Here is a 57,671-nt window from a genome sequence, read left to right as displayed (position 1 = left end):
GGCAATCCTGTTTTCCCCCGCCCCCAATCCGTTATCCCTGTTTGCCAAAAAATATAACACCAGGATCGCAATCACGTCAATATATTTTATGATAATAATAACAACTAACCTAAATATTATTTTATAAACAACCTAAATAATTAGCGACAGCGTTTACATTCATCTTCAACAAATGTCAGCTTCTTTCGCTAAAAATCCTTATATATCAACTAAAATTACTGTTAGCCCATCTTAACCGACTTTAATGAATTTCAAATGTTTGTTATTTGTTTGTTATGAATACAAAAAAGCCCCGATGTCTTTAAGACATCGGGGCTAACTTAACATTACATGTACAGCTTATGGTTCGTCCGTATCCCGCGCAGCGTTATTCGATTCCCTAACAATGACATCGGCTTGAATAAGGAGACGCTCATAATTGGAATCCGGGTTCACGATCCGCCAGAGCAATTGATCGACGGCACGCATCCCCAGCAATTCCTTATCGATGTTCACCGTTGCCATAATCGGCAGGCTGTCGTACGTATTATCGAATCCGGTCACCTGTACGTGACCCGGTACGTCGATGCCCTGATTCCCGAGCGCCTCCATGGCAAACATGGCGGTGATATCATTGGCGCAAACGAACACTTCCGGAAGCTCGTTTCCGGCAAGAGCCTTTCCTAACGTTTCGTGTATGTTCTCAATCTCTGGGCTGATCAGAGAAGGCAGCTGCCGATGCTCGATTTTGTAATCGGCCAGCGCGGACGAGAAACCGATCCAGCGCTCGTAAAAGCTCTGGGCATCTTCAATGTTGCCGATGAACTGATATTTTTTATATCCTTTGCTGATCAGTTTGGTCATGATTTGTTTCATGCTGTGCATATTGTCGGTGAACACCGTGTCCGATTGGAACGCGGGGTCCATGTGGTCTACCATGACCACGGGTATGTTCAGCTTCTTGATATCCATTAAATTTTGCGTGGACACGGCTCCCACCGTTACGATCCCGAGAATGCCCTGGGGATTCAGGAGGGAGAACATGTGGTCATTCGAAGGCTCCGTCAGCGTCAGGATGTCGAGCCCTTTCTGATTAAGACGGGTCGATATTCCGTCAAAAACCGGCCCCCAATAGAGCGATTCGCGATTCTGATATCGGACATTCGGGAACAGGACCAGTACCGCCCCCGCCCATTTTCGGTTCTCCGGCTCCTGGAGCTGCTGGTTTCTTCCTGCCGCTTGGCCTGGCTGATCCTTGAAATACCCAAGCTGTCCGGCGGCCTTCAGGATCATGTCCCTGGTCTGCGGGCTGACACCGGATTTCCCCGACAAGGCCCGGGATACCGCGAATTTAGACACGCCTGTGAAATCGGCGATTTCCTGAATCGTCACTTTCGTTTTCATCGTTATCAACCTACTTAAGTGCGAATTTGTCGTTCAGCTTCTGTGTTATTTATGTTAGTTTTTGTTAGGTTACTGACATAATATTATTTGAAATAATCGTTAAAGTCAAAGAATATCCTGCATTTTCTTGTTTTCATTTTTACAAAAACAAAAGCTGCCCCTATGGTCATCCTCGGACCATCTGGGGCAGCTCTTCCCTTGTAGGCTTAAAAATATAGATAATTACGGTTTCTCCACGAGCAGCGCTTCCCATTGCAAGCCTTCTCCGGCGATTTCGATCCGCAGGTCGGAGATGCTCTTCAACGCCTCCTCACGACGTGCCTCAAGTATAACCACCGTTTCCTTATATAGCTCGTCTATCTTCTTTTGCGTACCGCTTGCCATTTTCGTTATTTCGGATTTTCTTGCAGCATTGCCTTTGGATATCGCGGTTGTCTGTTCCTTTAACAGCTTGCTGTATTGGCTCTTAGCTGTTGCTTTGCTGATTTTCCCTTGTTTGTACTTCCACATCGGACTGTTCAGGTACGAACTACTGGATCCGTTACGGAGCTTCCACATCGGGCTGTTCAAATAGCTTTCACTGACCGTTTTGCTGAATTTCCATGCGGAACTGTTCAAATAGCTCGGGGTGATCGTCTTCTTGTATGTCCACATCCAGCTGTTCAAATAATCCTCGTTCATTTCCTTGCTTAGCCTCCATAGGGTACTGTTCAAATAACCCCGGTCTGCGGCTTTCGCATACTTCCACATCGGACCGTTTAAATAACTTGGATTGATGAGCCGTTCATATTGTGTCAGCTTATCCTTTACATCGCGGTTTCCCTCATACTTCAGCTTCAGCTGCTCCAAATCGGCTCGAAGCTTCTCGTCCCACTGCTTTTGATCCTCCAGCACTTTTTTCTCCAGCTGGTCCAGGGAGGCATGGCTGGCATTATAAAACGCCTTATATTTCTTATCTACTTGTTTCTGATAATTGTTATACGCATTTACCGTCTTCTTGTTATAGGATTTATACTCGCTCCATACTTGATTGATCCATTTCTGATCCGCTGCATGAACCGTTGTTAGCGGCACCAAAACCGAGACTGCAAGCAAAAGGCTGCATAAGGTTAATAACGATTTTCGCATCAATCTCATCAATTTTCGCCTCTCTTCTGTAGATAGTAAATAAGCGATATTTTACCTAATGGCAAGACATCTTCCAATAGGAACTCCGAACCCCTAACTTTTAGACTAGAACCGATTTCAGGGACTCTCGTATATTTTCGTACGACAGCGTGTCTCACTCCCTGGAAACTTCATAAAAAACATGCCTTCCTTTCACATATCCCACATCAAAAACGGAAGATTCATGCACTTCCTTGGTCCTGTAGTCCCTTAGTATCGCTATAGTTAGTTAGCTAGTTACAACAGCCCATCTTTGTTCGGAACCGCTTTCTGATGCTTGACCGCCCGAAAAATAGGCCTATACAATGTATTTTGTAGTATTTTAGCAAATTATAGATGGAGGATTGCAGATGTTGAAGTTCAGGACACTATGTGCGCCTATACTCCTGGCTGTCTCTTTGTTCGTAGGAGCTGGCAGCGCTTTCGCCGGGGTTACTTTTCGGGATATTGATAACCATTGGGCAAAAACGACCATCGAATGGGGCGTCGACAAGGGGATTGTCAACGGCTATGCCAACGGAATGTTCATGCCTAATCAGAATGTGACCGAGGCCGAATTCATCCGCATGCTGGTTGTCGGCATTACGGGCAAGGACCTGCAGGAGAACTATTTGACCGAACTATGGTCGGATAAATATTATCATTTTCTGCATTTCAAGAACTACCCTGTACACGGATTCGCTGACAAAACCAAGCGCAGCCAATACATAACGCGGGCCCATGTGGCCGAGCTGATATCCAGCGCCGACGGCGTGAACTACGGCGGGAATCAGGCCATTCAATACGTTCTGGGCAAGAAGTACGCGCAGGGCCGAATCAAAGGTGAAAATACGATTGAAGGCTATGTAGGCAGCGGCACCATCACGCGCGCCGAAGTGCTGCAGCTGATCAAAAACCTGACCGATCGCGGAATGTCGAACCTGTACGACCGCCCTACCGCGCCAAGCGCGGAGGCCATGCTGCCGAAGCTGCCAACGCCTTGGGACGTTTACCGGGACGAGATGTACCTCGTGATCCGCCAGAAGGTATTTCCGAAGTACAGCGGCTACCGCATCTATGACGACGGATCGAATAAAATCGTCATGACCAGCACGAAGCAAACCGGCGAGACGGATTACGCCGTGTCCGTTCAATTCGAGCCGCAGATTATGCAATTCAGCGGAATCGCGCTTTCCAATGCCGCCGATAAAACGCAGCGCGGCATGCTGATCGAACTCCTCCAGCTGTATGGCTTCCAGGTCGATTCCGCCTTCCTCGCGAAGATAGACTCCGCGGAGAAGAACAAGAAGGTGATCGAGCTGAAGGTCAGCGGCAAAACACTCGTTATCGATCCGCTCGTGGCAAGCCCCGCCGGGCATGTCCATATCTACTATAAGTGGTGGGACGGATCTCGGGCCTAATTCAGGAAACTCGACTGCGCTGCAACCGAACAAAAAGCCCTGACGCAAATCGTCAGGGCTTTTTCATTTATATATCGGCTTCTACGCTTTCGCTTCCGTGGAGATATTCCAGTTCACGCCGTATTTGTCAGCCACGATGCCGTATGCCGGGCTCCAGAACGTCTCCTGAAGCGGCATAACCACTTGACCGCCCTCCCGCAGCGCTTCATATATCCGCTTGGCCTGTTCGGCCTGATCGGTCATGATACAGATCTGAACCTGATTGCTGGATTGAACCGGTTGACCGGGAAACGTATCGGAGAACATCAAATCCGTCTCTCCTACCTTCAGCAAAGCGTGGGAAATGCGATCCCTCGCGCTTTCCGGCAGCGGAAAATCAGGGTTCGCCGGCATCTCGCCGAAGGTCTGAACCATGATGACCTGGGCGTCCAGCGCCTTCTCATAGAACTGAATAGCTTCCTTAGCATTCCCGTCCATCACGAGATATGGATTCATTCGAAGTGCCATATGATCGTCAACCACCTTATTTTTATATTTACAACACGCTACTCCTATTATCTCCCAACAGGATCACTTTAGCAAAATATGAGGCATTTTCGGTTGAAGGACCGTTATGGTTATTCCTCATTCCATCCATACAGGATCTTGAAGTCTGCCGTGACCTCCATCGCTTCATCCAGCATTTGTCCGATGGCCTCGGGCGAAGCGCTCCAGGATAACGGCGTCATGCGAATCAGTTGTTTCATCTGATCGTTATCCAGGACGACTCGATACTGCACCCGCTCGGCATCGATTTGCTCAAAGTGGCGGCTGAATAGCTCTATTGTGCTGTCATTGGAGTAATTCTCCTTGCCTGTCCCCGTATAGAACAAGGTTCTAAGCTCCTGCAAATACAGGCGGTCCGGGATTACCTTCACCAAGGTCCCGCCACTCGCAAGCAGCCGCCTGAACTCCGAATAATTGGACGGGGACAGGATGTTCAGGATGTAATCGAACTGTTGGTCGGCAAACGGGCTCCGGGACAAATCGGCCACGCACCATATAGAGTCCGGGGATGTCTTGGCGGCCATAACGATGCCCTCTTTGGCAATATCCACGCCCACGCCGAGAACATCCGGCACCAAAGGGTGCTCCCGAAGCTTATGTCCGATGGCGGATAGATGGGAGCCCTCCCCGCAGCCTGCATCAAGCAGCTTTACAGGCTTCACGGATTCCCGGGTCTTCAGCTCCTGGATCAGGCGATTCGTTACCGCTTCTACCATGGGGCCGAAGAAGCCGCTGCCGCTGATCGTGTTTCGGGCCTCAAACAAAGCCTTATCATATTTGGTTTTGGATGAATGGTTCAGCAGGTTTACGTATCCCTGTCTGGATATATCATAGCAATGCCTGTTCTCGCATTCCAGGCTGGCCATTCGTTCTACCTTCATGGCACCGCCGCAGATCGGGCATTGAAACATCTTCTCGTGTATCGAAAGTTTTTGTGCTTTTTTTAACAATTTTTCGTTGTTGGACACAGCAAATCACCCTTTCATTCGATTGAACGCAATGAAAAAGGCACAGATAAATAAACTCAAGCCGCAGTTGTCAAAAAAAAGGGCCGAGCCTACTTGGATCTGTACCTAACATTAGCGTAAACGAATGAAATGGATCATGAAAAAACACGCTCCTGACATCAATTTAGGCAAGATAAATGCCCTAATTCAATTCTAACACGCGAGCACAGAATGTAAACCTCCGGGACAAGCGTCCGGTTCAGCAAAATATATCAAAAATAATCTCCCTCTATAGACTATGATGAGTGCTTGGGACTCTATCCACCTCCCCGCTTTAAAAGACAAATATTAAATTCAAAATGACATATATATATTGCAAAAAGACGTAAATACTATTACAATGCATGTATCCAGAAAATCTCAAGAACGTATCTCTAACCAAAAGGAAGGAATGATGAGCTTGAATTGGTTTAAGAAAAACCCGGTTGAGGATGAGCGTATCGTCAATTTGAAGAACAAGTTATATAAAGAGGTGTATACCTTGATCATGATCATTTGCAGCATTTCCGTCATCATCAAATCTTTTGCGCTGCCGAGAACGGAATCCGTCTGGCTGGAAATGCTGATCATGCTGGGAGGAAGCTTATATTTCGGGATACGCAGCGTGGCGCTGGGGATTTACTCGGATGAAGTGGAGGTCCATGACCAGCGGAGCAAAATTTCGTTCAGCACACGTACGGTGATATGGGGGCTCGTTATCGGTGTCGCACTTGCTCTTTTTTTCGGTATCCGCAGCGCGGTTCTGTTTGGCAATGACAACAGCGCGACCGAGCTCAAATATTTCTTTAGCGTTTTCCTCGTCTCACTGATCATCTACATCCCGCTCTTTGTTGGGGTGAATTGGTTGATCCACTACGGCGCCAACAAGGTAAGCCAGAAAATGTCGCAGAACGATCCATTCGACTCGTAGAAAGGGATATAGGGGGACTGCCGCATGAAAAACATCAAATTGAAGATGGCCCGCGTCGAGAAGGATTTATCGCAGGAAGAGCTGGCCCAGATCGTCGGTGTCTCCAGGCAGACCATCGGCCTGATCGAGCTGGGGAAATATAATCCGTCCCTCAGCCTGTGCGTTGCCATATGCAAGGCATTATCGCGTACGCTGAACGATCTGTTCTGGGAAGAGGACTAGGGTAGGCCTGCATTTCAATTCACTAACGCCGCCAGACCATAATTGCGACCAGGTTAAGGAGGTGATGCCAACGCTTCAAGGCAAGAAATAATAACCAATCATCATAATAAGGAGTGACCTAATCTATCATGCCATTACATAAAGCTAGAAAAGCATTCACCGTGTTTCTGCTCACCGCTTCCCTATTGGGGACGACCTTCATCTCTGAAGGAAAAACATATGCTTCTGCCGCCGATCCCATTCAAGGGCAGGTTACGGAGATTAAGACTGCACGAACGTCGGATGAAAAAATTGCCGAGTGGGAGAATTGGGCCAAAGACCATGTATATCGACTGGATACGATTCACCCGGCCAACACAGCCAACGGCACTAACCAGTATAAGGATCTGGCTATGCTGAAGCCCTTGCTGCATGACAAACGTTTTGTGTTCCTAGGGGAGAGCTCCCACGGGGTTGGCGAGTTCAATCTGGCGAAGACCCGTTTAATCCAGTTCCTGCATCAGGAGATGGGGTACAACGTTCTGGCCTTTGAGAGCGGTCTTGGCAACAGCTCTTTGGCTTACGGCAGGGTCAGGCAGCAGAGCGCGGAACAAACGATGAAGGATTCCATCTTCGGCGTCTGGTGGTCCAAGGAGATTATGCCGTTGTTCGACTACATTAAAACAGCACAACAGAGCAAGCAGCCGCTCGTGCTGACCGGTTTTGACATGCAGCTGCAGCATCCGCTGTTGGACGGACAATGGCTGAAGGACCAAGCCATGGCTAAGCGTCTATCGGAAGCTGAGAAGAAACTGTCCGACTACTCTCTTGGTACGGATCTGGACGCTTACCGCAAAGAGAAACATCAGCTGATTCAAGTATACATGGATGCTCTGGAATCCTTAAAGACGGAGACAAACGAAGCTCATCTGAAACAGCTGTACCCGGATAACCCCAAACTGTCCATGCTGCTCAAGCGGAGCCTGAACGACCGGATTCGGGTAGCCCGGGAATACGTGGAGCTCTCCATTCAATCAACGCTTGGCATGGAAAGCGGTGATTATGCTCCGTTCCTGGAATCGATGGAATGGCGGGACCAGGCGATGCATGACAATCTCATGTGGCTGGCAACCGAAGTATACCCGACGGAAAAATTCATCGTGTGGGGACATAACGACCACATCCGTAAAGCCCAAACCGAGGTGATGGGTACGCCATATCCGGTGACTTTAATGGGAGAGAAACTCTCGGATGAAATGAAAAAATACAGTTACGTGCTTGGCCTGTATCCGGCCAGCGGCCAAACCGCGGATAATATGGGAAATGTGCATGACGTTCTGCCGGCTGAGCCGGGCTCCATTGAATCGATCCTCTCGGCCTCAGGCTCGCCGTATACCTTCGTTGACCTGCGTTACCAAAAACGCGAGGCAGGCAGCTCGTGGATGTTCGAGCCGCGTTTTGCCTATAGCTGGGGGATGATTCCGGAAAGCTTAATCGCCCGGGACCAGTACGACGGTATTCTGCTGATCGATGACGTAAACCCGCCCCAATATATGAGATCCTCGGCTTCATCCAAGGCTTCTGTGCCTGCTGAAGAATAAGGTGCTATCATTCCTTGTTGTCATATAAGAATCTTTCATAGGTTGAGATGACAAGCATCCTCTGATGGTCTGCTCCAAGAGTCCGGAAGCAACGAACTCTTGGAAAGGATCGAACGGGATGCTTTTTATCTTACGCTCAGTTCCGCATGGTTATTTTATCGAGATGTTCCCCGAGGAGGTTTTGAGCTTCACCTCATGCTCCCCGTCACCGGTGCGCCCTTCCGTCTTACGGTTGCTCTCGTTCCTGTCCTGTATCGGAACGGCAATGGACCTCCGTCCGCTCCCGGAATGCAGCACCCATGTCGCATCAGGCGCCTCTTCATCGAGCTGTATGTTCACGTTTCCGCTTGTCGCCGATACATCCACATCGTTGTTCAAACGGGCGAACGAAAGGGAGATATTCCCGCTTTTACCCTTCACCTGAAGGCTGTGATTTTGCAAGCCGGTTCCCGTTACCTTGCCGGAAGAACCGTCAATTTCGACCTTCCCTGCATAATCCGCAGGAATTTTCACGCGAAGCTGCGGCATCCGGCCGATATTCAACATCCGAGTGATATCGTTATCTAAAGAAATCTTCACCCGATTATCTTTTTAATCGACAACGGCTCCTGCGGAACTGCCGCTTCGGAGCAGCGAAACCTCCAATGCTTCCACATCCGCTGTCTCCACGAACAAGGTCGTGCTGCCATGGTCGATCTCCAGCACTTCGGCCTCCTCAAGCGTTACGCGTTGGAGCTCCTCTTCTTCATCCCTCGAACCGCATGCACTGAGCAAGAACATGCCGAGGATCCATAGGATAACAGCTGGTGCATATCGTTTCATTGCTTTACCTCCACCCTTTTTCAACATTGAAGTCATTGTACAGGATGACGCCGCGTCACTTTCAAGCGATTTTTCAAGTTTGGTAAACAACAGGAAAAAAGACACCGCCATGTGGCAGTGCCTCCTGCTAGTTCAAGGCAGGGACCCTATGGTTGTCCATCTTTTTGGTCGTACCACGATAAAGTTGGACGGGTTGGAGGGTATCCGTGCTGCTCCCTAAACTGCTTACGCACTTCGGTAAAGTCATGCCAGCTCTTCCCGCTCCCCGGATGATTGGCATGATGTACGATGCAGCGAAACGCATCCTCCACGCAAGGATCCACCCAGAAACCGCTGCTTGCTTCCATCCGGTCCGTTAAAGAGGCAGCGTCTTCATCCTTGATATCTTCCAATGCGAAATACCCCAACTGGACTACGCGTTCAGCCACTTTCGGTCCGATCGAAGGAACCGTCTGAAACTGTGCCAGTCCCCGGATATATTGGGCGCGGCTATCCGAAACACCAAGCACGCCGGACAATAACTCGATATCCATTTGCGCAATATCGAAGAGCTTCATTTTGTTTGACCGCAGCTTCGCCAACTCCTCGCCAGTTAACGTCAGCTTCGGCGATTTTCTCGGTACATGCCGCTGCATCCTTCTCACCCCTGTTCTCACTCTGCATACATACCTGACGTTTAATATAGATCGAACATATTTACTTCATAGCCTTGGGCTTTCAGGTAATTGAACATTTGCGCCCGATGATGCTGGGCATGCGTGACGATTTCAATCAGCCACTTGGCTTGGGTTGAACCGTGCTCCAAATAGAAGGGTCTCGTTGTCTTCTGCATAAATTCTTCATCCGTCAGCCCATTCATGTAGGATTTTACATCGGCAAGTCCCTTTGTCATCCAAGAGATCAGCTTGTCCTTGTCCGTGCCGTCAGCGGCGATGCTTGCCTCCAGTTCCCGGATCTCCGCTTCGCTCTTCTCTTGCAGAATCAACAGGTCCGTCGCAGGCACCGAAACCAGATGATGCACGAGTTCCTGCAGCGATCTCATATTGTGGGCAGGCCTGTAATCCCAATGCGCTTCTGTAATTTTGCCGATCAGATTCGAACTGGTACGAACGATAAGCTCCAGCTCTTCGAACAACAGCTGCTTCATTTCATGCAATTGATTCACGTTTCATCACTCCATTTATTAGTTATGAGGGGCTCTGGGTTCTACGGCAAGTATAGCGTATAATAGTGACAACTATTGTCATAGTCATCCAACGATTCGGAGCTGATCCTATGTCCAAATCCAAACGTCTCATCGAGCTGATGATGACCGTTAACCGAATGCGAAAATTCACCGTACGAGAACTGGCCGATCAATTCGGCGTATCGTCTCGCACGATCTTGAGGGACCTGCAGGAGCTCAGCGAACTGGGGGTTCCCCTCTATTCCGAGGTAGGACCGCACGGCGGCTACCAGGTGCTGAAAGAACGGGTTCTTCCGCCGATCGCCTTCAGCGAGGAAGAAGCCGTCGCGATGTTTTTTGCCAGCCACGCCCTGCGTCACTATCTATTTCTTCCCTTTGAAGCCGAGTCCTCTACCGCACTTCAGAAATTTTATTATTACATGCCCGGGGATGTGCGCGACCGGATTGACCAAATGAAGAACCGTGTGGATTTTCTGACGCATACCAGACAGCAGAAGGCTGAATCTCTCGGGGCTCTGCTGGATGCCGCCGTCGACCAGCGGGTCGTTACGGTGTTATACGAGAGCAGGGACGGCTATGCCGCGCGAAGCATCCAGCCCGTGGGCATCTATGCAAGCAACGGCTTCTGGTATTGTCCCGCTTATTGTTTTCTGCGCGATGATTTCCGCCTGTTCCGCTGCGACCGCATGCAGTCCGTGGCTGAGGATGCAACCGGCATCGAGCCGCGGGATCACCGGCACATTCATCTGGGGAACTGGAGGGAATACGGGACCGAGAAATCGGTCTATGTCCGGATGGTCGTGGATTTGAGCCGGGAAGGCGCTCAGCGCTGCGAATCTGAGTTATGTCCTGTCCCCCATATTGCTAAGCGGACGGATGGAAGCGGACGGCTTGATCAGAACGTTCCTGCCAGCGAGCTTTTGTATTTTGCTAAATTTTTTATCGGATTAGGAAATGAAGCCACCGTGAAGGAGCCGCAGGAGCTGGTGGACCTTACGAAGGGCATTCTGACGGAGATGATGGCGAAGTATGGTTAGAGGCAGCTGACTCTCTTTTTGGCAAAGGGGATGGATTATTTTATCGGAATCTTGCACCAGCGTGCGTTTGACGAAAAGAACACGCCTTGTTACAATTTCATCAACAATTAGGAAAAGGATGAGGACGATGGTTCGTCGTTTGATCAGGTTTAAGAATGTCGCTACTGTATTAAGCTTCTAAGTAAACATGATCTATTCTACTTAGAAGCGAGGAAATAGAATGAAACAACATCGATTTGAACACTGGTCCGAAATCAAGTATTTGAAGGATATCGTCACAAACCCGATGATAAGCGTAGGAGAATACTCATACTATTCCGGTTATTACGATCATCATGATTTTGAAGATGGCTGCGTTAGATACCTCTGGGGGGATGCAAAATCCAGAAGGTTGTTTAATCCCATTGAAGACTATGGCTGGCATATCGATAAGTTGATTATCGGAAATTACGTATGCATCGCAAGCGGCGTCATTATTTTAATGGGTGGAAATCACAACCATCATCCGGAATGGATAACCGTGTACCCGTTTGTCGATCAGATTGAAGCTTCTTACGCGCCAAAAGGCGATACCGTCATCGAAAGCGATGCTTGGATTGGAATGAATGCCATGATTATGCCAGGTGTGACCATAGGCGAAGGCGCCATTGTTGCGGCTGGTTCGGTTGTTACTAAAGATGTCCCGCCCTACCGTATCGTAGGCGGTAACCCTGCCAAAGAGATAAAGAAACGCTTTGCGGACGAAGACATCGAAAAGTTAATGGAAATGCGTTGGTACGATTGGGAACGCGAGCAAATTGAACGAGCCGCTCATATCTTCTCCAGTTCTTCCGTCCATCGATTATATGACTATTATCAAAAAGAAATAAAACCCTGCATTTAAATTTCAGATGCCTCTTATAAATAGGAATGCAAATATCCCTGCTTGAATTCAAGCAGGGATATTTTTTGTCTTGGCCTCAACCTTGCGATCATTCGTTAAAACCTGTCATGATTTCAACATCTATTGATCCGCCCGGTAAACCGAACGCCCTCCCTTGACGGTCTCCAGGATGCGAAAGACCTCCTCGCGCTTCTCCAGAAGCACGAAGTCGGCCTGGGCTCCTCTCTTCAGCCCATGGCGTTCCCCTTGCCCCATGGCCTGGGCGGGCAGCACCGAAGCCATGTCCCATGCTTCCGAAAACGCGCACATTCCCGACCGAGCCAGCCGCCAAACCGCATCGGCAAGCATCATGGCCGAGCCGGCCAGCAGCTCGGGCTTGCGGGCGAGATGCAGTCGGCCTTCGGGAGTCAAGACGACATGACCGCCGATGTGGGTCTCGTATTCGCCTGGCGGCATTCCGCTTAAATAGACGGCATCGCTGACCAGCACCACTTTGGATTGCTTGGCGCGGAGCATCACCTTGATGACCGAATCCGGCAGATGGTACCCGTCCGCGATCATGCCTGCCCACAGCTGATCTTGGGCAAGCTGTTCCCATATATAATTCGGATGCCGCGGCAGCGTTAGATGCGCGCCATTGCCCAGATGGGTGGACATCGTCGCTCCAGCATCCACGGCTTCCCGAATTTGCTCAGGTGTGGCAGCGGTGTGCCCGATCGATACAACGACTCCCGATTCGGCGCACGCCCGGATAAAACCCGCGGCTTCCGGCCACTCAGGCGATAGAGTGACGATCCGGATCCGGTTCCCCGACGCCGCCTGCCATCTCGTAAACAATGCCCAGTCCGGCGCCTTGATGTACCGGGAATCATGGGCTCCCCTTGGCCCCTCCTCCGGAGAAAGAAAGGGGCCTTCCAAATGAATCCCGCCTATGGACGAACCGACCGCTTCATCCTCCAGGCAAGCCGCGTCGATAACCCGCAGCAGCTGTTCGATTTCTTCGTCTCCGTTGGTAATGACGGTGGGGTAGAACAGGGTAAGACCCTTCTTCCATAACCGCCGGGTTGCCTGGATGACCGTATCCGTTGTAAGCGGCAGCGAATTGAAGTCACATCCGTAACCGCCGTTAATCTGAAGATCGATCAATCCGGGAGCAACCCATATCTCCTCGTCCGCGCCGCGTGGAAGGACTCGCTCGATCCGGCCGTCCGGATTCCATGCCAGCTCCATCGGCTCGCCTGTTGCATAATGGCGGCCTGCCCGAACCCGTTCGTGGCTATCCATTCCGTATTTCCCCATACGACTCCAGATCGACGTACAGCGTGCAATCCGGATGCCGCCGAAGAATGCTGGCAGGACAAGCCTCGCTTATCTCCCCTTGCAGCGTCCGCTGCACCGCTGCCCGCTTGCTTGCGCCCGGCACGACGCAGAACAGATGGGCACCCGACATTAACGCCGGAACGGTGAGCGTAAGCGCGTATGCCGGAACCACCTCCAAGCTCGCAAAACAGCCGTCATTCACCTGCTGAAGGCGGCAAGCCTCGTCCAGCTTGACCCGTTTCACCCATAAAGGGTCGGCAAAATCGGCAACAGGCGGATCGTTGAAGGCGATATGCCCGTTCTCGCCAATGCCCAGGACCACCATATCGATCGGGGCGGCGGCGACCAGTCGGCTGTATCTATCGCACTCTGCTTCAGGATCATTCAAACCGTCGATCAGATGCACCTCTCCCGGAGATACCCGATCAAACAGCCGCCGGGATAAAAAGTTCCCGAACCGCTGCGGGGCCGACGGGGGGAGGCCGATGTATTCATCCATATGAAATGCGGTTACCCGGCTCCAGTCCAGTCCTTCCGCTTGAACCAGCGCGGCCAGGCATTCATTCTGTGACGGGGCGGCCGCAAAGACGATGCGAATGCGCTCTTTCTCGGCCAGCAGGCGCTGCATGGTCTCGAGGATATCGGCGGCCGCCGCTGTCCCCATCGCTTCGCGCTGGTCATAAACGCGGACCTTCAGTTGATCTTGAACGTTTTCAAGAACAGGCTTGATGTTTCGCTCAGTCCTCATAAAGTCACCTCCATCCCTTACAACGCCGGCGTACCGGTCAGCAATTGAATTTCCTTGCGCTGCCTGGAAGCCTCGTAGGTACCGAGAATGATTTCCAGAGAATGCCGGCCGTCCTCCCCAGTGACGATAGGCTCGCGGCCTTCGCGAACGGCAAGCGCCATATCTTGAATTTGCAGGCGGTGGCCGTCAGGAATAACTTTGAACGCATCGAATTCAGGAAGCTGAACTTGTTCGCCATCGATTTCAAGCGATACGATCGCATCTTCTTCCATGACAAGCACGCCCTTCTCTCCATGAATGACCAGCCGCTGGCCTTTGCCGTCGCAGGCCGTCGTCGTGATCTCCATGACCCCGAGCGCGCCGTTCGTAAATTCAAGGGCGGCGATAACGGTATCTTCCACTTCGATATTTCGCAGCACGGCTTTGGCCTTCGCCGACAAGGATGCTACGGGCCCAACGAGCCATTGGAGCATATCCACCGTGTGTATTCCCTGATTCATCATCGCCCCGCCGCCGTCCATCGCCCAGGTCCCGCGCCAGCCCGCACTGTCATAATAGGCTTGATCGCGGTAGAGCATGACATACGCCGAGCATAAACTAAGCTTCCCGAGGCGTCCTTCTTGAATGACCCTGCGGGCATACCCGGCCTGCGGGGACATGCGCCTCGGAAAGACGGTGGCGAGCAGCACCCCGCTCTCCGCACATACCTCGATCATGCGCTCGATATCGTCAAGCTTGATCGCCATCGGCTTTTCCACCAGCACATGCTTGCCCGCCCGGGCAACCATCGCCGTTTGCTCTGCATGCATGCCGCTTGGCGTGCAAATGCAGACCACTTCCACATCCTCGCGCGCCAGCAGCTCCTCCAATGTGTCGCAGACATCTCCTCCATACGTTTCAGTCAGCTTGACCGCCGATTCCCGTTTCGTATCGAACACGGCGGCAAGCACGGCTTCCTCCGTGTTCATGATGCCCTTGGCATGGATATCCGCAATAATTCCGCAGCCGATGATCCCGAATCGAACTTCCTTCGTCATATTCCCTACGCCCCCTCATTCCCGTTCTGTTTGCATCGAAGCCCGTGCTTTCTCCTATTCCCTGATCAGGATCCGTGCTCCCTCATCTGCCATCACCGTAGCCTCCGAGGCTTTGTAAATATCGTCATGCGTGATCAGGCCGGCTTCTCCCGCCACCCGATTCAGAAAATCCTGCGAAAGGGAGAACGCCGGAGCCGTCAAAGGCAAAGAGCGCAGCTCCTGATCGGTGACCACAAGCGTTACCTCATCGCTGGACAGCAAGGGATCGCCTTCCAGCCGAATTTCGGCAATGCCGCGCGTCCCCGTAATGAATAACCGGCCGTCTCCCCAAGTCCAGCTGCCGGCAGGCGTGTGCCAATCCGCGTATAGCTGTGCCGTGATCCCGCCAGCCATGAATACCTGCACGCCGGCCGCATCGTAGAAGGTCGGGTATTCAGGCAGAATATGCTTCGCCAGATAACCGGATGACGTCTCCACTTCCCGGCCCGTCAGCCACCTTAACAGGTCGAAGTCATGCACGAAGAGATCGTTGATGATGCCGCCGGACTGCTCTCTGTCAAAATGCCAGGCCGGCCGGGATTCCGGATTCAGCCGATGCGGCTTACGCATCGAGATATGGACGATGTCCCCCAATTCTCCTGCCCGAATCATCCGATGTACGGTATGCAGGGATGGACGGAAGCGCTCGGTCAGCATCATGCCTACCTCGATTCTTCCACGCTCCAGAACGCCACGCAGCCGGGTTAGCCCCGCCCGGTTCGTCACGGCAGGCTTGTCGATCATGACAGGCTTGCCGCGCAGCTCGCACAGCTCTATGACGTCCATCTTCTCATCGTTGATGGCCGCGCAGCCGATGAGACTTACCCCTTCATCGCCAAGCAGCGACTCGCGATCCCCCGTCAGCTCCAGGCCGTACCGGTCGGCGAGGGTGCGGGCTAACGGCTGATTGTCCGGTTCGTATACTCCTGCACATTCGTAGCCCAGTGCCAGCATCTCCTCGATAAACATGCCGATGTGGGCATGCTGGCAGCCGATGATTCCAAATTTCCGTGCGTTCCCCGTCATCCGGTCGACACCTCCACAGCCTGCAGCCACTCCTTAATGACGAGCAAATCGTAAGCGAGCCGTTCCTTCGGCGGATAGGGAGCTGCGCATTCCAGCGTAAGCCAACCCGCATACCGCTGTTCCCGTAATCCGTTGAGCAGCCCCCCGTGATCCACTTCTCCTTCGCCAAGGCGGCACTGCAGGAAGAACTCTTCCCCGTGACGGGTCAAATTCTTGAACGTTCCCGGGGCGCCCCCTTGCCCGATCCGCCGTTCATCCTTGATGTGCACATGGAACAACCGGCTTCCAAGCTGCCGGACCGACTCTTCCCCAAATTCCGTGTCCGTGATGTACATATTTCCTGCATCATGAATCAGGCCAACCTGATCATCGCCGATCAAATCCAGCAACCGCAGTGCACTGTCCGTTGTCTCCACCAGGCTCTGGTTGTGGATCTCCAGGACGATCCGTTTTCCTGCAGCGCGGGCTTCCTCCGCGCATTTCCGAATCCAGAAAGCCGCCTTGGCATAATGATAATCCTCCGCCAGGAAGGCATTCGGCCCTCCCTGAAAGATCCGGATCATGCCCGCCTCCAACATCACCGCGCGTTCAAGCAGGCCCATGAACTGATCATAGGCTCCGGTACATTCGGCATCCCCGCTTGTCGAGAAATTCCCCATGTAACCCGCCAATGCCGGAATCTCCAAACCGCGCCCATCCGCAAGTGCCTTCATTTCGCGAACCCGCGGAAGCGATGTCTCCGGGCTCAAATGCGGTTCGCGGCAGGCGATTTCAATGCCGTCAAAACCGAGTTCGGCCGCGATCGACATCGCTTCATGGATGCTGTAATCGATGAGTGATCCGCTGAATGCCGCTATTTTCATCTCGTCTTTCATCCTTTCGTCTGCATTTACGCCTTCTCAAGCGCTGAATACGCCGTTATTTAATCCCGGCCATATTATGGTTCTGCACAAAATATTTCTCGGCAAACAGGAATACCAGCAGGATCGGAACGAGACTGACCAAGGCCGCCGCAATCATGAGCTGTTCATTGCCGGTCCACTGTCCCGACAAGGAGAGAATGCCGATGGGCAGCGTATACTTCTCGTTCGAGGTCAAATAAATGACAGGCGTCAGAATCTCGTTCCACTTGCCCATGAACGTAAAGATCGCCAGCGTTGCCAGCGTGGGCCTGGCCATCGGAATGAAGATCCGCAGATATATCTGGAACGGATTGCAGCCCTCCATCTTGGCCGCTTCCTCATACTCTTTAGGTATATTCATGAATGCCTGCCTCATGAGGAAAATGCCAAACGGTTGGGCCAGCCATTCGATGATCCACAGCGGCGTGAGCGTATCCAGCATGTTCAGTTTGTTAAAAATGATGAAGTGCGGGATGATGATGACCACCGCCGGAATCATCATCGTCCCCAGCACCATCACGAACAGCGCGCCTTTCAGCGGAAAGCGCAGCCTGGCGAACGCATAGCCGACCATCGAGCAAGAGATTAGCGCGCCGATGACGGACAATGCGGCCACGAAGATGCTGTTTAGCGTGTAGCCGCCAATATTCCCAAGCTGGAACACCTGGGCGTAATTGGACCATTGGAATACTTCGGGAATCCAGCGGGGCGGAACCGTTGTATATTCCCTGTAGGTTTTCAATGAATTCATGAGCGCCGACAGAAACGGCACGATCATGATGAGCGAGCTGATCCCGATCAGCACGTATCCGATGCTTTTTCCCAGCAGCCTTCTTCTCATTTGAGGCTCCTCCTTCCCCCGGTGCAGTTCCGCATTTGCAGTAGTTCCATCTTGATCGCCGGATCAGTCATAATGCACCCATTTCTTTTGAGCGCGAAGCTGTACCAGCGTCAGCAGGAACAGGATCATGAACAGCACCCAGGCAATGGCGGAAGCATAGCCCATCCTCATAAACGTGAACCCTTCGCGATATAAATACAGCATCATGACCAGGCTCGAGTTATTCGGGCCTCCCGCCGAGCTGATGTCGCCCCTGCCGGTCAGCACGTAGATCTGTTCGAATGCCTGGAAGGTAGAGATCGTGCTCATGATGACAACCAGGAAGGTCGTCGGCGAGATCAATGGAACCGTAATGTACCGGAATTTGCGCAGGGCTCCTGCGCCGTCGATCTCCGCGGCTTCGTACAAATCCCCGGGAACGCTCTGAAGTCCCGCCAGATAGATGACCATGATATAACCGATCCCTTTCCAGACCGCGATGAAGACGAGCAGCGGAATGGCCAGCTTCGGGTCCTGCAGCCAGCCTTGCCCTTCCAGCCCCAGCTTGGCAAGCAGCGTATTGGCCAGGCCGAAGCGAGGATTGAATATGGCGTCGGCGACATACAGGATGACGGTCCAGGAGGAGATCACCGGGATGAAATGAGCCATCCGAAACCATTTAAGCCCTTTCAAACGCTGGTTTAGCGCGACGGCCAGCACGAGCGCGAGAAAGGTCTGGAGCGGTACGAACAGAACCGCAAAATACAGGGTATTCCACAGGGAACGCCAGAACATCGAATCCTCGGCCATGCGCCGGAAATTATCCAATCCGCTCCACTCGGGCGGATTCAGCATATCGTAATCGGAAAAGCTGAAGTACAGGGATGCGGCGAGGGGACCCGCCACAAAAATGATAAAGTGGAGAAGATAAGGGGAGGCCATAAGCAGCCCCCATCTCCCCTCATGATCCCATTTCCGTTTTCGGGCGGGCTTTCCATGCGGCATCGGATCGGCTTTGAGTGCTGCATTGTCGTTTAGCGTATTGTCCATTTCACTCCCGCCTTTCTTCCACCCTTGATTTATTTTTTATAAAAATCATCGAGGACCGCCTGAACGGCTGCGTCCGCTTCGCTTAACGCCTGATCGACGGTTGCATCTCCCAGGAAGGCTCGCTCCGCATTTTCGTTGAATTTGCCCACCCATTCTTCCCATACTGCGTTATTGTCGAGCGTTTGGGCGAACTCCAGACTGTCCAGGAAGGCCTGGCGGTTAGCCGGTTGCTCTCCCGCCTTGAGGAACACTTCGGATTCCGCTACGGATTTTTTCACGGGCACGGCTTCGCCAAGCTCGGTCCACTGCTTCTGCACATCGTCTTCCGTAGCCCAGTATTTAATCCACTCCCAGGCAGCTTGCGCCTTCTCGTCGCTCGACTTCTGGTTAATCACCCACGAGTTGGCGATGACCGGGGACACCCGCTTACCGTCAGGTCCCTTCGGCAGCAGCGTCACGTCGTAATTCAGGCCGGCTTCATTCGCTGCCTGCACCCGGGCATAAATGCCGATCCGCATGGCGGCCGATCCGCTTGGGAACACGGCGGTATTGCTCTGGAAGCTCTTCAGGTCGACCGGATCGGTAATAATGCCGCGCTGCATGCCGTCGACCATCCATTCGAACGCCTGCTTGTTCTCCGGGGAATTGATGATCGAGTTCTCCGCCTTCTCGTCAAGGGCACCGCCGCCGTAGGATTTCATCACGGAGAACCAGCCCTCGGTAATGCTGAAGAACGTAAGCCCGAACTGATTCACGCTGGCTGCGTCAAACCCGCTGTCCTCGGCCGTTTTTCCGCCGGCGTCCACCGTCAGCTTGGCTGCCGACGCTTTCAGGTCTTCCCAGGTCCATTCGTCCGTAGGATACGCTACGCCTGCTTTATCGAACAAATCCTTGTTGTAAAACAGCACGCCGACCTGAATGCCCTGCGGCACGCCCCAATAGCGTCCCTCCGCGTCCTTGTTGAAATCGAGGCCGTAGTACTCGTCGGCTTTCAGATCCTTGGCAATCCAATCGGTCAGATCCTTGGCGGCACCGCGCTGGGCATATTTCATGACGTAGACGCCGTCGGACAGCCATACGTCCGGCGCCTGGCCGGCCGCGATCTGCGTATCCAGCTTCTGATAGAACTGCCCGTAAGGGGCGCTTTGCGTCTTCACCGTAATGTTCGGATGCTTTTCCTCGAACTGCTCGATCAGCTCCTTCATCTTTGCATCGGAGCTGTCGCTCGAATAATATCCGAGCAGGATTTCTACCTTCTTATCTTCCCCGCCGCCTCCGGTGCCGGGAGATGCGGTGCCGGTCTTACCATCGCTGGCATTGCCGCATCCGCTTACAATGATGGATATCAGCAATAAGGCCGTTACCCAGCTGTAGAACCCTTTTCTCTTTTTCATAAATCCTCGCCCCCTATTAATGTTGAAATGGATTAATGAGATTGTAGTTGATAACGACCGTCAGCGCCCATGTACTTTATTAGCCCACTTGTGATTTCTTGCCGCGGCATCATGGTTTTTCATTTACAACTTGTGTTTTTTTGCTACAATGTTCCTTACATTCCCTACTTCAAAGCCAGGAAGGCGGAAGAGCGATGAACATCCAAGGCGTTTCCATCGGTAACCTGACCATTAACCAACGATTGTTCGTGCTGATCATCCTATTCATTGGCCTCCCCTTCTTTCTGCTCGGCAGCTTCTGGTACCAGTCGTCTACCGAAGCGATTGAACAGTTTGCCGCAGGCGCCAACAAGCGTATCATTGAGCAAACCAACGTCTCGCTGGATTCTTACATATCCAATCTGGAGAATTCCACCTATCCCTTTATCCATAACCCGCAGATCCAGCAATTTCTCTCGACCACGGAGCTCACTCCCTATGCCTATTTTCAGCTTGCCAAAAAAGTCGAGGACGACTTGTTCGCCCAAATGATCTACGGGAGATCGGATATCATCGGGATCTCGCTCGTCGCCGAAAACAAGCGGCAAATTACCGATTACGAAAGCGCGCCGGGACTGCTCGACATGAGCGAAATCCGCAAACGCAACCGCTCCTTTCAAGAGCAGCTGGACCAATACAACGATTTTCAAATCATCGGCCTAAGCCGGGTAGGAAACACGCCCGCCCTCACCGTCGCCCGGAAGCTCTATGACAATTCATCCTTTCTCTATAAAGGCTTATTGATCGTCGACCTCAATCTGAAGCAGATCGGAGCCATCTGCTCCAACGATTCGCTGGGCGGCTTTGACGTCTGGATAATGGGCGGCGACGGGCATATGATCTACCATCCGGATCCGAGACAGATCGGGGCCGAAGTCGAGTCCGGGCTGTTATCGCGTATTCAAAACCGGGACTCCTCCTTCTTCCGGCATCAAGACCCGGTATCGGGCACCGAGAAGATGGTCCTCCATGAACGTTCGCAGAGCACCGGCTGGACGGTTGTCGCCGATCTGCCGCTGAGCAATCTCATCGGCGGTTTAATCACCCAGCGGAACTACTCGCTTGCGGCCGCGTCGATGCTCTTGATCATCGCATTGGCGCTTGTTGGCGGGTTTTCCTTGTCCTTGACAAGGCCGCTCTCCATGCTGCAGAAGTTGATGGCCCGCGTCGAGCGGGGCGATTTCGTTCTTCCCACCCATATGAACCGGTTCCGCAACAATGAAATGACGGCCGTGTTTCAAAGCTTCTACAGCATGACGGGAGAGCTGAAGCGGTTGATCCGGGAGGTCCAGGATTCCCAGTTCAAGGAACGGGAGCTCATGATCAAGCAGAAGGAATCCGAGCTCCGCTCCATGCAGTCCCATATCAACCCGCATTTTTTGTACAATTCGCTGGAGATTATTAATTCATATGCCATCGCGGACGATCATATGGAAATCAGTCGCATGACGCGGGCGCTGGCCCATATGTTCCGCTACAATATCGGCCATGCCGGATCCGTTGTGCCGCTCCGGGAGGAAATGACGCATGTCCAGTATTATCTGGATCTTCAAAGCGCCCGGTTCCGCAAGCTCCGGATCGATATGGACGTGAACGAACGGGATCTGGATCGCGTGAACGCCGTCAGGCTGACGCTGCAGCCGATCGTGGAGAATGTGTTCATCCACGGGTACAGGGGCAAGAAGCCTTCCTACCTCGGGATAAGCTCACGCGCGGAAGCGGGTTATTATGCGATCGTGATCCGGGACAAAGGGGTGGGCATGACGGCGCAAACACTGCGGCAGATCAGGCGAATTCTGAATTCCGGCAAGAAGCCGGAAGGCGGCATCCTGCGAAACGACGGGGACGAAACCACCAGCGGCATCGGCCTCTTGAACGTCCATCAAAGGCTCCAGCTTACCTTCGGGGACGAGTATGGACTGTACCTTGTGGAATCCGTGCCCTCGGAAGGCACGATATTTGAAATCAGACTGCCATATAGGACTAGCGAGGAGGGACTTCATGTACCGGATCATGATGATTGATGACGAATACGCCATTCATTTGAGTTTGCGAAAGCTTGTCGAGAGGTCGGGTCTTCGGATCGAGGTTGCCGGCGAAGCCGAAGACGGGGTTGAAGCCTTGGAAATGCTGGAGAACAGCCGGCCGGACATCATCGTGACCGATATTTGCATGCCTGAAATGGATGGGCTGGAATTTATCCGCCGTGTCCGGGAATCCCATGCACAGATGCATTTCATTATCCTGTCGGGCCACGACAACTTCGAATTCGCGCGTCAGGCCATGCGTTATGGCGTATCGGATTTCCTGCTGAAGCCCATCGACCCGGCCCAGTTCCATGCAACGCTGGAACGTGCCTGCAGGGAGCTGGATGAGCGGAAAGCGCGATTCTCCCGGCAGACGAAATGGACGCTTGCGCACCAGAGCCATAAAGCCAGGCTAGCCGAGCTGCTGTGGTCTGCCGAGGAGCGGGAGGCCTTGGAACAAACCCATGAGATCATGACCCTTTTTGAGACGATGGGACCGAAAGAGGTCAGCCTGTCACGGTACGCCCATATGCTGGTATCGGAACTGCTGTCTGCGCTTGAAGAACGCGGGTTGATGCTGAACATGGACACCGGCGAGGAGCAGTGGGCGCAGGATGATCCTCTTGCCTGCCGCCGCCAAACAGAGGATAAGGTCAAGGAAATGCTGGCATTGATTAAAGGCTCCAGAAATCTGGGATCCCGCCATAATATCCAAAAAGCCAAACGATACATTGAAGATAACTATGCGATGGAGGATTTGTCCTTGCAGGAGGTGGCTGATTCGGTGGGGATGTCGGTGACGTATTTAAGCCGTACCTTCAAAAGCGAAACCAATATGAACTTCGTGAAATACCTGGTGCAGGTCCGTATGGAAAAAGCGAGGGAATTGCTTGCGGAGTCTGAGCTTTCCGCTCAGGAAGCGGCCTACCGCGTCGGTTTCTCGGACTATGTCCATTTCAGCAAGACGTTCAAAAAATTTCATGGCCTCACACCTTCGGCGTACCGAAAACAGTGCAAGGCCATGAATGGAGGATGAAGCGGGCAGGAGTTTAATTAGCTTGTTCTCCCGTTCTTCCACTCCTTCGCTCTGGCGAGAAGCTGCTCAACGAACGCATTCTTCTCATCGGAGTATCGGAGCAGTGTCCGGGCTCCTTGCGAAACGATCCGCCGCTTGATCTCGCTGTAACGCTCGGCTTCCACGGCATGGGCCCGGAGGTAATCCCGGATGATGATGTTATGGTTCCAGATGTCGCCACGGTACGGCACGATATGAACGTTATAGGCGAACCTCCCTCTTTTGCGAAGGTAAATGCGGCCGGTGATCCCGGATTCGCCCAAGTTCTCGTAGCCCGCAGCGGCCAGTTTGGGGAGGATTTCATCCGTATGCCGAGCGTTCTCCACGCCCACCAGCATATCGACGATGGGTTTGGCCGTCATCCCCGGTACGGACGTGCTTCCGAAATGTTCGATCGCAGCCGTATAAGGACCGATCTCCCCGATCAAGAGCCGATGTTCGTCGTTAAACCGATCCGCCCACTGCTTGTCATAGGGCTCCAAGTGAATGGCTTCGTCAATCGTCATGAAGGAACCTCCTCCGAATTTGGTACGTGCATGCTGGTGAAGCTCCTCGAGCCAAAAGCAGCGGACTCCCGTAAAAGGGCATAGGGTACAGCTTCTAGCCAAGCTCACGTACTCACGAATGACTCCATCATGCCCTTTATGGTTTTAAATGGCAAGAGCCAATATGCTATGGTTTATGACCAAGCATGCCTTAATATCGACTTTCCACAACGGCAGGTGCAAGAACCTGCTGTACATACCTGTCGGCCTCCGCCCGAAGTGTTTCATCGCTTACCCGTTCTACGTTATAGGTCACGAAGGCAGGCAGATAATGGACCTTGCACCGGTTCAACGTGGCTTGAATAGGCCGCAGCAGCTCACTCGCGGTGTACCAATTGTCCCCGCCTGCCTGATACCCTTGTTCCAATCCTGCCGCCGTCGTGGCCAGCATGAATTCTTTGCCCTTCAGCTTGTTGCCCTCCGGTCCGAACGCCCAACCGAAGGTGAGCACGTCATCCATCCATTTCTTCAGCAGGGGCGGGCAGCTGTACCAGTAAAACGGGAATTGGAACACCACCCGCTCGTATTGAAGAAGAAGCTGCTGCTCGCGCTCGATATCGATAGTCCAATCCGGGTACTCCTTGTAAAGATCCCGGACATCTACATTTCCATTCGCATACAGCCCGTCGTGCTCCATCAGCATTCGATTCGCACGCGAGTTGTCTAAATTCGGATGAGCCACAATCACCATGGTTTTCATATTCAGGTCTCTCCTGTCTCATTTGGTTTGTTTGACACCCCCATTATGTTTCGGATCGGTTTCGTTGAAAAGTACGCTCTTTTTCTGTACTTAGTCCGCTCTAGCGTACCTAATCATCCCGTGCATAGTACGATAAAACGTACTAAGTACGAATAAGAATAGTACTGGGTTTAAATCGAATCCTGTGCTACATTACTATCATCCAAGAAACAAAATCGATCACACACTTCCTAGCGGGAGATGAGAATATGAGAATAACCGATCATGAACGGCCTAACACCGACGGTATCCTGACCACGCTGCAATTAATCGGAGGTAAGTGGAAACCGCTGATTCTATTTATTCTGCTGCAGGACGGAACCAAACGGTTCGGGGAGCTTCGGCGTCTGCTTCCGGGCGTGACCCAAGGCATGCTCACAAATCAGCTCCGTGAACTGGAGCAGGATGGGCTGGTCATACGCAAGGTATATCAGGAGATCCCGCCCAAGGTGGAGTATTCCGTCTCGGAGCACGGGAAGAGCTTGGACAGCGTACTCTCCGACATGTGCACCTGGGGATTTCAGCATCAGGAATATGTCAACAAGGTCAACGGACAGTCTGATGAGGGCTCAGGGAAAAACGCAGGCGGACTGTAACGAAAACAGCAAGCCTGGGCGAGACCTCGCATTTCTCGAAATAACGATCGCATGCATTTACATGCAGTTACTCCCTGTGGCGCATCACGATTCGTGTCTGCCAAACAACTCATGCAACGTCCGGCTTCCCCTCCCTCTTCGCATTCCACGAGCCGTTCCTCTTGGGATCGGCTTCACCGCTCTCTTGCTTATCTTTACCTGTCGCATGTCTAAATGAATATGGGCCGAGCAGGTTGGACCGCAGCTTGAAAATGAATCGCAGAAATTCACTTCCACCTATTGCCTATTTATGTCGATACGATATATATTTATATCGTATCGACATATTGTTGGGGGTGGGCTTTATGTATGAAATCTTTGTTCTGGGCGAATTAATGACCGGAGACAAACACGGTTACATGCTTCAAGAGATCCTAAAAAATACAGGCGGGCCTTACCGCCAGATCAGTTCAGGAACGTTGTATCCCCTGCTGTCCCGGATGGTGGATCACGAGTGGATCCATCTCAGTCTGGACGGGTCCGGCGGAGGCAAACGGCCCCGAAAAATCTACGGGATTACCGATTCCGGCCGTCGGAAGTTTCTCGAGCTCATGGAGAAACCACTGGAATACAACATGGATACGGAGCAGACGTTCCACTTCAAAATGGTCTATTTCCGGTATGTTCCGAAAAGGGTTCGACTCGACTGCCTGCAGCAGTATTTGATTTATCTGGAGACCAACCTGAAGCATGTGACGGACTTTGAAGCAGAGATCGCGTTCTATAAACCCGAACCTGAGAAACAGCGGCTTCAATTGCTAAGGGTGCTGGATCACCGAAAGCAAATGGGAGAGACGAATATCGAGTGGATCAAGAAAGAAATAGCGGCTGTTAAGTCCGAAGAGGACTAGCGTTCAAGCGTTTATGCAGTACATATCAAGGAGGGGATTACTGGATGGAACGTTTATGGACGAAGCCGTTTATTCAGATGACGGTCGGAATGCTGTTTCTGTTTACGGGCTTCTATCTGCTGCTGCCCACGCTTCCGCTGTATATCAAGCACCTGGGCGGCTCCGAGACCCAGGTGGGCTTGGCGGCCGGCGCATTTACGCTGACGGCGGTGGTCTTTCGCCCGATGGTCGGGGGATTGGTGGACCGGTACGGCAGAAGAGCTTTTTACGTTTGGGGTCTTATCTTCTTTGTTCTTTCGATGTACCTCTACGATTGGGTCGGCAGCATTCTGCTTCTGCTTGCGCTGCGGATCCTGCACGGCGCGAGCTGGGCTTTCTCGACAACCTCCATCGGGACGGTCATCACGGATTTAATCCCGATCTCCCGCCGCGGGGAAGGCATGGGCTGGTACGGTATGGCGATGACGGTGGCAATGGCCATCGGCCCGATGCTGGGTACTTATATCGTGAGCGGGTATTCATTTCGGACGTTGTTTCTAGTCGCTACCGGGCTCTCCCTGATTGCCTTCATACTGGCCTACATGACCAGAGCGCCTTATCAAGCCAAGCCTTCGGCTGGGCGAATTCAGCTGGTCGAGAAATCCGTTCTGCCTGTCACGGCTGCCATCTTTTTCCTGGCCGTCGCCTATGGGGGAATTACGACCTTTCTCCCGCTGTTTGCCGAGTCCATCCGGGTCAATCCGGGAACCTTTTTCCTGGTGTACGCCGTCGCTCTTACCTTGATCAGGCCCTTTGCCGGGAAGCTGTCGGACCGTTTCGGCGAAGCGGCCGTCATCATTCCGTCCCTTGTCGTCACGGCCGGTGCCCTGATCGTCTTAAGCCAATCGAGCGGATTGCCCGGATTGATTACCGCCGCCATTCTGTACGGCATCGGTTTCGGTTCGGCCCAGCCCGCCCTTCAAGCAGCCACCCTGCGCATTGCGCCCGAGAACCGGAGAGGCGCAGCCAATGCCTCGTTCATGACGGCATTCGATCTCGGCATCGGACTTGGCGCCATCGTGTTGGGCCTGATCTCCGAGCGTATCGGCTATGCCTATCTGTTTACGGTTACGGCCGTGTCTGTTGTCGTATCCTTGGTCATATTCGCGGTCTTTGTAAGAAGACTGCTTACGGCTGGCGTTGCAGAGAAGGAATGAAAGCTGGTCGATATCAAGCAAACACGCCCGCGGACTTGGACCGCCGCTGTTGCATTGGAGCGTTCCGTCGCAGTGGAGCACTCCTGCCTGACCGAAGCCGTTTTGCCGGGATGGCAGAGCTGCCGACCCTCTAAGCCCGCCAGCCTCGGAAGTCCGAACTTCCGCCCCTCCGGCTTCGTAACCTCCGAGCCCGCTTCCGAATAGGCTAACGTATCTGATGTTAGATTGGAGCGATGGTACGCATGGCGCAATATGTACCGCCGGTGAACATTCATACTCTCACGCATACGGCACGCGGGCTCGTGATTCATTATCCGCAGGTATACGGCCTCATGAATCCTGGAGCAGAAGAAGCCATCAACCGGGCCATTATTCTTCAAATCCAAGATATGCAGCGTGAACAGCAGCAGGTTCAGACCGGCACCAACCCGCAAACGACGGGCACCTTTGAGATTAAAACGAACGAGCGCGGCATTCTTAGCCTCGTGCTGACCAACTACACCTACTCCGAGCATATGGCGCACGGGTATACGGTGACCAAAGGACTGACCTTCTCCACGGCCACCGGACAATCCTATGCCTTATCCGATCTGTTCCGCCCGGGCTCCGGCTATCAAGCTGTCTTGGCCGCCGAAGTGAACCGTCAGATCAAGGAACGCGGCATTCCCGTGCTGGAGAACGTTCCGGTTACCGTTTCGCCGAATCAAGACTTCTATCTGGCCGATAAGTCGCTGGTCATCTTCTATCCGCTGTATGCCATCACGCCATACTATGTCGGCTTTCCGATGTTCCCCATATCGGTATACGACCTCTTGGACCTGGCGCCCGAGAACGGATTGTTATCGGATCTTGCCGCGGATGTGGCGTAGGAAGCAGCAGCGCATTCAGGCGATATGCAGCAAAAAAACAAACCCGATGCCCTGGCGTCTTACGCCAAAGTTTCGGGTTTGTTGGTTATTATCTTATGATCCAGCCGCGCCAGTTACACCATGATTTTGCAAATATCGTTGGTGAATTCCACCGGATCGGCAATCGGCAAGCCCTCGATCAGCAGCGCCTGATTGTACAGCAGATTCGTGTAGAGCTTCAGCTTATCCTGATCCGCTTGCAGCGCCTTCAGGGATTGGAACACCTCATGGTTCGTGTTGATCTCCAGCACCTTGTCGGCTTGGATATCCTGCCCGTTCGGCATTGCCTTCAGGATTTTCTCCATCTCGATCGAGACTTCGCCCTCCGTGGACAGGCACACCGGATGGGATTTCAGTCGTTTGGAGGCTTTGACGGACTTCACCTTGCCGGCCAAGAGGCTGCCCATGGCTTCAAAGAGCTCCTTGTTGTCGCTCTCTTCGGCTTCATTCTCCTGTTTGTCGGCCTCGGAATCGATACCGAGATCCCCGCTGGATACCGATTTGAATTCCTTCTCCTTGTATTTCATGAGCATCTTGATCGCAAACTCGTCGACATCGTCGGTAAAGTACAGGATTTCATAGCCTTTGTCCAGCACCATTTCGGTCTGCGGGAGCTTCTCGATCCGGTCGATGGAGTCGCCGGAAGCATAATAGATATACTTCTGATCCTCCGGCATTCTTGACACGTACTCATCCAGGGAGACCAGCTTCTTCTCCTTGGAGGACGTGAACAGCAACAGATCCTGAAGATCTTCCTTGTTCATGCCGTAATCGTTGTAAACGCCGAATTTCAGGCCTCGGCCGAAGGATGCGAAGAATTTCTCGTAATTCTCCCGCTCGTCCTTCATCATGCCCTGCAGCGCGCTTTTCACTTTGTTCTTGATGTTCTTCGCGATCAGCGTCAGCTGGCGGTCATGCTGCAGCATCTCGCGGGAAATGTTCAGCGACAGATCCTCCGAATCGACCATCCCTTTCACGAAGCTGAAATAGTCCGGCAGGAGGTCTCCGCATTTATCCATGATCAGAACGCCGTTGGAATAGAGCTCAAGCCCTTTTTCGTATTCCTTGGTGTAATAATCGAACGGCGTATTCTCGGGAATGAACAGAATCGCGTTATATACCACGGCACCATCCGCTTTGACGTGAATATGTTTGAGCGGTTTATCGAAGCCGTAACGCTTCTCGTTATAGAAGTTGACGTAATCTTCGTCCGTCAGCTCGCCTTTGTTCTTGCGCCAGATCGGCACCATGCTGTTGATGGTCTGCTCTTCCTGAACTTCCTCGAACTCGTTCTCGGCGTCTGCCTTCGGACGCTGCGTTTTCACGTCCATTTTGATCGGATAACGGATAAAATCGGAGTACTTCTTAATGATCGCTCTTAGGCGGTATTCTTCCAAATACTCGTCATACTGATCGTCTTCCGTGTTCTCCTTGATCTTCAGCACGATCTCGGTTCCGACGGAATCTTTCTCGGCAGGCGTAATGGTATACCCGTCCGCGCCTTCGGATTCCCATTTATATGCCTCGTCGCTGCCCAGGGCACGGCTCGTCACGGTAACGACGTCGGCCACCATGAAGGCGGAGTAGAAACCCACGCCGAATTGACCGATGATATTGTGTCCGTCCTTAGCTTCATTCTCGCTCTTGAATGCAAGGGAACCGCTCTTCGCGATGACGCCGAGGTTATTCTCAAGGTCTTCCTTGGTCATCCCGATCCCCGTATCGGCAATGGTCAGCGTGCGGCTGGCTTTATCCGCGGTAATCTTAACGTAGTAATCCTCTTTATTAAAGGTCAGGCTGTCGTCGGTCAGCGCTTTATAATAAATCTTGTCGATTGCGTCGCTGGCATTCGAAATCAGCTCGCGCAGGAATATCTCGCGCTGCGTATAGATGGAGTTGATCATCATCTCGAGCAGCCGTTTGGATTCAGCTTTAAACTGTTTTTTCGCCATGAAAAAATCTCCTTTCCAATCTGAACGAGGTTTCTTTTAGCACTCTTTACAACAGAGTGCTAACACTTCTTCTATTTAAACATGTACCAATTTTTGATGTCAATATGTTTGGAGACTTTCATGACTCAAACGCGGCAGCAACCTTTGATCGGCGATGCAGAAGATTTCGGATGAATCCCTGGAGAACGGGCAGCAAGCGCCGAAAGGGCAGTCTAAAAAGGAATCCCCTTTTTAGACTGCCCTCCACATTCATGGCTCGATACCGCTGTTTAATCTCTTGGATAAGACCGGACGAATCCACCATACGTAATACAGGCCGCATAGGAGCAGCACGCCGGCCGTGGCCAGGAAGGGGAGCCGATAATCCTGCCGGGCCAGGATCAGTCCGGCGACAAAGGTTGCCCCGGACGAGCCTAAGCTCCGGAAAACCGACCGCATGCCGGCATACAAATTTCGCTCCTTTTCATTAAAGGCCGACATCAGCAGACTGTCCAGCAGATTGGACAGCATGGTCACGCCGCCGCCCCGCAGCAGAAACAGCCCGACAAACAGCCATACGGGGAGAATCATGTATAGAGCGGCAAACAGCAACATATTAACGATAAATACCGAGATAATGGCCGTGTTATAACCGAACCGCTCCATGACGTACGGTGTCATCAATGAGCATATAAACAGAAGGATCGCGCCGATGGCAAGAATTACAGATACCTGGTCATCCATCCAATCCAGGCGGAACTTCACGATGACGTTCAAGAATGAGCCAGTCATGGCTATACAGCCGCCGAGCAGCGCCGTAAACACGGCGAACAGCCATAAGGTCCCGGAAGACAGAGGCCCCGTTAACCTGGATATTCCCTTAGAAGATGAAACCGTCGGCGCTTCCTCATCCAAGTCCCTGCGCTCAGAAGGCAGCCAGAACGCCCGGATGACGCCATGAAGCACAAGCACCAGCCCGGTCAGCAGAAGCGACACTTCATAACCCCTGCTTCCTTCAAATCCCTTCGAGATATATCCGGCAGCCAGCGTTCCGAGACCCGTGAAAGCCGTAAAGACGGCAAACATCAAGGAAAATGCACGGGCCTCCTCCTTACGGGAACGGCAATAATGGAAGAGAAGCTGAATCTCCGTTGTTTCCACAAGCGTCAAGCCGGTAGACACCAATATTTGAGCGACATAGAACCACAGCAAATCATCGCTGACAGCAAACAGCACATTGCCTGCGGCGATAAAGAATACGCCGGTAACCAGCAGTTTTTTCCTTCCGGTCCGGTTGGCGAGCAGGGATACCGGAATGGCGAGCACGCCCATAATCAGAATGCCCATCGACACCAACGCGCCGATTTCGTCCTCCCTTAGCCCCCGAAAAAGCAGATGCAGATTCAGGACGAGTGTATAGAGGCCGATTCCAATGCCATAGAAGGCCTCGCTTATAAGGAAGCGGCGCACCCCCGTAGACAGCTGCAGCAGGTCTTTGATGTAAAAGGACATGTTATTCCCCTTCTCCAGAAAATCCGATCACGATCTGAAATGAAATCAGTCGGTTACTTGTATAATTCCGCTTCCGAGCGCATCCGCCGGCTCAGTCTTACCGGATCGGTATCCTCGGCAGCGTAAGCCTTCAGGAGAATGCGGAACGAAAACGGCTCCGGCTTGATCGAATGCTCCGGAGACTGTGCCGGACCGCAGCTGTTGCTGCCAAGTCCGTTCTGCCGGTAATCCAGATTCAGCGTAATGAAGCTGCGTGGAACAAGGTCGCTGGCATGCGCCGCGGACTCCACATCCTGCTCAGTGTACCGGCTTGCACTGAAATTCAGGACAGGCTCGCCAACGGCGAGGAGCCCCAATCCAGCACCATCCGCGAGCGAGATCCAGCGGACATCCGATCGGTTCCCATTCTCCTGCGGATAAATATACGGCGTGAACAAGCCGTCCACAGTGCTGCGGTATTCCCCAAACCGTCCCGCTTCCAGGCTGTCCGGATAGCTTTCCCCAGGTCCTCTGCCGTACCACCGGACATGTTCCATGTCGCCGGCGACTTGCATTTGCAATCCGATTTTCGGCAGCATGGCGGGCGGCGTGCCGATCGGCTCACCCTTCACATCCATGATGATCAGGCCGCTGGAAGTGATCGTATAGGTCGTTTCGCAGCGGAAGCCCCAATCATATACCGGCGGCGCAATCCGGGAAATCCGCCGCACCTCCACGCTGTCTTGGTCCAGTCGCTTCCATTCGAAATGATCGATCCGCTCGGAGAGTCGGTCCAGATGGGCCTTGCGCCAATCCGGCAGCACGTACATGTCGTTATCGATCGGCGGACGCCAGAAATTCAGCGCCGGTCCGCCGAACGCGATTCTTTTGCCCTCCATGGACAAGGTTTCGAAGCCGGAATGAAGGGCGCTGAGGGACAGCTGAAAGCTTCCATTCCCAACGTGAAGACCATGCTTTTCTTCGCTAATCTGCAGAGGTCCCCGCCGCAAAGCAGCGGTCGGTTCGAATTCAGGCTTCGACGCTTCGCACAGCAGAAACTGGGACCATGCCACTTCATGTCCCCGTTCCGCCCAGCGGCAGTCCGCGGCCAGCGAGAGGGATACCTCCAGCCACAGCTCGGCATAAGGATTCACGCCTATTGTCGCTTGCTCCAAGACCTTCAGGAGATTTAGCTCCGAGCTTGTGCCTGCTTCGATGCGGGGAAGGTCCAGCGCTCCGCTGCGGACAAGCTGTCCATCGGACAGTACCCGGTAATGGGCCTGCAAATGATCCAGCGAAATGAAATCATAGCGGTTCATGATATGAAGCACACCGTGTCTTCGCATCGACATGCGGACAGGTTCAATGACCTTTTTGTATTCCAGAAGTCCGGGTGAAGGCGTCCGGTCCGGACGGACCAAACCATCGATGACAAAATTGCTGTTGTTCGGCACATCGCCATAATCGCCGCCGTACGCATAATCCATGCTGCCGTCCGGCGTCCTTCTGCTCAGCCCGTGATCGATCCATTCCCAGACAAAACCGCCCGCCAGGCGGGGATGCGCTTCAAAGGCATCGAAGTAAGGACGCAGTCCTCCGGGCCCGTTGCCCATCGCGTGCGCGAATTCGCACAGGATATGCGGCTTGGGATGATCGGTCATTTTGCCGAAGCCCTCCATCTTCTCGACGGAGGAATACATGGTGCTCACCACGTCGCACACCTCGGCTTCGCGGTCCTCCTCGTAATGGATCAGCCTCGTCGGATCATGCTCCCGGCACCACTCCGCCATCGCGCGGAAATTGCAGCCGAAGCCGGATTCGTTGCCGAGGGACCAGAACAGCACGGACGGATGGTTCTTATCCCGTTCCACCATCCGGCGGACACGGTCCACGTACGCTTCCTTCCAATCCGGATCGTCGCTCAGGCAGGAAATGTTGCCGAGCGGCTCGAAGCCGTGGGTCTCCAAATCCGTCTCTTCCATGACGTACAGCCCGTACACGTCGCACAGCTCGTAGAATCGGGGGTCATTCGGATAATGCGCCGTCCGCACGGCATTGATGTTGTGCTGCTTCATCAACCGGATGTCCTCCAGCATCGTGGACAGGGTGACGGTTCGGCCCGTATCCGGATGATGGTCATGGCGGTTGACGCCTTTCAGCAGGATTGCCCTGCCATTAACGAGAAGCCGTCCGTCCTTTACTTCGATGGAGCGGAAGCCGACGCGCTGCGCCACCGTCTCCAGCGTCTCCCCCTGATTATCCCGCAGGGTGATCACCAGGTGGTACAGTGCCGGTGACTCGGCACTCCATAAATCCGGGCCCGCCACCTCGATCTCAAAATCCTCCACGGAAGAGTGCCCGACGTCTTTGCCGGTTGACCCCATCTCCGCTCCAGCGCCATTCAACAGCCGCAACTGGACGGAGCCGCGCTCCGTACCTTCCAGCTCCAATTGGACCTGCAGCTTCGCGTTCCGATACTCCGCATCCAGCTCGGTCGTTACGCGGAAGTCGTTGATGCGAAGCGCCGATGGCTCGGCGATCAGGTACACGTCCCGGAAAATGCCGCTCATCCACCACATGTCCTGGTCTTCCAGATAGCTTCCATCGGACCATTGGTATACCCGGACGGACATCTTGTTAACGCCGGGCTTCAAATAAGGCGTCAGATCGAACTCCGAAGTCAGCCGGCTCCCCTGGCTGTAGCCGATAAACGACCCGTTCAGCCACACATGGAACGCGCTGTCCACCCCATCGAATTTGACGCCGATCTTTCTGCCGTCCCAATGCTGCGGAAGCTCGAACTCGCGGACATAGCTGCCGGTCGGATTCGCATTTGGCACATGCGGCGGGTCCACGGGGAACGGATAGTACAGGTCCGTGTAATGCGGATGCCCGTAGCCCTGCAGCTGCCAGTGTCCCGGAACCGGGAGGTCATCCCATGCCGATACATCGTAATCCTCCTCATAAAATGCTTCCGGAGCGCTCTCCGGCTCCTCGGCATAGTGGAATTTCCACACCCCGTTCAGCGATTGGTACCAGGCCGAGCTGCCTCTGTCATAACTGAGCGCTCCGTCCGCATCCGCGAACGGAATGAAATAGGCCCGGCTCTTTGCCCGATTTCGTTCCAGCACGCTCAGGTCATCCCAGTCGCGGCCAATACGATGGTCTTTCATCATGTCTCTCCATCCTTTCCCAAGCGGTCTAAGCTTCTAGAGGTCGTTCAACAAGCCGTCTTTCCATGACGTTTTGAACACGCACTTCTATGTTCTGATGCTGTTTCAAGCTCCATATCCATTGTGGATGCCTCTTATCGCCGGCACCGTTTACCCCTTGATTCCCGTTGTGGCAATGCCGCCAACGATATAACGCTGCGCGAAGAAAAAGACGGCCAGCGGCGGAATCGAGATCAGGCAGGTGATGGCCATAATGGATTGCATGTCGACGCCGTGCATGCCCTTGAATTGGGATAACCCCAGCGTCAGCGTATATTTCGTCTGGTCGTTCAGGAAGATGAGCGGGCCCAGGTAATCGTTCCAGCAGCTCATCATATGGAACACGGCCACCAGGATGAGCGACGGACCCATCAGCGGCACGATAATCCGCAGCAGAACCGTCATTTTGCCCGCCCCGTCAATCGTTGCCGCTTCATCCAGCTCCTTCGGCAAGGTCATGATGAACTGGCGCAGCAGGAAAATGAAATAAGCGGAGCCGAACCAGGACGGAACGATGAGCGGTTTGAGCGTATTGATCCAGCCCAGGTAGTTGAACTCCATATATTGCGGAATCATGGTCACTTCCCAGGGAATCATCATGGTGGCAAGCACGATCAGGAACAGCGCGTCCCGCCCCTTGAATTGAAACCGGGCAAACCCGTAAGCCACCAGCGTGCACGAGACGAGCTGCCCGAGCGTCGACAGCAGCGTCACGATCAGCGTATTTTTCAAAAACAGGTTAAACGGCTGAATGCTCCAGGCCTCCGCGAAATTGCTGAACCTCCACACGGAAGGAAACCATTTCGGAGGAAACAGATACAGCTCCTGCTGCGACTTCAGCGCCGTCGTGACGGCCCAGAAGAGCGGAGCAATGAACAGCAGCGAGCACAGAATAAGCAGTGCGTACGTGATCACCCTTTTCATATGGAACCTCCCTCCCTGCTGGCTTGAACCCCTTGCTTGGCACGCTTCGGCTTCGGCTTCGGCTTCGCCTTCTCCTTCTTCGTCTTCATCTCGCCCTCATAGAACACCCAGGCCTCCGAAGACTTGAACACAAGGAACGTCAGCGTCAGCACGATCAGGAACATGAACCAGGCGTTGGCTGCGGAATACCCCATCTTGAAATATTTGAACGCATTCTCGTACATGTACATCGCATAGAAAAACGTCGACTTCAGCGGGCCCCCGCCCGTGAGCAGAAGCGCCAGCGTCAGCTGCTGGAACGCGGCAATGATGGACGTAATCAGGTTGAACAGCAGCGTCGGCGTGATCATCGGAATGGTCACATTGAAGAACTGCCGAATCTTGCCCGCCCCGTCCATCGAGGCCGACTCATACAGGTCCTTCGGAATTCCCTTGAGACCCGCCAGAAAAATAAGCATCATCGAGCCCTGTCCCCATAGGCTTGCAATGACCATGGCGACCAGGGACCACTTCGTATCGTTCAGCCAGTCCGGCCCTTCGATGCCGACCAGCGATAAGAAATAGTTCAGGATCCCGTAATCCCCGCTGTACACCCAGGACCAGATCATGGCGAGGGCGACGCCGGAAATGACCGACGGCAGGTAGAAGGCGGTGCGGAAGAATGCGCTCCCTTTTACCTTCTGATTCAACAGCATAGCGAGTCCCAGAGCCACGACGATGTTCAGCGGCACGAACAAAGCCGCGAATTTCAGCGTAACCAGCAGCGATTTCCAGAACAGCGGATCGTTCGAGAACATCTCCACATAGTTGTCGATGCCAACAAAGGTCACTTGGCCTACGATCGGCCAATCAAAAAACGAAATGACGAGGGAAAACAGCAGCGGGCCGAGCGTGAAAATCAGGAATCCGAATATCCATGGAAAAATGAAGAGGTAGGGCACGGCCCCACCCCAACGTTTTGGTCCAAGTCGCTTCGGGGCCGCTGTCTGCTGTTGTGAGTAAGGCACTTGCGTTTGGGCCATTTTCGCGAACCTTCTTTCTTCGATTATTTCAAATAGCGTTCGCTATCCTTCACCGCCTGGTTCAGAACCTCCTGCGCATCGCTGCCGAACATGACGGATTCCACGGCTGCCGACAGCTGGCGGTTCACTTCGTTCCATTTTGGGTTCAGCAGAAAAGCCGGCGTATTGTCCGAACGCTCCAGCATCGTGTAATACGGCTTGTAGAGCGGATCCTGGTCCTTCTTCAGCTCGTTGACCACGCTGACCCGGACCGGCAAGTCGGCCACGCGCATTTTGATCGCTTCATCCGATACGTAGAATTTAATGAACTCCCACGCCAGATCCTTGTTCTTGGAATCCTTCGCTATGGATAATGCGGATTCGGCCAATACGCCCTTCACTGGCTTGCCCTCGAAGGCCGGCATTTCCACCGTACCCACATCGATTCCGGCTTCCCTGAAGGATTCCAGCGGCCAGATGCCGCTCTCCCACATGGCAATCTTGCCCGCTTTGAAAATATCCTCCCCGCTCTGCTGCCCTTTGCCTCCGGTCAGGACCGCCGAGCCGTTCTTGAGCATATCGCCAAACATCTGAATGGCTTCCGCCGTTTCCTTACTGTTCATGTAGCCTTCGATCGTTGTGCCGTCCTCCGAGATGAAGGATCCGCCGTTGCTCCATACGAACCCTTGAAGGTCATACGTATCGTTCTCGGCCCGTACGCCGAAGCCGTACTGCTTCTTGGATTTATCCGTCAGCTTCTCGGCGATTTCCTGGAACTCCGCCCATGTCCATCCATCGCTCGGGTAAGCAATGCCCGCATCGTCGAACATCTTCTTGTTGTAGTACACGACCCGGGTCGTAAAGCCCGCCGGGATTCCGTACAGCTGATTGTCGATCTTGCCGTAGTTGAACAATCCTTGGTAAAAATCATCGATGTTCAAATCCTCGTCCTTGGACGCGTAACCGTCCAGCGGCTCCAAGGATTGGTGATACGTCGGAAAATCCCACATGTACATCACGTCCGGCGGATTGGCTGCGCCGAATCCGGCGGCCAGCTTCTGATCGAATCCGTCGGCATAGGCCTCGACCTGCACCTTCGTGCCGGGATGCGACTCTTCGAACTTCTTGGCGATCTCCTGCTCGATCTTCAGCGCATCTCCCGTATCCCATGTCGCGAAACGAAGCGTCGTTGCCGCCTCTGATGAGCTTCCGTCCGGCTGCTTCGCGCTGCCGGTCCCGCCGCTGCCGCCGCATGCGGCCAGCAGCGATGCCATTAACGTCATTACCGAAACCATCGCGATCCATGACATTCTCTTTTTCATATTGTCAGCTCCCCTAAAGTATTGAGTTGATATGAATTGAACCGCTTTCATCATAACTCGGATGAAAGCGGTTCAAAACGTGCGCTGATTCGCAGATGATCGTATTTTTGTTCGAACTTTAGCCCGCGGGTGTTCATTTGTTTACGATGATTCCCCTTTTTGTTCGGCACGGTATTGGCTTGGCGTCTGACCCGTGCAGCGCTTGAACCATTTGCTGAAATATTTGCTGTCTCCGAGTCCCGTCTTCTCGGCGATCTCCTGCATCGTTAAGGAGGTTTCGCGCAGCAGGCCGTATGCAAGGCGGAGCTTGCGCTTATATTGGAACGCGATGAAGCTGTCGCCGACCGTTTTCTTGAACAGGATCGAAAAATGGCTGCGGCTCAGCCCCACCTGCTGGGCCAGCTCCGCTGCCGACCACTCGTCCGCGGGATGTTCGTGCAGCAGATGAACCGCCTGCAGGATCGGCTCCGGCCACTGCTCTCCGCTCAGACCGTACACCCGCTCCAGCTCGACTTCCTTGTGCAAGGATTGAAAGGCTTTCTGCACATCCTCCGAGTCCTGAAGACCTCCCCGCCAATTCCAGGCAAGCTTCCCGCATCGGCTCTTGATCTCCACCAGCAGCCCGTCCGCCGCTTCCTTATATTCCTCAGGTACGGCCCAATAGCAGCTGTCCGCGCCGTATGGGACCCGCTTGCTGGTGCGCAATCCCGGCTCCTCGGAGCCCTGCTCCTTCAGCAGGTGCTCCCAACTGCCGCTGCAGCCCGCCGTTTTGATCAGATACAGCGAGATGGGCTTGCCCTCTCCCAGCCCGGCGCGGCTGCAAAGCTCCCGGAGTTCTCCGGGGAAACGGTCGCTGTGCCCGTTAAGCCAAGCAAACAAATGGGCGGAAACCTGTTCTTCCAACCCGTACCCGTTGGCCGGCGCATCAGACAGATCGCGTTGAAATTTACCCAGCATCGCTTCGAGCTCTTCGTCTTCGAAGGCGGTTTTCAGCAGATATCCGGACGCGCCAAGCCGCATCCCTTCCTGGGCATATTCGAAATCCCGATGGCAGCTGAGCAGAATGATCCGGGTTTCCGGCGCAGCCTCCTTCACCTTCCGGGAGAGCTCGATCCCATCCATCTCCGGCATGACGATATCCGTAATGACGACCTGCGGCCGATACTCCAGAAAAGCCTCCCAGGCCGCCTGGCCGTTGGGACTGTCCGCCACCACCTCCATCCCGAACCGTTCCCAGGGCACCGTGGAGCGGAGTCCCTTGCGCACTATGCTTTCGTCGTCGGCAATCATCACTTTAATGTTCTCTGTATTCATCATCGAAAGACTCCTCCCTTTTCGGCCAGCGTATGATGATCGTTGTTCCTTCTCCCTTAACCGAATGCACCTTCAGTCCGTAGAGCGGACCGAAATGCAGCTTGAATTTCTGGTCGGCGTTCCGCACGCCAAGCCCGCCGCGGCCCTTCCGCTTCGTCTCCGGCGAAAACAACCGCGCCAGTTTGTCCTCCCTGATGCCGGCTCCGTTATCGCGGAGCGTGAGCACAAGCTCGTCATGATCCTCCTCGACGTTGACATGGATCTCTCCCTGCCCGTCCGTAAAGGCATGGAAAAATATATTCTCGAACAACGGCTGAAGCGTCATCCGCGGAATCAAATACGGCAGAAGCGAATCATCGCAATCCAGGCGATAACGAAATACTTCGCCGTACCGGATTTCCTGGATCTTGAGGAAGTGGCCGATCATGCGCAGCTCCCTGTTTAGGGTAACGAGTTCCTGGGAAATATCCAGATTTCCCTCCAGCACCAGCGTCAGATGGTACAGCATCTGGCGAATGTCCTCCGCGCCTTGCAGCCGGGCCTTCCACTGGATGGAATTCAGGGTGTTGAACAGCAGATGGGGGTTGATCTGATAATGGAATGCGCGCAGCTCGGCCTCTTTTTTCAGCCGCTCGCTCTGCTCCACCTCGCCAATCAGGGTCTGCACGCCCGTTACCATCCGGTTAAAGCTCATATCGAGGCTGCCCAGCTCATCCCTGCCCTCGATGGGCGTACGGGTATCCAGCTTGCCGAAGCTCACCTTCTGCATCGAGTCCTTCAAGGTCCGGATCCGCGAAGTGAACCGGGAAGAGAACAGATAAGCGATGCCAAAAGCGAGCAGGCAGGATACGGTGGCAACAACCATCGTGTTCGCCCGGATCACGTCCGAGGATTGATAGAACGCCTTGGCGGGAATTCTGGCTTCCATGGTCCATTGGTTGGCGTCAATCGTCCGGGTCCAGGCCACATCGCTGTCATGGGGCGTATACGGAGCGTCCGTCTCATACACGACCGTGCCGTCCGGCGATGTAATAAGCAGATGGGCATGCGTGTCGGCCTCGAACTTGGCATAACTTCGCAGCAGCTCCTCGGCGTTCTCCTCGATCAGGATGACGCTGCCGTCCTGAGCCTTGTCCGGGTGATGGATCGGCACCGCCAATCCTAGGACAGGCACGTTGTCGCTATCGCTGTTATTTATGGAATGATCCTGCGGATAGAAGCCCAGCCAATAAGTGCCGGCATAGGCTTTCGGCCTGGCGTTCCACGCCGGGATATTGCCGAGTTTGTTCACGTCCAGGTTGTTCTCCCCATAGTAATAACCGGAGCTCGTTATGATGTAGATCCCGGCTGTCAGCTGCGTCCGCAGGGACTTCAACAACGATTCGAAATCGTTCTTCTCCATGATGTCGCCATAGGTGGACGGCGTCCCGTTCCCGATTCCCGAATGGCTCGGATCCAGCAGGTAGGAATAAATCGTCTCCGCCGTCTGCTTCATCCGCCCCAAAGCCGAACTGGTCTGCTGCTCCAGCTGCGCCACGGCATTATCGCCGTATTTGCCGAACTGGGAGTTAATCACTTTAGCGGATTGAACATAGGAAAGTCCGCCAAGCGAGAACAGCGGAATCAGGGTGACGACTAAAAAACAGGTAAGCAGCTTGGTTCTTATGCTCTGATAGGTGCCGGTGAACATCCGTCCGGCTCGGTCTTTGATTCCCTGAAGATTCATGGCTACTCTCCCCATTGTCGTATCGAATCGTATCGTGAATATGCATCCGATCGTTCGCCATGCGGCTGTACTGTTTACGAGATTCCGTGATACCGCTTTCATTATAAACCTGAACAAAGGGCTTGTAATTAGGCGGCAACTGGAAAATAAGAGGAAACGGAAAAAGCACCTCCTCCGCAAGGCCAAAAGCCCGGGAAGAAGTGTTAGTCCGTGACAGTTATAACGTGTATTCATGTCCCAAAATCAAAAATACGCTGGAGGTCCAGGTGAACGCCCGATCGCGCAGCCCGGCTCCGGTCAGGGCATCAAAATTCTCGGCCATGCCGCTGAGACTGACCATTCGGCAGTACCGCTGCGCAATCTCCATGGCCAGCTCCTTATCGCCGGCCGCCGCCACCCCTTCGACCAGCAGCATCGTGGAAGGAGCCCAGATCGGGCCGCGCCAATATCCGTCCGGCTTATAGTATGGGCTGCTTACGCTTTCGGTCGCCCAGCCGTTGCTCGTCAGAAATCGGCTTTCATCCCGAAGCCCTTCCAGCAGAGCCGTGCGGATATGCTCGGGAAGGCGTTTACCCAGCAGGATAGGAACGAACAGCAGCAGGCTGTCCCCTTCGGACGGCTCATGCGTTCCCGAACGGCAGGCCGTAAACCGGCCGTCCTTCCAGAAGTGCCGAATCAAACGCTCCAGCGTATCGTCCGCCCTTCGTCTCCATCCGGCCGACTCCTCCGACAGGCCCAGCAAGCCCGCGATTTCGGCCAGCGTCTCCATCTGGATAATCAGATAAGCGGCAAGGTCGGGACTCTCGACGGGAATGCCGTTATTGAACGCCGTGCTGTTGTCCCAGCCCGAGTCGTTGCCGTGGTTATACTGGGGAATGCCGTCGCCGTCATGATCCCGGTGCGTGAACCACCACTGCGTCCATTTCGCTAGAGGGCCATAGACCTCGCGCAGCTGGGCCTCCTTGATGTAATCGGTCCGACGCATCATCCAGGCCAGCGTCCAGCCGTGAATCGGCGGTTTGTTGCAATTCCATAGCTCGTATTTATCGTTCACGAAGTCCGGGATCAGGCCGCTCTCATCCTGCCGGTCAAAAAAGATCATGAACTGGTCCCAAGCCAGCTCCGGCTGATGCCGCACAAGAGCCATCGCGTTAAAGCAGTTGTCCCAGCTCCAGATGTTGGTCATCCAATTCTTGGACATATACATGGCCGGGCGAGTCAGGCAGCCTTCGGCAGGAACCACGCAGGACCAGGTAATATAGGCGGCGAGCTCCCTTGCTTCCTGCCACTGCTCAGAGACGGCAAGGGTGCTGTTCAGCCATCCGGCGTAATCCTCGCGAACACTTCCAACCGCATCGTCGAAGGACTCCCATTCGTCGCGCGGCTTCAAGACGGTCATGAACTCTTCGACCGCAAATTCGGCCGCATTGGATGCAGGATCCACAGAAAAGTCGGCGGTAACCCGCGAGCTCTTGATCTCGTTCCATTCGACCTCCATGCCCATCTGGCCCGCAAGCCGGGTCAGCATGAAGCGGCAGCCATGCGTAAAGCTGTTCACCTCCCAGCTGTCCGGATGGGTCTCATAGGCGTAATCATACGCTGCGGGGAAAAAGGTAAGCCGGATGCCGCAGCCTTCCGAGCGGAATCGCACGGTCCGGGAGTCCGATATGCAAATATCCGCATGGCCTAACGAATCGGAGGCCGTTAGCCTGATGTTGTCGGGTGATGCCACCGGTTCAAATGATATCGGCTCGTTCTGCCGGTTTAACAGCTCTATCAGAAACGCCTCGCCAAACTTGTCATCCCCTCCGCGGACGGTTCGCAGGTACAAACCCTGTCTCCGGTTCTCCGCCGCTGGCAGGAGGGATATCGCCAAGAAGGACTCTCTTCGGCTGAAAGGTACGATATTCAGATCAAAATTCATAGGACATCTCCTTCGCTGAGGTATCGCTTTCATTGTAAAACTTCTCAAGGAAGGAGAGGACTGACGGATGTCTTGCCGATAGAGGGATATTGTTTGGGGCACGCTTGCTCTAGCGAGGGAGGTGTCATTTTGTTCGATAAGAGGGGGGTAAATGTCATGGCAAACAACAGCGCAGCGAAGATCCTATAAAAAAACGCCGATGATCGCGGCATCGATTTATGGATTACAATGGCGATCATCTGGTTTAACTGGGCGACGAGCGCCGACTGAATGAACCCCTTATCGTTCTGCCGGGATTATACGCATCTGGTATGTAGTGAGCCATTATGTCGCTATAATGGCTCTGTCTGCTATAGCCTGCTATGCCTGCTATGCCTGCTATGCCTGCTATGCCTGTTATGGCTTCTGTCCGTGCTGACGCCAATATTGTCTTTTTCCGTCATCGCGCACGGTGATGCCCAGCTTCGATAGTTCCCGGCGCAGATCAGCCGCGTCCTCTCGATCCTCGTTCTTGATGGCCTTCTCCCGTGCCAGGAAGAGCGCGTTCATGCTAGGCGTCAGTTCCGGCGAATCGGCAATCCATCTGACGTAATCATCGGCGAACGGATTGCGGTCTCTCCAGGAGTAACCGTGCCGCTTGAAGGCTTCGGCCACCGTTTCCCGCTTGGCTTCGGGTTTCTCGCGATAGAGCTCCTCCCCTTCGTTGCCCAGCAGGACCAGCTGCTTGCCGTCCATAAAGGCAGCGGAAACTTCTTCTCTCCTAAAGGTTTGTTCAGCCTCATGAATGCGGAGTGTAATCTCCTTGTCCGACAGGCGAACCGCAAGGCTTTCTTTAATGGCTAAGTGAGAGAGCACCGTCCCGGCAAGCAGCCCTACAACAGCGGTTACGATAACAACCCATGGGCCCTGGATGGATGCGATCAACTCCAAGGGTCCTTGAAATGGCACCCAAGCCAGGCCCGTTGCCCAATCCGCAATGACAGGCAGAAACCAGCCGACCACCGCGCCTAATAAAGGAGGCACCGCCCATACCAGCATACGGTCTGCCCATGATAATCCAAGATCACTGTATTCCCTCTCGTTATTCAATGGCATCCGCTCCTTTCCTGAGAACGCTGTTCACCGCTTCTTTCCAGACCGCTTGATAGTCCAGCGGAATCTCCATCATGATATAACTCGTGATATTATCGATGACCAGGGCCAGAACATAGGCCTTGGAATCCGCATGCTGACGATCGACGACCCCGAAGTCGACCCCCAGCTTCATGAATTCCCGAAAGCCGTCCAGGAACGATTGCTGCATGGCAGCTACCCGCTGGCCGTAATTGGCATTCCGGTTTGCGGTCAGCATGAACTCGCTCAATAGGCGCATCACCGGCACGAAGGCTTCTTCCTCCTCGGGAAACATGCGCAGCCCGCCCTGGTACAGCTGCTCCGCGAAGTTAAACTCATTTAGCCCGGTCAGGGAGAAATAATGATCGAAATGATAATCGCTGAACATGTATTCAAAGACCCGCTCCACCAGTTCATCCTTGGACGCAAAGTGATAGTAAATCGACGGTTTCGTAATGCCCACTTCGCCGGCAATCATCGCCAGGCTGGTCTTCTCGATGCCATGTGCCGCAAACAATCCGATGGCAGCCTCGACGATTTGCCGCGAGGTTAAATCCTTCTTTTTCACGCTGTCATCCGCTCCTTTTTTACCTACCGATAGGTAGAATTTTAAGATGGATGATGGAGGATGTCAATATTTTTTTAACTACCGGTAGGCAAAAAAAACTAAAAATCGCCGATGCTTATCGCATCGACGATTCATAAGAATTAGGATTTGTAGCTTAACCGGCTCAACCGATTAAAGCATTCTTCTTCCCATCATGATGATGGTTTCAAGCAGCGCCTTCCACTTTCCTTCGACCGTGCGTGCGGTCTTTGCGGCGTGGGCCGCTTCATTGCGTTTCGAGCGCAATTTCGTTGCCATCCGGCATCGTTCCAGTTCCTGACGGAGATCGTGAACATGCTGTTTGGCAATATCTTCATTATTGATATTCATGTTTCATTCCTCTTTTCTTTTATAGCGACAACATTCCGACATTACCAATACCTGCAAGCTCCTCTTCCGTCCCCTTCACTATAATACTTCCATTGTTTGCCCGAAGGTAAGGGTACAAAATGCCTTTAATTCTTTTTTCCCCTACAACGACTTCGCCGAAAAGATCCAGGGAGGACATCGAAGCCTTAATATCTTCCTCGGTGACGTCATCGTCTAAGGTCAGCGTCCCGTCAACAATGAAGCTCGCCGGCTGGCCCAAAGCCGCCAGCTGATCCCTCGACCAGGTCTCCTCGCCGCTGATGAACACAAACAGCCGCTCATAACTTACGATTTCTGTATTCAGGTTGGGGCAGCGCTCCCAGACCAGATCTTCGATCTCTTCGCCGCAAATGATGAACGAAGTGGACTGTATCTCCGACACGGCCTGGCTGAAGGCGTCCCGGTTCACGTCCGCCTCGAGAATGAGCGGCTTATTCGTGTAGAGCTTATGGCCTTTAAATCTCCGTACGCTTCTTGCGTTTAGCCGTAGCGGTTTGGTTACATACTCGAATCCTGCCGGGATCACCTCGACCAAGCCGTTGATCTTTTTCAATTTATCGTAGAAATAAGGGGATTGATGTTCATGGATAATCGCCTTGCCGTTGACTTGGATCTTTTCAATCCGGGCCGAGAACTGCTCCATATCCAGCTCCTTATCCAGATGAACCATGCCGTTCAAGACCAGCTCCATAGGCTCGCTGCTGGAGGCCAGATACGCATTGTTCAACTGCACTTTCCCGGACTCGAACCGGGGTTCGTATTCGTAAGCGTGAATCTCCGCGCTGGCGCCTCCCACTTTGAGGAGTGCAGAGGTAACGGCAGCGGCCAGATGCCGGGGAGCATAGACCTCGCCGTTAACCACCAGGTGCAGCGTGCCGCTCTGGAATGCTTCAAGGGATACTCCTTTATCGATGATGACCGTGCCGTTAACGAATACGCGGTCCGGCTGCTCCAAGAGCTGAAAATATTCCTCGTTCAGCCGCAGCGTGCCGCTGTAATAACGGTGTCCCTCGGGGATTTCAATCGTCTTGCCGATATTGCCAGTGTTTTTCAACAGCGTGAGGAGGTGTGCCGTCTCTGCCCGGTATATCACAAGGCCCACGTTTCCGATCCGCTCGATGCTTGTTACGGTTTCCTCCGTGGCCTGCGTAAGATCCAACATCCCTACATTCTCGATGATTCTGCTCATTTCATATCTTCCTCCCATAGTTTTCTCAATTTTTTGATGGCGGTTTGCAATTTGTAACGAACCGTGGCTGCCGGCATACCCAGCTGCTCACCGATTTCTTGGCTGGACATCCCGAGCCAAAAGCGCTTAAACACGATATTGCTCTGCGATTGCGGCAAACGGGCGAGCCATTCCGTCATTTCGATATTGCGGCTTGACACGGGGAGCTCCGCGATGTCCAGATCATCCTCCCACGATACGAGCCGCTTCTCCCGGCGGCTAATATCGATCATGCGATTTTTGACGACTCTGAAGAACCAGGCCTTTTGCTTGTGAAGGGGCAGCGCTGCCAGGTTCGGCTCCTTGATGGCTTTCATAAAGGCATCCTGGACCAGATCATCCGCTTCGTAAGCATGCTTGGCGATGGATCTGGCATAACGCTGGACATCGTCCTTCAGGTTTTCATAAAGATCACATACTTGCATTAGCCAACCTCTCACTTTTCGTTTTGTCTTTTCTGTAAATATAACGTTTGAGAGAAAGAAACTGATGGATATTCTCGAATTTTTTTTCGGGCCTATAAAAAAACACGCCAACCGTCTAGCAGTCAGCGTGTTTACCTATAATTAATCCCACATGGAGAACAGCACCAGCAGAGTGGCTGTGATGCCGAGCAAGATCGAGTGCCTGGAAAACCAAACCGAACGTATCTCTTCCTTCATCCTTGCATCCTCCTTATTGTTTTCATTGAACGTGATGATTCATCTTCCCTGATCACTCAATCCCACCAGCTAAGCACACATACCAGCATAACCGCTACCAAGAAACCGTCCATAAATTTAAGCTGAAGTTTAGCCATTTGGATTCACCTCCTTCTAAACGGCAACAAGTTGTGAGGGAAATCTTCGTCTTATTATTGATTGATCAATTACTATTATCGAAAAAATAATCCCTTCGCATATCCTGGTGTCGCTGCTGCGCCACTTTATATGGCCTCCGCTGCTCATGCCCGTTTATTCATTAAACTCCTCATGGTCGCAGCTATCGCCTGCTCATGAGGCGTCCATTGAATCGGACCGATCAGGCGCTCGTATTTCTCGCCGCTCAGCACCAAAGGCTCCTCGGTCAAATACAGCATCTCAACCACCTCTTTCATCACCGGATTGAATAACCCGATCAGGGAGAGTCCGATTCGTCCAAGCGGCATTACCGCCTTGCGCTTTCCGGCAGCCTGCTGCGCAATCCGCACCAGCTCATGGCCTGAAATCACGCCCGGTCCGGGGATATGCCAGTTCTGCCCATAGGACTCCTCTCTCTCGGCAATCTCTACGATCATTCGGGCGGCATCCGGCAAATAGATGTATTCTCGGGGAACGCTCATGTTGCCGATGAAGGCGGTTGGCTTCCCTGCCGCAATGGCTTCCATCGTGACGGATAAATAGGACGCCTGCGCAGAAGGACCATAGTAGTCGGGCAACCTTACGATAAGAGGGTTTGCTTTATGCCAGCGCGATGAGAATATCAGCTGCTCGTAGGCTAATCTTACTTTGCCCTTACGGGTATGCGGTTTTTTGGGATGCTCCTCTGTTGCCTTTTCCATTAAGCGTCTGCCATAAGGATAGATTCCATCAACCACCACAACCTTGGTCCCCAGCTTCTCTGCAGCCGTCATGACCGATTCACCCAGCGGCAGCAGCCTGGATTCCATCTCGTGGTAAGGGATGTTCGCACTTTGAAAAATAACATCGGCCCCTTCCGCGGCTCTTCGGATATCCTCAGGTTTAAATGCATCTCCCGTTTCCAGCGTAAGCAGAGGCGAACGGTCCAGCTGCTCAGCCAGCTCATTCAGCTTCTTCGCGGAACGGCCGAAGGCTACCGTTTGAATTCCACGCTTCACCAGTTCCGCCGTCAGCGGGGCGCCTACGCCGCCTGTCGCACCCAAAACAATCGCTTTTTTCATCATCAATCTCTCCTCATATTAAAATAATTGATTGATCAATCACAATTGATTAAAAATGAAATGCCCTTTCTCCACCGCGCACAACCTTATGCAGTACGCGGTGCGGCACATCGACGCGCGCCTTATCTTTTGGGCATCATATTCGGCATATCCATCGCCATGGCTACATTGCACAGCATCCCCCGGGCCAGAAAATCGGAGGTTTTCTTATCGGCATCCTCGAATCCCGCTTTCACGAAAGCATGCTGAACCAGGTCCTTCACCTCGTTCATTCCCTGCTGCATCGCTTCGCGGATGGGCGCTTCCTGGATCGTCTGCGCCTGCATCTGCAGCAGGATTTCGCTGCGATGGGATTGCACGATCCCTTCGTACGCCCGGATCAGGCCCGTCTCCAGTTCCTTCGGAGCAGCGGACTCGATGACCCCCTGAAATGCCTGCACGATGCGCTTCCAGGAGACAGTCAGCGATTCCACGAGCAGCGATTCCTTGGTAAAGAACCGATAGACGTAAGGCTGGGATATCGCTGCCCGTTCCGCAACCTGAGCCGTGGTCGCGCGATAGTATCCGATCTCTGCAAACACTTCGATTGCTGCCGCTACGATTTCATTTCGCCGATTCGCAGAGGTTGAAGCTCTAGCCATTCAACCAACCTCCTCTCACTCATCTTTAATTTCATTATTGATTGACCAATCACTAATTGATTTCAGTATATACGGTCCGTTTTCCTTTTGCAACTGCTTTTTTCCCAGAATTATTGAATTTAACACCTGGACATAGCTTGCGCATAGGGAAGGAATCCGCTATCTCTTATCGAACTGTTTTATGAACCGCGATAAGGCGGGAGCCTATTCCAAGACTTTATTCTGTAATCGATTAAGGAGGATCTATCATGAGTCATGAAGGTCAACAGCAATTCGAACGATGGCATAGACACCGTACGGTCTTGCTTCAGCTGCTGCAGGACGTACAGAGCGAGCATTTGGATTATAAACCGTGGGATCATGCCTATACCTTGGGCGGATTGGCTGTTCATATTGCGGCGTCCTCGGACATGTTCTTGCGCTCCATTGTAAAAGGTTCCTTCTCTCCACCCTCTATTTCCACCGAATTCGAAACCATCGATGACATAAGAAATATCGTGCAGGCTTCGACCGAATCGTCTACGGCTGTTTTTAATGAATTGTCTGACTTCCTAATGGAGCAGCCGCTGGACTTTAACGGGTTCGTTTCCCCAGGAAAAGTGTGGCTGAGCAACATGGTCGACCATGAAATCCACCACAAAGGGCAATTGTTCACTTACGTGCGTGCAGTCGGCATCGAAAAGGTTCCCTTCTTCACCGTTCAGCCGCCAAAACCGTAACGATAGGTACGACTGGATTTGCAGCTGCAAGCTTCTGATACTCATCCTGATTCATCTTACTCAAAATAAAGCCGGATTTCCTGCAGCTTATGCTCAGGAAATCCGGCTTTCTTCTATCCCTGGTTAGCCTTGCTTCGCCAGCTTCACCACAGCCTGCAAAGCGGTGTTAATCTCGCGCTCCACCGCGTCGGCAACCACGTTTGTGTTCGGATCGTACTCGGCCGCAAGGTCGGCGTCGGCAAAGCCGTCCATGGCCACAATCGCGCCGGCGCGAACGCCGCGGATCGCCGCAACGACGTACAGCGCCGCAATTTCCATCTCGACGCCGAGCGCGCCGGCCGCTTTATATTTCTGATGCGGCACTTCCTCGACTCCGTTAAAGAACACGTCCAGCGTGACGGTTATGCCCTTGCGCACGACGCCTTCGCCGATCGCGAGCGCGGATTCGTACAACGCCTCAGCCACCTGGCTGTCCGCAACCGCCGGAAAACCGTCCGGTACCAGCTGCTTCGTCAGACCGTCCGTACGGATCGCCGCGGTGCTAACCACAAGGCTCCCCGCAGGAGTGTCCGCCCGATAAGACCCGGCGGTGCCCACGCGAATCAAGGTCTTCGCGCCCGCGCGAATCAGCTCCTCGAAGCAAACGGCCGCTCCCGGGCAGCCGACGCCATGGCTGGTTACCGCCAGCTCAACGCTTTCATACGTTCCCACGAAAGTGCGGTACTCGCGGCTGAATGCCAGCTCGCGCGCATTTTCGAGCTTACGGGATATCGTCTCCGCGCGTTTCGGGTCGCCGCAGACGATCACAAATTCAGGTATATCCTCTGAGTTCACTTGCAAAATAGGCATCAACATATTAGTCAAACTCCTTACGTGTCCATTCGTCTTCGGGTATATCCAGCGCCTCGCCGCTAAACCGCTCTTCCTTGAACGGGTCCGCTTCATTATGGAAGCCGTTGCGTTCCCAGAAGCCCGGGCGGTCTTCCTTCATAAACTCGATGCCGCGCAGCCACTTGGCGCTCTTCCAGAAATAGCGGTGCGGCACGACCGTGCGCAGCGGCCAGCCGTGCTTGTCCGTCAGCGGCTCGCCGTTGAAACGATAGGCCAGCAGCACATCGTCACGGAGCAAATCCTCGATCGGCACATTCGTGTCATAATCGGGATCGGCATGAAACATGACGTATTTGGCATCCGGCTTGATCTTCAAGCCCGCCATGAAATCCCGGAACAGGATGCCCTCCCATACCGTATCGAACTTGGACCAGCGCGTGACGCAGTGAATGTCGGTGTTCACGGTTACCGTTGGCATCGCCAGAATATCTTCATACGTAAAGGTTTGTTCCTCTTCGACTTCGCCGAAAACCCTGAGGGTCCATGCGGACATGTCGTAATGGGGAACCTCCCCTTCATGCAATATCGGGAACTTCTCGGTCAGCGTCTGCCCCGGCGGCAGCTTGGCCCGCTGCTCTTCGGTCAGGTTGCCCACCGCCACCGGCTTCATTTTTTTCAAACGTTCTGCTTTTTTATGCACCAACTTCATCTCCTTTACGCTTGATCGCTTTCGCATCCGCTTATCGGCGGGATGACTTCAATCACTGGTTGTCGCGGCGCGGCATACGCGCTTATCTGGAGCTGGATCCCTGCTTCAGCGCGTCCTGCTGGAAGCTTTTATCCTTAAAGAAGAACATCGCCAGAATCGTTACGACATAAGGCAGCATCTGCGTAAAATGCGTAGGCAGCGCCAGGCCCTGGAACCGGATGCTGAGTGCATCCATAAAGCCGAACAGCAGGCTTGCCGCCGTCACCCCAAGCGGACCCGATTGGCCCAGCATCGTGGCGACGAGCGCGATAAAGCCACGGCCGGCCGTCATGCCTTCCGTAAACATCGTCACCTGTCCAAGCGACAGCTGCGCGCCTGCCAGCGCACATAACACGCCGCTCGCGAGCACGGCTCCATACTGATACCGTCTTACACGGATGCCCACGCTTTTGGCAGCGAGCGGATTCTCGCCGGCAGCCAGAAAACGGAAGCCGTTCTTCGTGCGATAGAAATAATACCACATGAGGCCCGCAATCAAAAACGACAGATACACGAGCGGCGTAAGGCCCGCCAGAATAGGACCGATCACCGGAATATCCTCGATAATCGGAATGTTCCATTTTGGCAGCCCGACCATCGTATTATCATAAAATGCACCTTTCACATCAAAAATAGCCCGCAAGCTGAATGTGGTCAACCCCGCCGCCAACGCATTCATCGCGATACCGACCACGATGACGTTGGCCTGCAGATTAATGCTGAGGTAAGCAAAGATAAAGGAGAAGATCGACACGATCGCAATCGCAAACAAAATCGCGTAAAACACGTTGCCGAAAAAGTGGTTCCCCACCACGGCTGCGAATGCTCCCAGCAGCATAAAGCCTTCCAAACCGACGTTGAACAATCCGACGCGCGAACACAGGGCACCGCCGAGAGCCGCAAGCAGGATCGGAGTGAGCACGCGGAGGGCCGAGTTGATTAAAGCAAGGTCAAACAGCTGTTCCATCGGATTTGTTCCCCTTTCTGCGCTTCAGGAAGCTGTATGTGAATCGGGCGGAGATAAACAGAATCAGCACGGCTTGGATGATTGCTCCTACCTCAAGCGGCACTTCCGTATTCCGTTCCACGCCCATGCCGCCCGTCTGCAGCGCGGCCAAGAAAATCGATGCAATCAGCGTACCGATCGGATGCGACCCTGCCAGCAATGCTGCCATGATGCCCGTCCAGGCATAGTCGGCCGTAGATAACGCACCATCGATATAACGATACTGGGAGCCCAAAATTTCAACGGCGCCGCCAAGTCCGGCCAAGCCGCCGCTGAAGAACATCGCGCCAAGCATCATCGGCCCGCGCTTAACCCCGCCAAACAGGGCAAACAGCGGATTTCCGCCTAGCATCCGTACTTCGTAGCCGATCACGGAGCGCTTCAACAGCACGAATATAATCAACGCGGCCAGCACCGCGAGCACAAAGCCGACATGCAGCGGCATGCCGGAGATCAGCTTCGGCAGCCAGACGCTGTTATCGAGCATTTCGGATTGCGCCATCGCGGCCGAACCCGAGCGGTCCTTCAGCGGATAAGCGACCAGATAACCCGCAAACAATACGGCCACATAGTTCAGAAGCAGCGTGGAGATCAGCAGGTTCACCCTGAACCGGGCATCAAAATATCCGGCCATCACCGACCATAATCCGCCCGCGATCACACCCGCAAGGATGGCAGCGATACACACCAGCCAGCCGGGACCCGGCATATACAATCCGACCAACGCGGCGGAAAGCGCGCCAAACACCATTTGTCCTTCCGCGCCAAGGTTAAAGAAGCCTGCACGGAAGGCAAACGCCGCGCCCAGACCGATCAGAATGATCGGGGTCGCGCGGGACAGCGTATTCGTGAAGAAATACATCCCGCCGAAGGCACCCTTCCACATCTCCGCGTAGGTCTGCAGGATATCGCCGCCGGCAATCATGATCGCGATGGCTCCGGCAAGCAGCCCCACAAGGATGGCGGCAATCGGCTGGAGCAGCGGAAGCGTAAGTTTAGTCCATTTGTTCATTACAGAGTTCCTCCCGCCATCAGCAGTCCCAATTTCTCTTCTGTCGCATCCTTCGCCGACAGCTCGCCCGCGATCCGGCCTTCATACATGACCAGAACACGGTCGGACAGCTTCAAGATTTCCGTTAATTCCGACGATACCAGCAAAATTCCCGTGCCCTCTTCGCGCCGCTTGAGCAGTTCGCCATGAATCGTCTCCATGGCGCCGATATCGACGCCTCGCGTCGGTTCCGCCGCGATCAGGAACGGAGTTCCCTGCTCCAGTTCCCGTGCCACAATCAGCTTCTGCAGATTGCCGCCGGACAAATACTGCGTGCTGGTCTCCAGGGATCCGGTCTTGATGGAGAATTTCTGAACCCATCCGGATACAAGCGAACGAATGTCCTTGAGTTTGAGGAAGCCGCCCTGCTGCAAGCGGCGTTGGTGCCCCATAAGCCCGGTATCCATCACGGTAGCCGTTCGGTTGGCACCCCATACGTAGCGATCCTCCGGAATATGGGCTAACCCGTGCTCCCGTATTTCTCTTGTCGACATGCCGGTAACGTCCTTGCCCGACACGGCAATCCGCCCGCTGTCCGGCTGAGCCAGGCCCGAGATCACTTGAAGCAGCTCGGATTGCCCGTTGCCTGAAATACCCGCAATCCCGACAACCTCGCCGGCCCGTACCTCCAGGTTTACGCCGTCCAGAACCGGCTTGCCTTTCGTTCCGCGGATCGAGACGTCCGATACTTCCAGCACCTTCTCGCCCGGCGTGATCGGCTTGCGGTCCAGTTCCATCAGCTCGCGGCCGACCATGAGACGGGAGAGCTGGTGGGCGTCGGTGTTCCCCTTCTCCACCACGCCCGTGACGGCACCGTCACGGAGCACCGTAATGCGATCGGCCACGTCAAGAACCTCGTTCAGCTTATGACTAATCAGGATAAAGCTTTTTCCCTGTTTGGAGAGCTGTTTAATGGCATCCAGCAGCTCCTGCACCTCGAGCGGCGTCAGCACGCCCGTCGGCTCATCCAGAATGATGATTTCGGCTCCCTGATACAGCACCTTCAATATTTCAACCCGCTGCTGCACGCCGGGGGCACTGCTGCTTACGGTGGCGCGCGGGTCCACCTTCATGCCGTATTTTTCGCAGAGTCCTTCCACGATCTTCACGGCTTGCTTGCGGTCAAACCCGGCACCTGAGCCCGGCTCATTGCCGATCACGATATTCTCGGCGATCGTAAACGTAGGAAACAGCATGAAGTGCTGATGCACCATGCCGATACCGCCTTGAATCGCGTCAAGCGGGCTTGCAAACGAAACTTCCTTGCCATTCAGCCGAATCGTACCCGAGGTTGGCTGCTCCATCCCGTACAATATCCGCATCAGCGTCGTTTTGCCTGCACCGTTTTCCCCGACTATCGCATGAACCTCACCCGCGCGCAGCGAAAAATCAATACCGCGGTTTGCGCTGAACTCGCCATACTTTTTCGTAATATTGTCCATCTGGAGTAGCATCGAGTCATGCCTTCCTTTCGTTTCTGAATGAAAGACCGACTGCCCATGTGCAGCCGGTCCAGGTAAGAACTAATTTTGTTCCAATGCGTTCGTTACTTTAATCTTTCCGGCGATGATATCGTCGGAAATCACCTTAAGCTGATCCACGATGTCTTGTCCAATGAATGGGTTAAGCGGCGTTTTGCTCTCATGCGTAACGTAAGTGAGACCTACAGCGCCTTCTTTCAGGCCGTAGTCACGAATATCGAAAGTATAGTTGCCCTCTGCAAAATCCTTCACCGTTTCGTATACGACAGCGTCGGTACCTTTCAATTGCGCAAGCACCACATGCTCAGGCTCGGTGTTGTCCGTATCTTGTCCGGAAGTGTAGAAGCCCTTCTCTTTCGCTGCTTCGAACACGCCCAGATCGCCAACGGCGGACATGCCGGCTACGAAATCCGCGCCTTTGGAGTTCTGCAGGAGCGCAAGCTCCTTCGCTTTTGCCGGATCGTCGAATCCGCCTACGAAGTTAACGAAAATTTCGATGTTCGGATTGACCGATTTCGCGCCTTCCTCAAAGCCGGTCATATATTTATGCATAATCGGAATGTCGTTGGCCACAACGTTGCCGACCTTATTCGTTTTCGTTGCCAATCCTGCAGCCGCCCCCAGAAGATAAGCAGCCTCATGCTCGCGGAATCCGACGCTGCGGACGTTCGGCAAATCCACGACCGTGTCAATGATCGCAAACGGCACGTCCGGATTCTCCGGTGCAACCTTCTTTAATGCATCCTCCATCTGGAAGGTGGATGTGATAATCAGATCATACTTCTCGGCAACCGCCGTACGGAGGTTCTGCTCGATCGAAGCAGGGTCTGTCGATTCAATCGTTTTGACTTCAACGTTGAAATCGGCAGCGGCCTTTTGCAATCCTTCGTCCATCAGGGCAAAGAATGGATTCACGCCGATCTTCTCAGGAAGAACTAGTGCAATGCGTTTCTTATCTTGAGATCCTTCGGAACCGCCATTAGCTGCACCACTGTCAGTAGACTTATCATCGTTGCCGCAACCTGCAAGCAATCCAACGGATAATACGAGTGTTAATAGAATTGACCATGTCTTTTTCATTTCCTGACCTTATCCTCCTAAGTGAGCACTTTTTATACTATTATCCTATGGTATAGACAAGCAGATGTCAAAACAAAAATTTTAGCGTTTTATGTAGTTTAATGTGTTTTTTAGCAAAAATTTGGTGGAAAACTGCGTATATCACAGAACATTACCTTGTCAAAATGTCGATAATGTTCGGGAATTGCCAACATTTGATCAAACGCTTCCGGCATGTATCCGGGATGAAAACGCATTATTTTCAAATTCCTGGCATCACGCAAACCTGGACTCTCTCTATCTATATAAAAAAGGATGCCGTTCGGCATCCTCGCTCTGCATGATTTCTATTTAGATGAAGCAGCATACGAAATGTTGAATTCTTCGACTCCAGCCTGCTTCCACGGCCGATTCAATCGATCAGCTCCGAACCTTTCAATAACCGCTGCAGCATGACCGCTGCTTCGCCGCGGGATAACTTCTGGAGTGGCTTAAGCCCTGCGCCCGATCCCAGGACAATTCCTTGCTTCACAAGGGCGGCCGCAGCCGGTGTGGCCCAGTCGGACAGGTCTTCACGGTCCTGGTAAGGGGAGAGGATGGCTGCCGCCTCCATCTCATTCACTGCGCTCGTTATTCCCGCCAGCTCCATCACTCTCGCCATAACCGCTATGGCCTCTTGACGCGTGATGCCTTGGGCCGGCCTGAATTGTCCGTCCTCATACCCCTGAAGCAGCCCATACTGCACAGCTTGCGTTATGACGCCGTTATGCCAGTCCTCTGCGTCGACATCCCGGAAAGCAGGAACTCCGTCCTTCACCTCATCCAAACCGAGCGCCCTCACGATCATGGCGGCAAACTCGGCACGGCTCACTTGGGCTTTCGGCGTGAAATGAATCGCCGCCGTCTGATTCGCGTTTGTGTCTGTTCCACCCTCGACAAGTCCGGTTCCGTTCAGGATCATTCGCGAAGCAAGATCGCTCACCGCATCCTTGGACCAGTGGAACGATACATCAGCAACTCGCACTTGATGAGAGATGAAAGCAACCGTACCTGCTGATAAGCGATGCAGAATCGCCTCGCTCCTTCCGTCCTCCTTCAGCTCGAAGCGCGTCGGGATCGGGTGGAAGCTGCCGTTTCGATCCAGCAAGACTGCCGTTGTCATCCGGCCCGGCATTCCCTTCGGCCAAATGATCCGCTGCTTCATATATTGCGGAAACGGATCTAACTGCAGTGCCGTATTCTGAGCTTTAGCCGTGATTTCAAACTCGATAGGCAAACCGATAAGCGTAATGCCGGATTGCAGTGCGGCCTTCTTAACGGTCTCTACCTTGGCAGCGTCGCTGGCAGCCATCGTCAGGGTTACCGTAATTTGATCCGCGGCCGGCAAGTCCATGCTTCCCGGCGCGTGCCAGCGCGATGATGCCATCACGGCCGCAGGAACGTGGAAATGACCAAGCGCTGATCGGATTTCAATGGCGCCCTGCTTGGCGTTAAGCAGATCAAGGGCAGCTCCGCTGGTTTCCAGGGAGACCTGATCCGCGGGCCGTGCCAGCGCGATGACGATTACCGGATTGTAGTC

54 protein-coding genes (1 of these 54 running past the window's edge) are annotated in these 57,671 nt (G+C 53.6%); 13 read left to right on the top strand and 41 right to left on the bottom strand.

The window, feature by feature from the left end:
* Nucleotides 1-339 precede the first annotated feature (339 nt).
* Nucleotides 340-1,383, bottom strand: a complete 1,044-nt coding sequence (locus tag M1D70_RS06025) for a LacI family DNA-binding transcriptional regulator (RefSeq protein WP_009589697.1) — start codon at nt 1,381-1,383, stop codon at nt 340-342.
* Nucleotides 1,384-1,605: 222 nt separating this feature from the next.
* Nucleotides 1,606-2,520: a hypothetical protein gene (locus tag M1D70_RS06020; RefSeq protein WP_036671081.1), complete on the bottom strand. Its 915-nt coding sequence runs from the start codon at nt 2,518-2,520 to the stop codon at nt 1,606-1,608.
* Nucleotides 2,521-2,900: 380 nt separating this feature from the next.
* Between M1D70_RS06020 and M1D70_RS06015 the strand changes: the two genes are divergently transcribed.
* Nucleotides 2,901-3,950, top strand: coding sequence for an S-layer homology domain-containing protein (locus M1D70_RS06015; RefSeq protein ID WP_009594975.1), 1,050 nt, complete (start codon nt 2,901-2,903; stop codon nt 3,948-3,950).
* Between the two features lie 81 nt (nt 3,951-4,031).
* Here the strand turns inward: M1D70_RS06015 and M1D70_RS06010 are convergent, their stop codons facing one another.
* Both M1D70_RS06010 and M1D70_RS06005 read right to left on the bottom strand, forming a co-directional pair.
* Entirely contained in the window at nt 4,032-4,457 is a 426-nt protein-coding gene (locus M1D70_RS06010; protein ID WP_009594967.1) for a VOC family protein, read from the bottom strand.
* A 110-nt stretch (nt 4,458-4,567) separates the two neighbouring features.
* Nucleotides 4,568-5,446 (bottom strand): putative RNA methyltransferase, encoded by an 879-nt coding sequence (locus M1D70_RS06005; RefSeq protein ID WP_456289421.1) that lies wholly within the window; start codon nt 5,444-5,446, stop codon nt 4,568-4,570.
* Between the two features lie 451 nt (nt 5,447-5,897).
* Between M1D70_RS06005 and M1D70_RS06000 the strand changes: the two genes are divergently transcribed.
* From M1D70_RS06000 to M1D70_RS05990, 3 genes are all read left to right on the top strand, one after another.
* Nucleotides 5,898-6,413 carry a DUF6773 family protein gene (locus M1D70_RS06000; protein ID WP_009594973.1) on the top strand — a complete coding sequence of 172 codons (516 nt, stop codon included), beginning with the start codon at nt 5,898-5,900 and terminating at the stop codon, nt 6,411-6,413.
* Between the two features lie 24 nt (nt 6,414-6,437).
* Complete coding sequence (locus M1D70_RS05995) at nt 6,438-6,635, top strand: helix-turn-helix transcriptional regulator (protein ID WP_009594955.1); 198 nt, start codon at nt 6,438-6,440, stop codon at nt 6,633-6,635.
* A 128-nt stretch (nt 6,636-6,763) separates the two neighbouring features.
* Complete coding sequence (locus M1D70_RS05990) at nt 6,764-8,215, top strand: erythromycin esterase family protein (RefSeq protein ID WP_456289420.1); 1,452 nt, start codon at nt 6,764-6,766, stop codon at nt 8,213-8,215.
* Nucleotides 8,216-8,365: 150 nt separating this feature from the next.
* On the opposite strand, the gene M1D70_RS05985 is transcribed toward M1D70_RS05990, so the two are convergent.
* The 4 genes from M1D70_RS05985 to M1D70_RS05970 form a co-directional block, all read right to left on the bottom strand.
* Nucleotides 8,366-8,761, bottom strand: a complete 396-nt coding sequence (locus M1D70_RS05985; protein ID WP_456289419.1) for a DUF4097 family beta strand repeat-containing protein — start codon at nt 8,759-8,761, stop codon at nt 8,366-8,368.
* A gap of 45 nt (nt 8,762-8,806) precedes the next feature.
* Nucleotides 8,807-9,037 (bottom strand): hypothetical protein, encoded by a 231-nt coding sequence (locus M1D70_RS05980; protein WP_456289418.1) that lies wholly within the window; start codon nt 9,035-9,037, stop codon nt 8,807-8,809.
* A gap of 146 nt (nt 9,038-9,183) precedes the next feature.
* Nucleotides 9,184-9,672 carry a helix-hairpin-helix domain-containing protein gene (locus M1D70_RS05975; RefSeq protein ID WP_456289417.1) on the bottom strand — a complete coding sequence of 163 codons (489 nt, stop codon included), beginning with the start codon at nt 9,670-9,672 and terminating at the stop codon, nt 9,184-9,186.
* Nucleotides 9,673-9,713: 41 nt separating this feature from the next.
* Nucleotides 9,714-10,202: a DinB family protein gene (locus tag M1D70_RS05970; RefSeq protein WP_009594956.1), complete on the bottom strand. Its 489-nt coding sequence runs from the start codon at nt 10,200-10,202 to the stop codon at nt 9,714-9,716.
* Between the two features lie 110 nt (nt 10,203-10,312).
* Between M1D70_RS05970 and M1D70_RS05965 the strand changes: the two genes are divergently transcribed.
* Complete coding sequence (locus tag M1D70_RS05965; protein ID WP_009594953.1) at nt 10,313-11,260, top strand: helix-turn-helix transcriptional regulator; 948 nt, start codon at nt 10,313-10,315, stop codon at nt 11,258-11,260.
* Nucleotides 11,261-11,480: 220 nt separating this feature from the next.
* Nucleotides 11,481-12,143: a CatB-related O-acetyltransferase gene (locus tag M1D70_RS05960; protein WP_009594959.1), complete on the top strand. Its 663-nt coding sequence runs from the start codon at nt 11,481-11,483 to the stop codon at nt 12,141-12,143.
* Between the two features lie 120 nt (nt 12,144-12,263).
* Here M1D70_RS05960 and M1D70_RS05955 read toward each other — a convergent pair whose 3' ends face one another.
* The 8 genes from M1D70_RS05955 to M1D70_RS05920 all read right to left on the bottom strand — a co-directional run bounded on the left by M1D70_RS05955 (nt 12,264) and on the right by M1D70_RS05920 (nt 20,479).
* The gene (locus M1D70_RS05955) at nt 12,264-13,427 is read right to left on the bottom strand and encodes an N-acetylglucosamine-6-phosphate deacetylase (RefSeq protein WP_456289416.1); all 1,164 of its coding nucleotides are present in this window, start codon (nt 13,425-13,427) and stop codon (nt 12,264-12,266) included.
* Complete coding sequence (locus M1D70_RS05950; protein ID WP_456289415.1) at nt 13,420-14,211, bottom strand: glucosamine-6-phosphate deaminase; 792 nt, start codon at nt 14,209-14,211, stop codon at nt 13,420-13,422. Before M1D70_RS05950 ends, M1D70_RS05955 begins: the two co-directional genes overlap by 8 nt.
* Before the next feature lie 17 nt (nt 14,212-14,228).
* The gene (locus M1D70_RS05945) at nt 14,229-15,248 is read right to left on the bottom strand and encodes a Gfo/Idh/MocA family protein (RefSeq protein WP_456289414.1); all 1,020 of its coding nucleotides are present in this window, start codon (nt 15,246-15,248) and stop codon (nt 14,229-14,231) included.
* 54 nt (nt 15,249-15,302) lie between these two features.
* Nucleotides 15,303-16,313 carry a Gfo/Idh/MocA family protein gene (locus tag M1D70_RS05940; RefSeq protein ID WP_009594954.1) on the bottom strand — a complete coding sequence of 337 codons (1,011 nt, stop codon included), beginning with the start codon at nt 16,311-16,313 and terminating at the stop codon, nt 15,303-15,305.
* On the bottom strand, nt 16,310-17,176 hold the full coding sequence (locus tag M1D70_RS05935) for a sugar phosphate isomerase/epimerase family protein (protein WP_009594977.1): 867 nt from the start codon (nt 17,174-17,176) through the stop codon (nt 16,310-16,312). Before M1D70_RS05935 ends, M1D70_RS05940 begins: the two co-directional genes overlap by 4 nt.
* A 55-nt stretch (nt 17,177-17,231) precedes the next feature.
* Entirely contained in the window at nt 17,232-18,056 is an 825-nt protein-coding gene (locus M1D70_RS05930; RefSeq protein ID WP_009594969.1) for a carbohydrate ABC transporter permease, read from the bottom strand.
* Between the two features lie 63 nt (nt 18,057-18,119).
* Nucleotides 18,120-19,085: a carbohydrate ABC transporter permease gene (locus M1D70_RS05925; protein ID WP_009594963.1), complete on the bottom strand. Its 966-nt coding sequence runs from the start codon at nt 19,083-19,085 to the stop codon at nt 18,120-18,122.
* A 29-nt stretch (nt 19,086-19,114) separates the two neighbouring features.
* On the bottom strand, nt 19,115-20,479 hold the full coding sequence (locus M1D70_RS05920) for an ABC transporter substrate-binding protein (protein ID WP_009594946.1): 1,365 nt from the start codon (nt 20,477-20,479) through the stop codon (nt 19,115-19,117).
* A 194-nt stretch (nt 20,480-20,673) separates the two neighbouring features.
* On the opposite strand from M1D70_RS05920, the gene M1D70_RS05915 reads away from it, so the two are divergent.
* Together M1D70_RS05915 and M1D70_RS05910 are read left to right on the top strand one after the other, a co-directional pair.
* Complete coding sequence (locus M1D70_RS05915) at nt 20,674-22,542, top strand: sensor histidine kinase (protein ID WP_456289413.1); 1,869 nt, start codon at nt 20,674-20,676, stop codon at nt 22,540-22,542.
* Complete coding sequence (locus tag M1D70_RS05910; RefSeq protein ID WP_009594961.1) at nt 22,520-23,581, top strand: response regulator transcription factor; 1,062 nt, start codon at nt 22,520-22,522, stop codon at nt 23,579-23,581. Before M1D70_RS05915 ends, M1D70_RS05910 begins: the two co-directional genes overlap by 23 nt.
* Nucleotides 23,582-23,598: 17 nt before the next feature.
* Here M1D70_RS05910 and M1D70_RS05905 read toward each other — a convergent pair whose 3' ends face one another.
* Both M1D70_RS05905 and M1D70_RS05900 read right to left on the bottom strand, forming a co-directional pair.
* Complete coding sequence (locus M1D70_RS05905) at nt 23,599-24,126, bottom strand: GrpB family protein (RefSeq protein ID WP_009594972.1); 528 nt, start codon at nt 24,124-24,126, stop codon at nt 23,599-23,601.
* Nucleotides 24,127-24,316: 190 nt separating this feature from the next.
* Nucleotides 24,317-24,865, bottom strand: a complete 549-nt coding sequence (locus M1D70_RS05900; protein ID WP_009594958.1) for an NAD(P)H-dependent oxidoreductase — start codon at nt 24,863-24,865, stop codon at nt 24,317-24,319.
* A gap of 248 nt (nt 24,866-25,113) precedes the next feature.
* Between M1D70_RS05900 and M1D70_RS05895 the strand changes: the two genes are divergently transcribed.
* The 4 genes from M1D70_RS05895 (at nt 25,114) to M1D70_RS05880 (ending at nt 28,455) form a co-directional block, all read left to right on the top strand.
* Nucleotides 25,114-25,500 carry a winged helix-turn-helix transcriptional regulator gene (locus M1D70_RS05895; RefSeq protein ID WP_456289412.1) on the top strand — a complete coding sequence of 129 codons (387 nt, stop codon included), beginning with the start codon at nt 25,114-25,116 and terminating at the stop codon, nt 25,498-25,500.
* 344 nt (nt 25,501-25,844) lie between these two features.
* Nucleotides 25,845-26,390, top strand: coding sequence for a PadR family transcriptional regulator (locus M1D70_RS05890; RefSeq protein WP_009594947.1), 546 nt, complete (start codon nt 25,845-25,847; stop codon nt 26,388-26,390).
* A 44-nt stretch (nt 26,391-26,434) separates the two neighbouring features.
* Complete coding sequence (locus tag M1D70_RS05885) at nt 26,435-27,586, top strand: MFS transporter (protein WP_009594949.1); 1,152 nt, start codon at nt 26,435-26,437, stop codon at nt 27,584-27,586.
* Between the two features lie 242 nt (nt 27,587-27,828).
* Entirely contained in the window at nt 27,829-28,455 is a 627-nt protein-coding gene (locus tag M1D70_RS05880) for a DUF3298 and DUF4163 domain-containing protein (protein ID WP_009594970.1), read from the top strand.
* Between the two features lie 113 nt (nt 28,456-28,568).
* Here the strand turns inward: M1D70_RS05880 and htpG are convergent, their stop codons facing one another.
* The 16 genes from htpG to M1D70_RS05800 form a co-directional block, all read right to left on the bottom strand.
* Nucleotides 28,569-30,446, bottom strand: coding sequence for a molecular chaperone HtpG (gene htpG / locus M1D70_RS05875; RefSeq protein ID WP_433938676.1), 1,878 nt, complete (start codon nt 30,444-30,446; stop codon nt 28,569-28,571).
* A 249-nt stretch (nt 30,447-30,695) separates the two neighbouring features.
* A complete protein-coding gene (locus tag M1D70_RS05870) occupies nt 30,696-31,937 on the bottom strand; it encodes an MFS transporter (RefSeq protein ID WP_456289411.1) in 1,242 nt (413 codons plus the stop codon).
* Nucleotides 31,938-31,990: 53 nt separating this feature from the next.
* Nucleotides 31,991-35,089: a glycoside hydrolase family 2 TIM barrel-domain containing protein gene (locus tag M1D70_RS05865; protein ID WP_456290393.1), complete on the bottom strand. Its 3,099-nt coding sequence runs from the start codon at nt 35,087-35,089 to the stop codon at nt 31,991-31,993.
* A gap of 150 nt (nt 35,090-35,239) precedes the next feature.
* Nucleotides 35,240-36,052 (bottom strand): carbohydrate ABC transporter permease, encoded by an 813-nt coding sequence (locus M1D70_RS05860; RefSeq protein ID WP_009594950.1) that lies wholly within the window; start codon nt 36,050-36,052, stop codon nt 35,240-35,242.
* Complete coding sequence (locus M1D70_RS05855; protein WP_456289410.1) at nt 36,049-37,074, bottom strand: carbohydrate ABC transporter permease; 1,026 nt, start codon at nt 37,072-37,074, stop codon at nt 36,049-36,051. The genes M1D70_RS05860 and M1D70_RS05855 overlap by 4 nt, the downstream gene beginning before the upstream one ends.
* A gap of 23 nt (nt 37,075-37,097) precedes the next feature.
* Entirely contained in the window at nt 37,098-38,375 is a 1,278-nt protein-coding gene (locus M1D70_RS05850) for an ABC transporter substrate-binding protein (protein WP_009594979.1), read from the bottom strand.
* 141 nt (nt 38,376-38,516) lie between these two features.
* Nucleotides 38,517-39,692, bottom strand: coding sequence for a response regulator transcription factor (locus M1D70_RS05845; RefSeq protein WP_009594948.1), 1,176 nt, complete (start codon nt 39,690-39,692; stop codon nt 38,517-38,519).
* Nucleotides 39,670-41,415 carry a cache domain-containing sensor histidine kinase gene (locus M1D70_RS05840; protein WP_456289409.1) on the bottom strand — a complete coding sequence of 582 codons (1,746 nt, stop codon included), beginning with the start codon at nt 41,413-41,415 and terminating at the stop codon, nt 39,670-39,672. The genes M1D70_RS05845 and M1D70_RS05840 overlap by 23 nt, the downstream gene beginning before the upstream one ends.
* 217 nt (nt 41,416-41,632) lie before the next feature.
* Nucleotides 41,633-43,339 carry an amylo-alpha-1,6-glucosidase gene (locus tag M1D70_RS05835; protein ID WP_456289408.1) on the bottom strand — a complete coding sequence of 569 codons (1,707 nt, stop codon included), beginning with the start codon at nt 43,337-43,339 and terminating at the stop codon, nt 41,633-41,635.
* Nucleotides 43,340-43,735: 396 nt separating this feature from the next.
* Nucleotides 43,736-44,434: a YqeB family protein gene (locus M1D70_RS05830; RefSeq protein WP_456289407.1), complete on the bottom strand. Its 699-nt coding sequence runs from the start codon at nt 44,432-44,434 to the stop codon at nt 43,736-43,738.
* Entirely contained in the window at nt 44,421-45,020 is a 600-nt protein-coding gene (locus M1D70_RS05825; RefSeq protein ID WP_456289406.1) for a TetR/AcrR family transcriptional regulator, read from the bottom strand. The genes M1D70_RS05830 and M1D70_RS05825 overlap by 14 nt, the downstream gene beginning before the upstream one ends.
* A gap of 171 nt (nt 45,021-45,191) precedes the next feature.
* Entirely contained in the window at nt 45,192-45,389 is a 198-nt protein-coding gene (locus M1D70_RS05820) for a hypothetical protein (RefSeq protein WP_456289405.1), read from the bottom strand.
* 19 nt (nt 45,390-45,408) lie between these two features.
* A complete protein-coding gene (locus tag M1D70_RS05815; protein ID WP_456289404.1) occupies nt 45,409-46,617 on the bottom strand; it encodes a hypothetical protein in 1,209 nt (402 codons plus the stop codon).
* Nucleotides 46,614-47,081 (bottom strand): RNA polymerase sigma factor, encoded by a 468-nt coding sequence (locus M1D70_RS05810; RefSeq protein WP_009594402.1) that lies wholly within the window; start codon nt 47,079-47,081, stop codon nt 46,614-46,616. Before M1D70_RS05810 ends, M1D70_RS05815 begins: the two co-directional genes overlap by 4 nt.
* A gap of 518 nt (nt 47,082-47,599) precedes the next feature.
* A complete protein-coding gene (locus M1D70_RS05805; RefSeq protein ID WP_456289403.1) occupies nt 47,600-48,556 on the bottom strand; it encodes an SDR family NAD(P)-dependent oxidoreductase in 957 nt (318 codons plus the stop codon).
* A gap of 122 nt (nt 48,557-48,678) precedes the next feature.
* Entirely contained in the window at nt 48,679-49,197 is a 519-nt protein-coding gene (locus tag M1D70_RS05800) for a TetR/AcrR family transcriptional regulator (protein WP_009594366.1), read from the bottom strand.
* A gap of 248 nt (nt 49,198-49,445) precedes the next feature.
* Between M1D70_RS05800 and M1D70_RS05795 the strand changes: the two genes are divergently transcribed.
* Nucleotides 49,446-49,916: a DinB family protein gene (locus tag M1D70_RS05795; RefSeq protein WP_009594403.1), complete on the top strand. Its 471-nt coding sequence runs from the start codon at nt 49,446-49,448 to the stop codon at nt 49,914-49,916.
* Between the two features lie 123 nt (nt 49,917-50,039).
* Here M1D70_RS05795 and M1D70_RS05790 read toward each other — a convergent pair whose 3' ends face one another.
* The 7 genes from M1D70_RS05790 to M1D70_RS05760 form a co-directional block, all read right to left on the bottom strand.
* Entirely contained in the window at nt 50,040-50,771 is a 732-nt protein-coding gene (locus tag M1D70_RS05790) for a nucleoside phosphorylase (protein ID WP_456290392.1), read from the bottom strand.
* A gap of 1 nt (nt 50,772) precedes the next feature.
* On the bottom strand, nt 50,773-51,447 hold the full coding sequence (locus tag M1D70_RS05785) for a sulfite oxidase-like oxidoreductase (protein WP_456289402.1): 675 nt from the start codon (nt 51,445-51,447) through the stop codon (nt 50,773-50,775).
* A gap of 91 nt (nt 51,448-51,538) precedes the next feature.
* A complete protein-coding gene (locus M1D70_RS05780) occupies nt 51,539-52,462 on the bottom strand; it encodes an ABC transporter permease (RefSeq protein ID WP_009594395.1) in 924 nt (307 codons plus the stop codon).
* Entirely contained in the window at nt 52,446-53,513 is a 1,068-nt protein-coding gene (locus tag M1D70_RS05775) for an ABC transporter permease (protein ID WP_009594377.1), read from the bottom strand. The genes M1D70_RS05780 and M1D70_RS05775 overlap by 17 nt, the downstream gene beginning before the upstream one ends.
* Entirely contained in the window at nt 53,513-55,006 is a 1,494-nt protein-coding gene (locus M1D70_RS05770; RefSeq protein WP_456289401.1) for an ABC transporter ATP-binding protein, read from the bottom strand. Before M1D70_RS05770 ends, M1D70_RS05775 begins: the two co-directional genes overlap by 1 nt.
* A gap of 69 nt (nt 55,007-55,075) precedes the next feature.
* A complete protein-coding gene (locus tag M1D70_RS05765) occupies nt 55,076-56,113 on the bottom strand; it encodes a BMP family protein (RefSeq protein WP_009594391.1) in 1,038 nt (345 codons plus the stop codon).
* Between the two features lie 391 nt (nt 56,114-56,504).
* A protein-coding gene (locus M1D70_RS05760) for an RCC1 domain-containing protein (protein WP_456289400.1) crosses the window boundary here: on the bottom strand, nt 56,505-57,671 show its 3' end. The gene runs 2,685 nt beyond the window's last position; 1,167 of the gene's 3,852 nt are visible here — the last part of the coding sequence; the start codon falls outside the window, past its right edge — the gene reads right to left on this strand; its stop codon occupies nt 56,505-56,507.

The sequence above is a fragment of the Paenibacillus sp. AK002 genome (assembly GCF_053903045.1).
This window is presented reverse-complemented; position numbering and strand designations above follow the sequence as displayed.

What these genes read in the sequence shown, in the direction of transcription:
- M1D70_RS06025 (WP_009589697.1), bottom strand. Translation starts at nt 1,383, where the DNA reads ATGAAAACGAAAGTGACGATTCAGGAAATCGCCGATTTCACAGGCGTG.
- M1D70_RS06020 (WP_036671081.1), bottom strand. Translation starts at nt 2,520, where the DNA reads ATGAGATTGATGCGAAAATCGTTATTAACCTTATGCAGCCTTTTGCTT.
- M1D70_RS06015 (WP_009594975.1), top strand. Translation starts at nt 2,901, where the DNA reads ATGTTGAAGTTCAGGACACTATGTGCGCCTATACTCCTGGCTGTCTCT.
- M1D70_RS06010 (WP_009594967.1), bottom strand. Translation starts at nt 4,457, where the DNA reads ATGGCACTTCGAATGAATCCATATCTCGTGATGGACGGGAATGCTAAG.
- M1D70_RS06000 (WP_009594973.1), top strand. Translation starts at nt 5,898, where the DNA reads ATGAGCTTGAATTGGTTTAAGAAAAACCCGGTTGAGGATGAGCGTATC.
- M1D70_RS05995 (WP_009594955.1), top strand. Translation starts at nt 6,438, where the DNA reads ATGAAAAACATCAAATTGAAGATGGCCCGCGTCGAGAAGGATTTATCG.
- M1D70_RS05990 (WP_456289420.1), top strand. Translation starts at nt 6,764, where the DNA reads ATGCCATTACATAAAGCTAGAAAAGCATTCACCGTGTTTCTGCTCACC.
- M1D70_RS05985 (WP_456289419.1), bottom strand. Translation starts at nt 8,761, where the DNA reads ATGTTGAATATCGGCCGGATGCCGCAGCTTCGCGTGAAAATTCCTGCG.
- M1D70_RS05980 (WP_456289418.1), bottom strand. Translation starts at nt 9,037, where the DNA reads ATGAAACGATATGCACCAGCTGTTATCCTATGGATCCTCGGCATGTTC.
- M1D70_RS05975 (WP_456289417.1), bottom strand. Translation starts at nt 9,672, where the DNA reads ATGCAGCGGCATGTACCGAGAAAATCGCCGAAGCTGACGTTAACTGGC.
- M1D70_RS05965 (WP_009594953.1), top strand. Translation starts at nt 10,313, where the DNA reads ATGTCCAAATCCAAACGTCTCATCGAGCTGATGATGACCGTTAACCGA.
- M1D70_RS05960 (WP_009594959.1), top strand. Translation starts at nt 11,481, where the DNA reads ATGAAACAACATCGATTTGAACACTGGTCCGAAATCAAGTATTTGAAG.
- M1D70_RS05955 (WP_456289416.1), bottom strand. Translation starts at nt 13,427, where the DNA reads ATGGATAGCCACGAACGGGTTCGGGCAGGCCGCCATTATGCAACAGGC.
- M1D70_RS05950 (WP_456289415.1), bottom strand. Translation starts at nt 14,211, where the DNA reads ATGAGGACTGAGCGAAACATCAAGCCTGTTCTTGAAAACGTTCAAGAT.
- M1D70_RS05945 (WP_456289414.1), bottom strand. Translation starts at nt 15,248, where the DNA reads ATGACGAAGGAAGTTCGATTCGGGATCATCGGCTGCGGAATTATTGCG.
- M1D70_RS05940 (WP_009594954.1), bottom strand. Translation starts at nt 16,313, where the DNA reads ATGACGGGGAACGCACGGAAATTTGGAATCATCGGCTGCCAGCATGCC.
- M1D70_RS05935 (WP_009594977.1), bottom strand. Translation starts at nt 17,176, where the DNA reads ATGAAAATAGCGGCATTCAGCGGATCACTCATCGATTACAGCATCCAT.
- M1D70_RS05930 (WP_009594969.1), bottom strand. Translation starts at nt 18,056, where the DNA reads ATGAGAAGAAGGCTGCTGGGAAAAAGCATCGGATACGTGCTGATCGGG.
- M1D70_RS05925 (WP_009594963.1), bottom strand. Translation starts at nt 19,085, where the DNA reads ATGGACAATACGCTAAACGACAATGCAGCACTCAAAGCCGATCCGATG.
- M1D70_RS05920 (WP_009594946.1), bottom strand. Translation starts at nt 20,479, where the DNA reads ATGAAAAAGAGAAAAGGGTTCTACAGCTGGGTAACGGCCTTATTGCTG.
- M1D70_RS05915 (WP_456289413.1), top strand. Translation starts at nt 20,674, where the DNA reads ATGAACATCCAAGGCGTTTCCATCGGTAACCTGACCATTAACCAACGA.
- M1D70_RS05910 (WP_009594961.1), top strand. Translation starts at nt 22,520, where the DNA reads ATGTACCGGATCATGATGATTGATGACGAATACGCCATTCATTTGAGT.
- M1D70_RS05905 (WP_009594972.1), bottom strand. Translation starts at nt 24,126, where the DNA reads ATGACGATTGACGAAGCCATTCACTTGGAGCCCTATGACAAGCAGTGG.
- M1D70_RS05900 (WP_009594958.1), bottom strand. Translation starts at nt 24,865, where the DNA reads ATGAAAACCATGGTGATTGTGGCTCATCCGAATTTAGACAACTCGCGT.
- M1D70_RS05895 (WP_456289412.1), top strand. Translation starts at nt 25,114, where the DNA reads ATGAGAATAACCGATCATGAACGGCCTAACACCGACGGTATCCTGACC.
- M1D70_RS05890 (WP_009594947.1), top strand. Translation starts at nt 25,845, where the DNA reads ATGTATGAAATCTTTGTTCTGGGCGAATTAATGACCGGAGACAAACAC.
- M1D70_RS05885 (WP_009594949.1), top strand. Translation starts at nt 26,435, where the DNA reads ATGGAACGTTTATGGACGAAGCCGTTTATTCAGATGACGGTCGGAATG.
- M1D70_RS05880 (WP_009594970.1), top strand. Translation starts at nt 27,829, where the DNA reads ATGGCGCAATATGTACCGCCGGTGAACATTCATACTCTCACGCATACG.
- htpG (WP_433938676.1), bottom strand. Translation starts at nt 30,446, where the DNA reads ATGGCGAAAAAACAGTTTAAAGCTGAATCCAAACGGCTGCTCGAGATG.
- M1D70_RS05870 (WP_456289411.1), bottom strand. Translation starts at nt 31,937, where the DNA reads ATGTCCTTTTACATCAAAGACCTGCTGCAGCTGTCTACGGGGGTGCGC.
- M1D70_RS05865 (WP_456290393.1), bottom strand. Translation starts at nt 35,089, where the DNA reads ATGAAAGACCATCGTATTGGCCGCGACTGGGATGACCTGAGCGTGCTG.
- M1D70_RS05860 (WP_009594950.1), bottom strand. Translation starts at nt 36,052, where the DNA reads ATGAAAAGGGTGATCACGTACGCACTGCTTATTCTGTGCTCGCTGCTG.
- M1D70_RS05855 (WP_456289410.1), bottom strand. Translation starts at nt 37,074, where the DNA reads ATGGCCCAAACGCAAGTGCCTTACTCACAACAGCAGACAGCGGCCCCG.
- M1D70_RS05850 (WP_009594979.1), bottom strand. Translation starts at nt 38,375, where the DNA reads ATGAAAAAGAGAATGTCATGGATCGCGATGGTTTCGGTAATGACGTTA.
- M1D70_RS05845 (WP_009594948.1), bottom strand. Translation starts at nt 39,692, where the DNA reads ATGATGAATACAGAGAACATTAAAGTGATGATTGCCGACGACGAAAGC.
- M1D70_RS05840 (WP_456289409.1), bottom strand. Translation starts at nt 41,415, where the DNA reads ATGAATCTTCAGGGAATCAAAGACCGAGCCGGACGGATGTTCACCGGC.
- M1D70_RS05835 (WP_456289408.1), bottom strand. Translation starts at nt 43,339, where the DNA reads ATGAATTTTGATCTGAATATCGTACCTTTCAGCCGAAGAGAGTCCTTC.
- M1D70_RS05830 (WP_456289407.1), bottom strand. Translation starts at nt 44,434, where the DNA reads ATGCCATTGAATAACGAGAGGGAATACAGTGATCTTGGATTATCATGG.
- M1D70_RS05820 (WP_456289405.1), bottom strand. Translation starts at nt 45,389, where the DNA reads ATGAATATCAATAATGAAGATATTGCCAAACAGCATGTTCACGATCTC.
- M1D70_RS05815 (WP_456289404.1), bottom strand. Translation starts at nt 46,617, where the DNA reads ATGAGCAGAATCATCGAGAATGTAGGGATGTTGGATCTTACGCAGGCC.
- M1D70_RS05810 (WP_009594402.1), bottom strand. Translation starts at nt 47,081, where the DNA reads ATGCAAGTATGTGATCTTTATGAAAACCTGAAGGACGATGTCCAGCGT.
- M1D70_RS05805 (WP_456289403.1), bottom strand. Translation starts at nt 48,556, where the DNA reads ATGAAAAAAGCGATTGTTTTGGGTGCGACAGGCGGCGTAGGCGCCCCG.
- M1D70_RS05800 (WP_009594366.1), bottom strand. Translation starts at nt 49,197, where the DNA reads ATGGCTAGAGCTTCAACCTCTGCGAATCGGCGAAATGAAATCGTAGCG.
- M1D70_RS05795 (WP_009594403.1), top strand. Translation starts at nt 49,446, where the DNA reads ATGAGTCATGAAGGTCAACAGCAATTCGAACGATGGCATAGACACCGT.
- M1D70_RS05790 (WP_456290392.1), bottom strand. Translation starts at nt 50,771, where the DNA reads ATGTTGATGCCTATTTTGCAAGTGAACTCAGAGGATATACCTGAATTT.
- M1D70_RS05780 (WP_009594395.1), bottom strand. Translation starts at nt 52,462, where the DNA reads ATGGAACAGCTGTTTGACCTTGCTTTAATCAACTCGGCCCTCCGCGTG.
- M1D70_RS05775 (WP_009594377.1), bottom strand. Translation starts at nt 53,513, where the DNA reads ATGAACAAATGGACTAAACTTACGCTTCCGCTGCTCCAGCCGATTGCC.
- M1D70_RS05770 (WP_456289401.1), bottom strand. Translation starts at nt 55,006, where the DNA reads ATGCTACTCCAGATGGACAATATTACGAAAAAGTATGGCGAGTTCAGC.
- M1D70_RS05765 (WP_009594391.1), bottom strand. Translation starts at nt 56,113, where the DNA reads ATGAAAAAGACATGGTCAATTCTATTAACACTCGTATTATCCGTTGGA.